At 41.4% G+C, this 57,481-nt stretch carries 44 protein-coding genes, 1 rRNA gene and 1 pseudogene; 16 read left to right on the plus strand and 30 right to left on the minus strand.

Going from position 1 to position 57,481, the window contains the following annotated elements; genetic code table 11:
• From HMPREF0666_RS02965 to HMPREF0666_RS02975, 3 genes are all read right to left on the minus strand, one after another.
• Positions 1-214: ribosomal RNA gene (locus HMPREF0666_RS02965) — 16S ribosomal RNA — on the minus strand; the annotation flags it as partial.
• Positions 215-786: 572 nt separating this feature from the next.
• Positions 787-1,149, minus strand: coding sequence for a DUF1304 domain-containing protein (locus HMPREF0666_RS02970; protein ID WP_009010829.1), 363 nt, complete (start codon positions 1,147-1,149; stop codon positions 787-789).
• 241 nt (positions 1,150-1,390) lie between these two features.
• Positions 1,391-2,251: an OmpA family protein gene (locus HMPREF0666_RS02975; protein WP_009010831.1), complete on the minus strand. Its 861-nt coding sequence runs from the start codon at positions 2,249-2,251 to the stop codon at positions 1,391-1,393.
• Between the two features lie 535 nt (positions 2,252-2,786).
• On the opposite strand from HMPREF0666_RS02975, the gene HMPREF0666_RS17860 reads away from it, so the two are divergent.
• The 5 genes from HMPREF0666_RS17860 to HMPREF0666_RS02995 all read left to right on the plus strand — a co-directional run bounded on the left by HMPREF0666_RS17860 (position 2,787) and on the right by HMPREF0666_RS02995 (position 9,499).
• Complete coding sequence (locus tag HMPREF0666_RS17860) at positions 2,787-3,050, plus strand: hypothetical protein (RefSeq protein WP_232214051.1); 264 nt, start codon at positions 2,787-2,789, stop codon at positions 3,048-3,050.
• 455 nt (positions 3,051-3,505) lie between these two features.
• Positions 3,506-3,646, plus strand: a complete 141-nt coding sequence (locus HMPREF0666_RS17615; RefSeq protein ID WP_198010533.1) for a hypothetical protein — start codon at positions 3,506-3,508, stop codon at positions 3,644-3,646.
• A 687-nt stretch (positions 3,647-4,333) separates the two neighbouring features.
• Positions 4,334-8,080, plus strand: coding sequence for a phosphoribosylformylglycinamidine synthase (gene purL / locus HMPREF0666_RS02985; RefSeq protein ID WP_009010833.1), 3,747 nt, complete (start codon positions 4,334-4,336; stop codon positions 8,078-8,080).
• Between the two features lie 156 nt (positions 8,081-8,236).
• Entirely contained in the window at positions 8,237-8,830 is a 594-nt protein-coding gene (locus HMPREF0666_RS02990; RefSeq protein ID WP_009010834.1) for a chromate transporter, read from the plus strand.
• A 93-nt stretch (positions 8,831-8,923) separates the two neighbouring features.
• Positions 8,924-9,499: a chromate transporter gene (locus tag HMPREF0666_RS02995; RefSeq protein WP_009010835.1), complete on the plus strand. Its 576-nt coding sequence runs from the start codon at positions 8,924-8,926 to the stop codon at positions 9,497-9,499.
• Between the two features lie 297 nt (positions 9,500-9,796).
• On the opposite strand, the gene rseP is transcribed toward HMPREF0666_RS02995, so the two are convergent.
• From rseP to tsaB, 6 genes are all read right to left on the minus strand, one after another.
• Positions 9,797-11,197, minus strand: a complete 1,401-nt coding sequence (gene rseP / locus HMPREF0666_RS03000) for an RIP metalloprotease RseP (RefSeq protein WP_009010836.1) — start codon at positions 11,195-11,197, stop codon at positions 9,797-9,799.
• 14 nt (positions 11,198-11,211) lie between these two features.
• Complete coding sequence (locus tag HMPREF0666_RS03005; protein ID WP_009010837.1) at positions 11,212-12,369, minus strand: 1-deoxy-D-xylulose-5-phosphate reductoisomerase; 1,158 nt, start codon at positions 12,367-12,369, stop codon at positions 11,212-11,214.
• 25 nt (positions 12,370-12,394) lie between these two features.
• On the minus strand, positions 12,395-12,916 hold the full coding sequence (gene rimM / locus HMPREF0666_RS03010) for a ribosome maturation factor RimM (protein WP_009010838.1): 522 nt from the start codon (positions 12,914-12,916) through the stop codon (positions 12,395-12,397).
• A 227-nt stretch (positions 12,917-13,143) separates the two neighbouring features.
• Complete coding sequence (gene murA / locus HMPREF0666_RS03015) at positions 13,144-14,457, minus strand: UDP-N-acetylglucosamine 1-carboxyvinyltransferase (RefSeq protein WP_009010839.1); 1,314 nt, start codon at positions 14,455-14,457, stop codon at positions 13,144-13,146.
• 11 nt (positions 14,458-14,468) lie between these two features.
• Positions 14,469-15,068: a DUF4290 domain-containing protein gene (locus HMPREF0666_RS03020; protein ID WP_009010840.1), complete on the minus strand. Its 600-nt coding sequence runs from the start codon at positions 15,066-15,068 to the stop codon at positions 14,469-14,471.
• Between the two features lie 56 nt (positions 15,069-15,124).
• Positions 15,125-15,817, minus strand: a complete 693-nt coding sequence (gene tsaB, locus HMPREF0666_RS03025; RefSeq protein WP_009010841.1) for a tRNA (adenosine(37)-N6)-threonylcarbamoyltransferase complex dimerization subunit type 1 TsaB — start codon at positions 15,815-15,817, stop codon at positions 15,125-15,127.
• A 90-nt stretch (positions 15,818-15,907) separates the two neighbouring features.
• Here tsaB and HMPREF0666_RS03030 point away from each other — a divergent pair, with 90 nt between their 5' ends.
• The 3 genes from HMPREF0666_RS03030 (at position 15,908) to nadD (ending at position 18,862) form a co-directional block, all read left to right on the plus strand.
• Complete coding sequence (locus tag HMPREF0666_RS03030) at positions 15,908-16,786, plus strand: YicC/YloC family endoribonuclease (RefSeq protein ID WP_009010842.1); 879 nt, start codon at positions 15,908-15,910, stop codon at positions 16,784-16,786.
• Positions 16,787-16,989: 203 nt separating this feature from the next.
• Positions 16,990-18,093: a guanylate kinase gene (gmk, locus tag HMPREF0666_RS16385; RefSeq protein WP_009010843.1), complete on the plus strand. Its 1,104-nt coding sequence runs from the start codon at positions 16,990-16,992 to the stop codon at positions 18,091-18,093.
• Between the two features lie 142 nt (positions 18,094-18,235).
• Complete coding sequence (nadD, locus tag HMPREF0666_RS03040; protein ID WP_009010844.1) at positions 18,236-18,862, plus strand: nicotinate (nicotinamide) nucleotide adenylyltransferase; 627 nt, start codon at positions 18,236-18,238, stop codon at positions 18,860-18,862.
• 142 nt (positions 18,863-19,004) lie between these two features.
• On the opposite strand, the gene HMPREF0666_RS03045 is transcribed toward nadD, so the two are convergent.
• The 8 genes from HMPREF0666_RS03045 to HMPREF0666_RS03075 all read right to left on the minus strand — a co-directional run bounded on the left by HMPREF0666_RS03045 (position 19,005) and on the right by HMPREF0666_RS03075 (position 28,597).
• Complete coding sequence (locus HMPREF0666_RS03045) at positions 19,005-19,898, minus strand: AraC family transcriptional regulator (protein ID WP_009010845.1); 894 nt, start codon at positions 19,896-19,898, stop codon at positions 19,005-19,007.
• A 279-nt stretch (positions 19,899-20,177) separates the two neighbouring features.
• Positions 20,178-20,351, minus strand: coding sequence for a hypothetical protein (locus HMPREF0666_RS17220; RefSeq protein WP_157600230.1), 174 nt, complete (start codon positions 20,349-20,351; stop codon positions 20,178-20,180).
• Positions 20,352-20,354: 3 nt separating this feature from the next.
• Positions 20,355-20,558 (minus strand): hypothetical protein, encoded by a 204-nt coding sequence (locus HMPREF0666_RS03050; RefSeq protein ID WP_009010846.1) that lies wholly within the window; start codon positions 20,556-20,558, stop codon positions 20,355-20,357.
• A 130-nt stretch (positions 20,559-20,688) separates the two neighbouring features.
• Positions 20,689-24,120, minus strand: a complete 3,432-nt coding sequence (locus HMPREF0666_RS03055; RefSeq protein ID WP_009010847.1) for a leucine-rich repeat domain-containing protein — start codon at positions 24,118-24,120, stop codon at positions 20,689-20,691.
• Positions 24,121-24,951: 831 nt separating this feature from the next.
• Entirely contained in the window at positions 24,952-25,854 is a 903-nt protein-coding gene (locus HMPREF0666_RS03060; RefSeq protein WP_009010848.1) for a hypothetical protein, read from the minus strand.
• Entirely contained in the window at positions 25,851-26,900 is a 1,050-nt protein-coding gene (locus HMPREF0666_RS03065; protein WP_009010849.1) for an NAD(P)-dependent oxidoreductase, read from the minus strand. Before HMPREF0666_RS03065 ends, HMPREF0666_RS03060 begins: the two co-directional genes overlap by 4 nt.
• 54 nt (positions 26,901-26,954) lie before the next feature.
• Positions 26,955-27,689, minus strand: a complete 735-nt coding sequence (locus HMPREF0666_RS03070) for a 2-C-methyl-D-erythritol 4-phosphate cytidylyltransferase (RefSeq protein WP_009010850.1) — start codon at positions 27,687-27,689, stop codon at positions 26,955-26,957.
• 77 nt (positions 27,690-27,766) lie between these two features.
• Positions 27,767-28,597, minus strand: a complete 831-nt coding sequence (locus HMPREF0666_RS03075; protein WP_009010851.1) for a phosphorylcholine transferase LicD — start codon at positions 28,595-28,597, stop codon at positions 27,767-27,769.
• 925 nt (positions 28,598-29,522) lie between these two features.
• Here HMPREF0666_RS03075 and HMPREF0666_RS03080 point away from each other — a divergent pair.
• Together HMPREF0666_RS03080 and HMPREF0666_RS03085 are read left to right on the plus strand one after the other, a co-directional pair.
• Entirely contained in the window at positions 29,523-30,038 is a 516-nt protein-coding gene (locus tag HMPREF0666_RS03080) for a hypothetical protein (protein ID WP_009010853.1), read from the plus strand.
• Positions 30,039-30,525: 487 nt separating this feature from the next.
• Positions 30,526-31,968 (plus strand): lipopolysaccharide biosynthesis protein, encoded by a 1,443-nt coding sequence (locus tag HMPREF0666_RS03085; protein ID WP_009010854.1) that lies wholly within the window; start codon positions 30,526-30,528, stop codon positions 31,966-31,968.
• Positions 31,969-31,979: 11 nt separating this feature from the next.
• Here HMPREF0666_RS03085 and HMPREF0666_RS03090 read toward each other — a convergent pair whose 3' ends face one another.
• From HMPREF0666_RS03090 to HMPREF0666_RS03130, 9 genes are all read right to left on the minus strand, one after another.
• A complete protein-coding gene (locus HMPREF0666_RS03090; protein ID WP_009010855.1) occupies positions 31,980-32,942 on the minus strand; it encodes a glycosyltransferase in 963 nt (320 codons plus the stop codon).
• Positions 32,943-32,949: 7 nt separating this feature from the next.
• A complete protein-coding gene (locus HMPREF0666_RS03095; RefSeq protein ID WP_009010856.1) occupies positions 32,950-34,374 on the minus strand; it encodes a DUF6080 domain-containing protein in 1,425 nt (474 codons plus the stop codon).
• Between the two features lie 3 nt (positions 34,375-34,377).
• Positions 34,378-35,727, minus strand: coding sequence for a DUF6080 domain-containing protein (locus HMPREF0666_RS03100; protein WP_009010857.1), 1,350 nt, complete (start codon positions 35,725-35,727; stop codon positions 34,378-34,380).
• Positions 35,728-36,760: 1,033 nt separating this feature from the next.
• Complete coding sequence (locus HMPREF0666_RS03105) at positions 36,761-37,150, minus strand: GtrA family protein (protein ID WP_009010858.1); 390 nt, start codon at positions 37,148-37,150, stop codon at positions 36,761-36,763.
• 2 nt (positions 37,151-37,152) lie between these two features.
• Positions 37,153-37,758: an HAD family hydrolase gene (locus HMPREF0666_RS03110; protein WP_009010859.1), complete on the minus strand. Its 606-nt coding sequence runs from the start codon at positions 37,756-37,758 to the stop codon at positions 37,153-37,155.
• A 3-nt stretch (positions 37,759-37,761) separates the two neighbouring features.
• Positions 37,762-38,652, minus strand: a complete 891-nt coding sequence (locus tag HMPREF0666_RS03115) for a decaprenyl-phosphate phosphoribosyltransferase (RefSeq protein WP_009010860.1) — start codon at positions 38,650-38,652, stop codon at positions 37,762-37,764.
• Positions 38,649-39,674, minus strand: a complete 1,026-nt coding sequence (locus HMPREF0666_RS03120; protein WP_009010861.1) for an acyltransferase — start codon at positions 39,672-39,674, stop codon at positions 38,649-38,651. Before HMPREF0666_RS03120 ends, HMPREF0666_RS03115 begins: the two co-directional genes overlap by 4 nt.
• Positions 39,675-39,709: 35 nt before the next feature.
• Positions 39,710-40,879, minus strand: coding sequence for an acyltransferase (locus tag HMPREF0666_RS03125; RefSeq protein WP_009010862.1), 1,170 nt, complete (start codon positions 40,877-40,879; stop codon positions 39,710-39,712).
• Between the two features lie 52 nt (positions 40,880-40,931).
• Positions 40,932-42,842 (minus strand): phosphoethanolamine transferase, encoded by a 1,911-nt coding sequence (locus HMPREF0666_RS03130; protein ID WP_083822504.1) that lies wholly within the window; start codon positions 42,840-42,842, stop codon positions 40,932-40,934.
• A gap of 339 nt (positions 42,843-43,181) precedes the next feature.
• Between HMPREF0666_RS03130 and HMPREF0666_RS03135 the strand changes: the two genes are divergently transcribed.
• Positions 43,182-45,686: a DUF2339 domain-containing protein gene (locus tag HMPREF0666_RS03135; RefSeq protein ID WP_232214052.1), complete on the plus strand. Its 2,505-nt coding sequence runs from the start codon at positions 43,182-43,184 to the stop codon at positions 45,684-45,686.
• Between the two features lie 137 nt (positions 45,687-45,823).
• On the opposite strand, the gene HMPREF0666_RS03140 is transcribed toward HMPREF0666_RS03135, so the two are convergent.
• Entirely contained in the window at positions 45,824-46,999 is a 1,176-nt protein-coding gene (locus HMPREF0666_RS03140) for an ATP-binding protein (protein ID WP_009010865.1), read from the minus strand.
• Between the two features lie 767 nt (positions 47,000-47,766).
• On the opposite strand from HMPREF0666_RS03140, the gene HMPREF0666_RS03145 reads away from it, so the two are divergent.
• The 5 genes from HMPREF0666_RS03145 to HMPREF0666_RS03165 all read left to right on the plus strand — a co-directional run bounded on the left by HMPREF0666_RS03145 (position 47,767) and on the right by HMPREF0666_RS03165 (position 54,486).
• Positions 47,767-49,794: a M13 family metallopeptidase gene (locus tag HMPREF0666_RS03145; protein WP_009010866.1), complete on the plus strand. Its 2,028-nt coding sequence runs from the start codon at positions 47,767-47,769 to the stop codon at positions 49,792-49,794.
• Positions 49,795-50,418: 624 nt separating this feature from the next.
• On the plus strand, positions 50,419-51,315 hold the full coding sequence (dapF, locus tag HMPREF0666_RS03150; protein WP_009010867.1) for a diaminopimelate epimerase: 897 nt from the start codon (positions 50,419-50,421) through the stop codon (positions 51,313-51,315).
• 76 nt (positions 51,316-51,391) lie between these two features.
• A complete protein-coding gene (locus HMPREF0666_RS03155) occupies positions 51,392-52,624 on the plus strand; it encodes an LL-diaminopimelate aminotransferase (protein ID WP_009010868.1) in 1,233 nt (410 codons plus the stop codon).
• 430 nt (positions 52,625-53,054) lie between these two features.
• A complete protein-coding gene (bcp, locus tag HMPREF0666_RS03160; RefSeq protein ID WP_009010869.1) occupies positions 53,055-53,510 on the plus strand; it encodes a thioredoxin-dependent thiol peroxidase in 456 nt (151 codons plus the stop codon).
• Positions 53,511-53,592: 82 nt separating this feature from the next.
• Entirely contained in the window at positions 53,593-54,486 is an 894-nt protein-coding gene (locus tag HMPREF0666_RS03165) for a TIGR02757 family protein (RefSeq protein ID WP_009010870.1), read from the plus strand.
• A 584-nt stretch (positions 54,487-55,070) separates the two neighbouring features.
• Here HMPREF0666_RS03165 and HMPREF0666_RS03170 read toward each other — a convergent pair.
• From HMPREF0666_RS03170 to HMPREF0666_RS16390, 3 genes and pseudogenes are all read right to left on the minus strand, one after another.
• Positions 55,071-55,526 (minus strand): HU family DNA-binding protein, encoded by a 456-nt coding sequence (locus tag HMPREF0666_RS03170; protein ID WP_009010871.1) that lies wholly within the window; start codon positions 55,524-55,526, stop codon positions 55,071-55,073.
• 390 nt (positions 55,527-55,916) lie between these two features.
• Positions 55,917-57,044 (minus strand): hypothetical protein, encoded by a 1,128-nt coding sequence (locus tag HMPREF0666_RS03175; RefSeq protein WP_369750532.1) that lies wholly within the window; start codon positions 57,042-57,044, stop codon positions 55,917-55,919.
• Positions 57,045-57,071: 27 nt separating this feature from the next.
• Positions 57,072-57,481 (minus strand): annotated as a pseudogene (locus tag HMPREF0666_RS16390) (IS30 family transposase); the annotation flags it as partial.

Consider the following 57,481-nt stretch of genomic DNA (forward strand, 5'->3'; position numbering starts at 1 on the left):
CTTCAAATCTGATGCCGTCATCGAAGACTATGCGGTATTAGTCTGCCTTTCGGCAGGTTATCCCACAGTAATGGGTAGGTTGGATACGCGTTACTCACCCGTGCGCCGGTCGACGTCCATTCAGTGCAAGCACTAAATGCCGTTTCCCCTCGACTTGCATGTGTTAAGCCTGTAGCTAGCGTTCATCCTGAGCCAGGATCAAACTCTCCATTGTAAAATATGTTTTGGTGATAAGTGATGGGTGATAAATGATAATGAATACCATGTTAACCCAAACGCTTCACCGAGTAATCTCTGTTTCAGAACGCTTATCCTAAAAGTATCAAGTTAAAAAGCACCTTTTCTTTTGTTCCGTAGTGTTTTGAGGCGATGCCTCAAAAGCAAGAACAATGAATTGATCGGTTCGTTTCTTTTACCCATCTGAATGACAATTAATGTCAGACAGACGCTTCTTGTACTACTTCTCTGTTTATGTAAATCTTTTCAAAGAACTCTTTCTTAACTGCTTTAAGCAACTTGCCAGGTGGCTTGTTTTGTAAAGCGAGTGCAAAGGTATAGAGAATTTCTTTTCCCACCAAATGTTTTGAAGATTATTTTTCAAAAAACTCAAAAATCAACCAAAGCCTTGATACAAATCAACTAAAACAGCACCAAGCACATCCCTTTCACAGTCCAGGAAGCCATAAAAACAAAAATAGCACTGCAAAGCCATAAAACAAGAAATAACCCCTTAAACGCAAAATCGAAAACAAGGGAAGTTTCAAATTTAACCAAAACAACAAATACCTATAATAGAACAAAACTATATATTAATGCCACCAAAGCTGGCGCACCCTGCTTTAGAATAATAGCTGGACTACTTGTAAAACCGCCATAAATAGCCACCAATGCTACATATGACAAAAAACAACGTGTCCAAAACAAATCATTCGCAACCCAAACTGCTATTAAAATCAACACTGCCAATAAAAGATTATAGACACCTTGATTCTTAAATAACGTAGATACAGTTGCGCGACTTAATTCCTCCACTTCCATATTGAATGTACGCGCAGTAGTTCCCGATTTAGTAAATATCGTTTCAAGACACATTATATATATGTGTTCGACAGCTACCAATGTAGCTAAAATCATAAAAGTAACATCCATATACAAACCTTATATTATATATAAAGAAAAATCTGCATCTTGTCTATAGCATATTGACAAGATGCAGATTTATATTTATCAACGTTTTCTATTCTATCAATGCAGTAAATACCACATTGTTTCTCCCGAGACACTTTCCACAAAAACAAATCATATATATGAAAAGTGCAACCAACAACCACTTATATAATATGGGTATTGCAGGAGTATTCCGAACAAAACGTTTTTACACATCAACAGATTATTTTGTAGCCTTAGCCTCTGGAGCCTCACCAATGAGATCCATAAACTGATCAAGCTTTGGAGTAATGATAATCTGCGTACGACGGTTGCGCTGCTTACCCAACTCAGTATCATTAGTTGCGAGTGGGTTATATTCACCACGACCACCAGCAGTCAAACGCTTAGGATTTACACCGAAATGATCCTGCAGATACTGTACGACAGAGGCAGCACGCAAACAAGAGAGGTCCCAGTTGTTGCGGATATTTCTCATCTTATCGTTTGCCGTGTTAATAGGCACATTATCCGTATTACCCTCAATTAGCACATCATAATCTTTATAATCAGTGATAATCTTAGCAATCTTGCTCAATGTCTGCTCAGCACGATCATTCACCTCATAAGAACCACTCTTATAAAGCATATTGTCAGCCAAAGAGATATAAACAACACCCTTCAGAACCTGTACATCAACCTCCTTCAGTTCCTCACGGCTCAAAGAACGCGTAAGATTGTTTGTCAACACCATATTCAAAGAATCACTCTTAGACTTCACCTCAACCAAGTGACGGATATACTGATTACTCTCGTTAATCTGATCAACAAGTTTAGAAATGTTGATATTGTTTGAATTGGCATTTCTCAAACTGTTATCAAGACTACCCTGCAACGCAGCAGCACTCTCTCTCGCCTGAGCCAACTGATCCTCCAAGCTCTTGATACGTGCATTATTGGCAGCAATCGTTTCCTTAGCATTCTGATAATCTGCCGTCAACTGATTATTCTCTGTACGACAATTTTCCAAATCCTTCTTGCTGGCACAGCTACTAAATGCAAGTGTACCCAACGCTAAAGCTACGATAAAAAGACTCTTTTTCATATTTACTATTTTATTTTGGTTATTATTCTACTTGTAATAGATTCTTCCTAACATAACGTAAAAAGAAATCAATTCTACGGTTTTGAAACCTGCCCACATTATTATATAACGAAGCAAACAGGTACACAAAACTAACCTCATTACACAGAATGCGGTATATCTATTGCAAAGATATTATAAAGACGTGTAAAACAAAGAGTTGTATAACGAGTTTAGATATTTTTAACCTAAAACTTACAATTAATGGAACTTTTTGATGAAATTATACAGAAAGCAATTAGAAGAGCCTCAATTCCGCAGCATTATTCCTTGTGAGAAAATTATTGCGGAATTAAGGAATATGATAAATTCCAGCGAAAGAAGTGATATTCTCGTTTTTAATTGCTAACTTTGTCATGTCAGATTTTTGCTTACTTGTTATGTTTGCAGCACCAAGATAGGTGAAATTTCTTACATATCCAAATGTTTTGAGAACTTTGTTTCTCAGACACTTGGAGTTCTCACAAGAATTTATGCTGCGGAATTAAGGTATTAGATGATAAAGACAATTATATTATTGGTAATAGTTTTCTATACATTTCCATGCCAGAAGATAAATGCTCAAAGCAGAGATACCTCAAATATCTTTGCAGGATATTACATAGCTGTTTATAATAAGAGCGATTTATCACATAAAAAGATAAGAAGACATCATAAACATTCTTATAACACAGCTATTGATAGCAGATACAGAACTTATTTTATTCCGATAAAAATTGGAAAAATAATATTAATCAAGAAAATATATGGAAAGAGGTAACGGACAATAAAAAAGAAAGCGATACAATCTTTATTTTTCCGGACTCTACGGATATAAAGCTATTCAAACAAATTGGGCTGATCGATAGCAATATCTCTGATAAAAAACATCTCTTGCTTCAAGAGATAAAATCCTTACCCTATTATAATACCGCATCAAACAAAGCATATCTATTCAAATGTCTTTATGTCAAAGGAACCTTTTTGCAACTAAGGATAGACACTATAGACAAGAATTGGCAAGATTATTTGTTAGATATATATTCTATTTCAACAAAGAAAAAGAAAAAACTACTTCTTGTTACAAGCATAGATAGTTTGCATTCTGATAATGCTCCAGATTGGGAGTTGTGAAAATAGGGTCTTGATTATCAGGACTATCTGATAAGTTAAAAATGCGAAGGCAGGAATTAGCGCTTTGCCTTCGCATTATTTTCGCAATTATAGCATAAGCAAATGAAGCAACAAGATAGTTTTGGAACTTTATGCTCCAGATTGGGAGTTAAGTTTTTAGGTTCTTCCGTTAAATGCGTGGATGCTTTTCGTTTTGCTTTAACGGAAAAACCAAAGTTACTTATTAAACAAAAATATAGCTAAGACCGTCAACTATCTATTCTTTTATCATCCTCTGACACTGAAAACCTTTTCATTTTAAGACTTCGAAAATCTGCAGACAAGGATTTGAAAAAATATTACATAAATTCAAATAAGAAATCTGTAAATAACGGCAAAAGCATACACACGGAGCAGGTTTGTAACCATAAGGAAATCAATAGGTTATAAAGTGGAAAAGTAAAAGGTGCTTAATTGGACTTCAAAAGGGCGTTAGTTAGCCCTCAAAAGAGCATCTTTTGCAAGTCAATTAGCCGTCTTTTAGAATACAAAAGAGCATATATTGATTTTGATCTGATTAAAAATAGTTTACAAACATCGGTCAAAAAGAGCATAAACTTCTTGTAGGCGGCGGATAGATATAGTATTAATTTGCATTTTATCTTGTAGCTTATCCCCATTGAAAGACCATCTAATTTGGAATAGTCATACTAAGCAGGTGTATAAGTCTTATTCTATTTTCAATCTATACATTTAACGGAAGAACCAATTATTTTCATGAAACGAAATTCAAGACAACAAATACAACTTTAGCAGGATAAGACATACAAAACCGAGTCTGATTATTTATAATACCTAAGAAGACTAAAAAACACTGGACAAAAAGGCAGTATATCCAAAGAATATCGTATCTTTGCAAACAGAAGTAACACCAAATTTTATATACAGACTATGATTCTTTTCTTCAGAACTCAGTCCAAAAGCGTGATTGCTACAGAAGTCAATCATGCATTATCCGACGCAGAAATCAACGAACTTTGTTGGCTCTATGGCGATGCCACCTACTTGCAGAACGAACAGACACTGCAGGGCTACTATGTGGGACCACGCCGTGAGATGATTACTCCATGGAGTACGAATGCCGTCGAGATTACTCAAAACATGAGTCTTGACGGCATTTTGCGTATAGAGGAGTACTTCCCTGTAAGCAGCAAAGAGGCTGATTATGACCCGATGTTGCAACGTATGTATGATGGTTTGGACCAGACTATCTTCACTGTCAACCACGAGCCAGAGCCTATCAAGCGTGTGGAGGACTTGGAGAAGTTCAACGAAGAAGAAGGTTTGGCACTCTCACCAGAGGAGATGGAATATCTCCACAAGATTGAGAAGCAGAATGGCCGCCCACTCACAGACTCTGAAATCTTCGGTTTTGCACAGATTAACTCTGAGCATTGCCGCCATAAGATTTTCGGTGGTGAGTTTGTCATTGATGGTAAGGTGATGGAGAGCAGCCTCTTCAGCCTCATCAAGAAGACTACAAAAGAGAATCCTGGTAAGATTCTTTCAGCCTATAAAGACAACGTAGCTTTCGCACAAGGCCCAGAGGTTGAACAGTTTGCACCAGCAAACCAGAGCACATCCGACTATTTCCGAGTAAAGCCTATCGAGAGTGTTATCTCTCTGAAAGCCGAGACCCACAACTTCCCAACTACCGTTGAGCCATTCAATGGAGCAGCAACAGGTACGGGTGGTGAGATTCGCGACCGTATGGGCGGTGGTGTTGGTTCATGGCCAATCGCAGGAACAGCAGTATATATGACTGCATACCCTCGTCTGACAGAGGATGACGGCTCTATCCCAGCCCTACGCGATTGGGAAGACATCCTTCCTGTTCGTCAGTGGCTCTATCAGACTCCAGAGCAGATACTCATCAAGGCATCTAATGGTGCGAGCGATTTCGGTAATAAGTTTGGTCAGCCATTAATTACTGGTTCACTACTCACATTCGAACATCAAGAGAATGGTGAGAAGTATGCTTACGACAAAGTGATTATGCTTGCTGGTGGCGTGGGCTATGGAACTAAGCGCGACTGTCTGAAGGGCGAGCCACAGGCTGGCAACAAGGTAGTTGTCGTTGGTGGTGATAACTATCGTATCGGACTTGGTGGTGGTTCTGTATCATCAGTTGATACTGGTCGTTATTCAAATGGTATTGAGTTGAATGCCATACAGCGTGCTAATCCAGAGATGCAGAAACGCGCTTATAACCTCGTACGTGCATTGGTAGAAGAAGACAACAACCCAGTTGTTTCTATCCACGACCACGGTTCTGCAGGACACCTAAATTGTCTTAGCGAGTTGGTTGAAGAGTGCGGTGGCAAGATTGATATGACACAGTTGCCTATCGGTGACAAGACTTTGAGTGCCAAGGAAATCATCGCCAACGAGTCACAGGAGCGCATGGGCTTACTCATCGACGAGAAGCACCTCGACCACGTGAAGAAGATTGCCGAGCGTGAGCGTGCACCAATGTATGTTGTTGGTGAAACTACAGGTGATGCCCACTTCGCATTCGTACAGGGCGATGGTGTAAAGCCATTCGACTTAGATGTAGCACAGATGTTCGGTCATTCTCCAAAGACAATCATGAAGGATGAGACCGTTGAACGCAAATATGAGAATGTTTCTTATAGTATAAATAAGGTGGAGGAATACCTCCGGCGTGTGCTTCAGTTGGAAGCTGTGGCATGTAAGGATTGGTTGACAAACAAGGTTGACCGCTCTGTTACAGGTAAGGTAGCCCGTCAGCAGTGTCAGGGTGAGATTCAGTTGCCACTCTCTGACTGTGGTGTTGTAGCCTTAGACTATCGTGGTCATAAGGGTATTGCTACCGCACTTGGTCACGCTCCACAGGCAGGACTCGCATCACCAGAGGCAGGCTCAGTTCTTTCAGTAGCCGAGTCATTGACCAACATCGTATGGGCACCATTGGCAGACGGCATGGATAGCTTGAGTCTTTCAGCCAACTGGATGTGGCCTTGTCGCTCACAGAAGGGCGAGGATGCACGTCTTTATAGTGCGGTTAAGGCATTATCAGACTTCTGCTGTGCTATCGGTGTGAACGTTCCAACAGGTAAGGATTCACTGTCTCTGACCCAGCAGTATCCTAATGGAGATAAGATTATCTCTCCAGGAACTGTCATCGTGACCAGTGGTGGTGAGGTAAGCGATGTTCGTCAGGTGGTTTCTCCAGTACTTGTTAATGATAAGAACACACGCCTCTATCATATCGACTTCAGTTTTGACGAGCAGCGTTTAGGTGGTTCAGCCTTTGCACAGAGCCTCGGCAAGATTGGTAGTGACGTTCCAACCGTAAAAGAACCACAGTATTTCTGCGACTGCTTCGATGCTGTACAGGAGATGATTCGCCGTGGATGGATACTCGCTGGACATGATATTTCTGCAGGTGGTTTGATTACAACATTGCTTGAGATGACCTTTGCTAATGCTGAAGGTGGTTTGCATATCAACCTTCACGATATCAAGGGTGACGATGTAATCAAGAAGCTTTTTGCAGAGAATCCAGGTGTAGTTATTCAGGTTGCTGATGAACATAAGGAAGAAGTCAAAGAATTCTTGACTGAGAACTGTATCGGCTTTGCGCGTATCGGTACACCAAGTCCTGACAAGCGCACACTCAGCATCGCTGATGGCGATTGGAAGACAGAGTTCGATATTGATGCAATGCGTGAGACATGGTATAAGACTTCTTACTTGCTCGACCGCAAGCAGAGTATGAACGGCATGGCTAAGAAGCGTTGCCAGAACTATAAGAAGCAGCCAATCGAGATGAAGTTTAATGCAGACTTCACAGGCACACTCCAGCAGTATGGACTCGATGCAGACCGTTGGAAGACTTCAACACCTAACACTCAGCACCCAACACCAAAGGCAGCTATCATCCGTGAGAAGGGTACCAATGGTGAGCGTGAGATGGCTTACGCACTCTATTTGGCAGGCTTTGAGGTGAAAGACGTCATGATGACCGACCTTATCACTGGTCGTGAGACCTTGGAAGAAGTAAATATGATTGTCTTCTGCGGTGGTTTCTCTAACTCAGACGTACTCGGTTCTGCAAAGGGATGGGCTGGTGCTTTCCTCTATAATCCAAAGGCTAAGCAGGCACTCGACCGCTTCTATGCACGCGAAGATACACTTTCATTGGGTATCTGTAACGGTTGTCAGTTGATGGTTGAGTTGAACCTTATCAATCCAGAGCACAAGCATCGTGCTCACCTCTGCCACAATACCAGTAAGAAGTTTGAGAGTTCATTCTTGAACTTGACCATTCCACAGAACAATAGTGTAATGTTCGGTTCTTTGAGCGGTAACAAACTCGGTATCTGGGTAGCACACGGTGAGGGTCGTTTCTACCTCCCAGAGGCAGAAGATAAGTACAATATCATCGCTAAATACAACTACGCTGAATATCCTGGTAACCCTAATGGCTCTGACTATAATGTAGCAGGTATCTGCTCTGCAGACGGTCGTCACCTTGCAATGATGCCACACCTGGAGCGTGCTATCTTCCCATGGCAGCAGGCTTACTATCCACGTGAGCGTCGTCAGGAAGAGGTTACACCATGGATTGAGGCATTTGTAAATGCTCGCAAGTGGGTTGAAAGCAAACTCTAAAACGTGAGTTTCACCTTATTAATAGGTGAGCACCGTCATTAAGAGATAACAAGAATAAACGCCCTCATCTGAGTTATATGCCTATCTTATAGGCTTGTGATACAGATGAGGGCGATTATGATTAATCATATTAATCTACTATAAAAACAAAACAAAGTGAACAAAGAGGACATCTCATCAACATCCAAGCCCCATCATCCATCATTCAACAATTTCTATTGGGAGGCCTTTAAGACCTTCTTTAAGATAGGCACGTTTACACTTGGGGGTGGGTATGCTATGATATCCACTATCCAAAACGAGGTTGTAGCAAAGAAGAAGTGGATACCCGAAGACCAATTCGTCGACTTAATAGCCGTCGCACAGAGTTGTCCAGGTGTGTTCGCCGCCAATATCAGTGTTTTCGTTGGCTATAAGCTACGCAAAACACCTGGTGCAATTTGTACCTGCTTAGGTGCTATCTTACCTTCCTTCCTCATCATCCTACTCATAGCACTCTTCTTCCACCACTTCATAGACAACCCAGCAGTTGCAGCTATCTTCCGTGGGATACGCCCTGCTGTGGTCGCATTGATAGCCGCACCAACCTTTACCTTGGCTAAGCAAGCAAAGATATCATTAGCTAACTGCTGGATACCTATTATCACAGCCCTACTCATTTGGCTATTAGGCGTAAACCCAATATATATCATCATAGTAGCAGGATTGGCAGGTTTCCTCTATGGAAAGTTTATTAAGCCAACAGAGTAAGAGTTCCCACTACCCCTCCAAAGGAAGGAAAGATAATTTGCTAACAAAGGAAAGTTACTTGATTCTTACCCCTATAAAAACAAAAAGAATAATATGATATACTTAGAACTCTTCTACACATTCTTCATCATCGGCCTCTTTGGGTTCGGTGGAGGATATGGGATGTTATCACTAATACAAACAGAAACAGTCGTAAACCATCACTGGCTGAGTTCAGCTGAGTTCACAGACATTGTTGCTGTGTCGCAAATGACACCAGGACCAGTGGGTATTAACGCTGCAACCTTCTGTGGATACACAGCTGTAGAAAATGCAGGTTGGGGTACGGGGATGTCTATCTTAGGCAGCATCATAGCTACCGTTGCTATCATACTTCCCTCACTGATAATGATGATACTCATTAGCAAGATGTTCTTAAAGTATATGAATACTCCTATCGTACAGGCTGTCTTTGGTGGTCTGCGTCCTGTTGTAGTAGGATTACTGGCTGCTGCCAGCTTATTATTATGCAATGTTGAGAATTTCTCTGCCGTAAGTATCAATCCTTGGCGCTTCTGGATTAGTCTTTTTCTATTCTCTGCAACCTTCATCGGAACAAAGTGGATGAAGATTAACCCTATTCTCATGATAGGCTATGCTGGCTTTGCTGGGTTGGTTCTATTATATTAAAGGAGTCGGGCAATGGCTTTTTGCACGTATCTTTACTGCTGCTTTGCCTTGTACTAACATTCAGCACCCATCATGAAAAGCGTTTGAGATAAAAAGAAATAGGCTTAGATTAAACATAAACAGCTGTTATATGGCTATCTATACAGGAGAGTATCACATGTAAGGCATGACGAACAACAATAAAGAAAAAACGAAACCACGCAATACCTGCAGCGGCAGGTATTGCGTGATTTCGTATTTATATTCTATTAACTGTTTATCTCTATGAAATAAATTCCATCTGTACATTGTTTATCCTTACATGATATGCAACCAACGAAGAATATCGTTAAGGTTGGCAAATATCATAAGGAGGATTAGAATGGTTATACCTACATACTCCGCACGTACCATGAATTTCTCTGACGGTTTACGACGAGTAATCATCTCATAGAGAAGGAATACCACATGACCACCATCCAAAGCAGGGATAGGAAGAATGTTCATGAAGGCAAGCATGATACTCAAGAAAGCTGTCATCGACCAGAACATATACCAGTCCCAGAATGGAGGGAAAAGACTACCGATAGCTCCGAAGCCGCCTATACTCTTTGCACCATCTGCTGAAGCAAGGTAACGGAAATTACCAACATAGCCACGCAGTACGTTCCAACCATGCTTTATACCTGCTGGGAAACTCTCAAAGAAGGAGTATTCCTCCTGAACAGGCTTATAATAACTTGCTAATGTTGACTGCAAAACACCCAACTTCAAATCAGGTGTCAACATAAGTTTCAATGTATCGAGCTTTGCTGCGCCCTTATGCTGAACCGTCAGCACAACAGAACGAACTGCAAGAGAATCCTTATGCGTATTCTTCACCGCCAAGACATCACTTAAGACACCTGTCTGATAATTCATATCTGTCCATGTCTCAACAGGCTTTCCATTAATAGACTTAATGAGGTCGCCTGCCTTAATACCTGCTTTCGCTGCTGGTGTATCACCCAACACGCTATCCACCTGCGCTGGAATGAAAGGCTCCGCAAACAAAGGACGCGTCTTAATCATTGAGAGCATATCCAAATCACCAGGCAGGGTAATACTATGTTTCTTACCATTACGAAGAACATCTACACGCTTAGCCTGTGCTATCTGACGGAAGAAATCGCCATTCACATTGGCATACTCACGGAATGCTCCTTGGTCTGTTCCCAACATTACATCGTGGTCTTTGAAACCCAAAGCCTTAGCCTCAGCATTGAAACGCATACCCATATTCATGTCAGACACCTTGAAATAGCTGTCTCCCCATACAAACATCACCATTGAATAAATGAAGAGAGCGAGGACAAAGTTGACCAACACACCACCTATCATAATCAGAAGACGCTGCCAAGCTGGCTTTGTACGGAACTCCCATGGCTGTGCTTCCTGCTTCATCTGGTCGGTATCGAAGCTTTCATCAATCATACCAGAAATCTTGCAGTAGCCACCAAGTGGCAACCAACCCATACCATATTCCGTATCGTCTTTCTTAGGTTTCCAACTGAAGAGTTTACCTTTCCACTTACCGATGCCCACATCGAAGAATACGAAGAACTTCTCAACGCGAACACCGAAAAGCTTCGCAAAGAACATGTGTCCGCCTTCATGCAGCAGGACAAGCAGAGAGATTGCCAGAACAAACTGGAGCAATCTGATCAGAAATGTTTCCATTGTTTATCTATTCATTATTTATTATTCATAATCTCAAGTGCTACACGGCGTGCCTCAGCATCCGTCTGCACATATACATCATAATCTGGATTGCTATCAAAAGCAACAGTTTGCATTGCCTTCTCAATGATGTCGCCCATTGCCAAGAAACTACAGGCACCCTTACGGAAGCCTTCATTGACAATCTCGTTAGCTGCATTGACAATACAAGGCATATTACCACCCTTATTGATAGCTTCGTATGCCATTGCAAGACACTTAAACTTATCCACATCGGGCTCAAAGAACTCTAATGGTTGACGGAAGAAATCTAACCTATCGCCTCCTAATGGCAAACGCTGTGGGAATGAAAAGGCATATTGGATAGGTAATCTCATATCTGGAACACCTAACTGTGCCTTTACACCACCATCACAGAACTGTACCGCACTGTGAACAATAGACTGAGGATGAACCAACACCTGTATCTTATCAGCAGGTACACCAAAGAGCCACTTAGCCTCAATCACCTCGAAACCTTTGTTCATCAAAGATGCAGAGTCGATAGTAATCTTTGCTCCCATATCCCATGTTGGATGTTTGAGTGCATCAGCAGCAGTGACACTCTTCAACTGTTCATGGGTAAAAGTACGGAAAGGACCACCCGAACAGGTGAGAAGAATCTTCTCAATCTCATTCGCATCTTCACCAACTAAGCTCTGGAAGATAGCACTATGCTCACTGTCTACAGGCAGGATAGGCACATGATACTGCTGAGCCAACTGAAGAATCAACTCACCAGCTACAACAAGTGTCTCCTTGTTCGCCAAACATATCTTCTTCTTTGCTTTGATAGCGTGGATTGTTGGAGCAAGACCCGAATAGCCAACCATCGCAGTGAGTACCATATCTATTGATGGTGACTCAACGATGTCCTCCAAAGCTTTGCTACCTGCATACACCTTTACATCAGGCATATCAGCCAACTCTTGCTTCAAAGGTTCATAATAAGCCTCATCAGCAATGACAACCGCAGCAGGATTAAAGCGACGAGCCTGTTCAGCAAGTTCCTTCCAACGATGATTAGCAGTGAGTGCATAAGCCTCATAGAGGTCTGAATGCTGACTGATAACATCAAGGGCTTGCGTACCAATGCTACCTGTTGAGCCTAATATACAGATTTGTTGTTTCATTAATTCTTTTAGTTTATGCTGCGAATCAGAGGTCAAGTAGTCCTGCTGGAATCCGCATCGTAATCGTCTGTGACGCTATGTCTGTCGCAACGATAAGTTCGTCAGTGGCAGGAATGAGTATTTCCTCGCCCTCAGGTGTACTCACCTCAAAGAGCGTATTGACAGTTGTTTCATCTACAGCAACAATCTTGCCAATCACATTATTCGTTGCTTCATCTATCAAGGAATAACCGACAATCTGCGCCCATGACACATCATCTGTCCCCTCCTCTGCCAGCTTACGTGGGAAATAGACAATACATCCGGTCAGTTCGCGTGCTTGTGCATCGCTATTGATGTCACAAAACTTCATCAGGGCTATCTCATCAGAACGGAACCGATATTCCTCTATAAAGAAAGGAACAAGGATTCCGTCAATGTCCAATATCAGGTAATCGGCATCTACCACATCAAAAACGTCATCGGAGAACTGCAACTGCAACTCTCCGTGTACGCCATGTGGCTTCCCGATGCGCCCAATCTTATAGACTTCTTCCTTCTTTATCATCTTTTCATCTTATATCAGTAGTACTGATAAAACTACAACTTATTTCAATACTAAATTGTTTTTTCAGTAAAACGGTCAACCCTTTTGCCCAAAACTGTCTACCTTTTTGAGGAAAAAGGTCTACCTTTTTGCGAAAAAACGTCAACCCTTTTGCGAGAATAGGTCAACCCTATTTATCTAAAATACACAACACACTCTTTCAAAGTGCGGTTTTAGATACGATGGGATTAACAAACCTCAGCTCGCTGAATCTTTGCACCAAGGGCATTGAGACGTCCTTCGATGTTCTCATATCCTCGGTCAATTTGTACTATATTATCAATACGACTTGTTCCTTGTGCTGTCAATGCTGCGATAAGCAGTGCAATACCCGCACGAATATCAGGACTTGACATACGACCCGCACGAAGTTTCTTGGCATTATCGTGACCAACAACAACGGCACGGTGAGGATCACAGAGGATTATCTGTGCACCCATGTCAATGAGTTTGTCCACGAAGAACAAGCGACTCTCAAACATCTTCTGGTGGAAAAGTACACTACCCTGTGCCTGTGTAGCAACTACGAGCAGCACAGAGATAAGGTCTGGTGTCAATCCTGGCCATGGCGCATCACTGATAGTCATAATCGTTCCATCAATGAAAGAGTCTATCACATAGTGGTCCTGACGTGGAATGATGAGGTCGTCATTATCTACTATTATCTGTACACCGAGACGGTGGAAGGTGTCGAGTATCAATCCCAAGTTAGGAACGGACACATCCTTAATACGAACACCATCACCAATCATTGCAGCAATACCAATGAAAGAGCCTACCTCAATCATGTCAGGCAGGATTCTATGGTCAGCAGCATGCAATTCCTTCACGCCCTCAATAGTAATCAAGTTACTGGCAATACCGCTAATCTTTGCACCCATTGCATTAAGCATCTTACAGAGTTGCTGGATATAAGGCTCACAAGCTGCGTTGTAAATTGTTGTTGTTCCTTCTGCCAACACTGCTGCCATGATGATATTAGCAGTACCCGTAATAGACGCCTCGTCTAATAGCATATAAGTACCAACAAGCTTATCAGCCTGTATCTCATATACATCACGGTCTTCAACACGCCCAAAGTGTGCACCAAGATTCTTGAATCCAAGGAAATGAGTATCCAAACGACGACGACCAATCTTGTCACCACCTGGCTTAGCTATCGTAGCCTTACCAAAACGACCCAACAATGGGCCAATCATCAAGACACTTCCACGCAGAGAAGAGCATTTCTTAACAAAGTCGCTACTCTCTAAATAATCGAGGTTTACCTCGTCTGCTTGGAAAGAGAACTCATTAGGAGCAAGCTTCTTTACCTTTACACCAATATCCTGTAAAAGCTTGATAAGATTGTTCACATCGAGGATATCAGGAACATTACGTATGATAACCTCTTCTGATGTCAATAATGTTGCGCAAATCACCTCCAAGGCTTCATTCTTTGCACCTTGTGGAGCAATCGTGCCACTCAGCCGATGTCCACCTTCTATGATAAAGGATTCCATGTGTCGTTATTTTATTTTTTCTTCTTATTACGAGGCTGAGCAAACTCTCTCGCATTAATTTTCTCAAACTTGAATGTATCAAGATCAAGCTGAATCTTACCATCTGTATATCGTGCAAGGTCCGAAGCTATCTTCTCATCATCACAAGTACCATGTCCCCACTGCATCAGACTACGCTTCATCTGATTAGCAACGGAACGCACGAAAGCATCCCGACGACTACCAGGCTCCATTGTCTTCAACTCTTCAAAAGCTTCAAACAACAATTTTCCATAATGTCTTACAGGAATATTCGACATAGGATAACTCATTGGCTCTGGCTTAGTAGCAATCTTCAAAGCCTCTGACACATCACAAGGATAGTCAATATCCAACTCAAAGTTAGCCATCAATGCCAAATGATCCCAGAGCTTCTCCATGTGATCAAAGTTACTACGGTTCTGGGCATTCATCCTATCCATAATGGAAATGATGGTTTCAGCACACCGCTGACGCTCTTCCTTTGTAGGGAGGCCAACGGCATAATCCACCATATTCTGTATTCCTCGCCCATACTGTGGCAGTATGAGTCGTTCTCGCTGTGTGTTATAATCTAATCCTTCTATATTCATTGAATAGTGAATGTTACATTTTAAGTGATGACGTCAAGCCTATTATAAAGCCTAATCTACAGCAATGGCTTTGCTTGCTTAGCAACAAAGTCCTTCAGATAGAATGGGACGAAGTAAGCTACATCCTCAAACTTCTCTTGTGCAATACGCTTCTCTGCCAATGGGAACATATTCTTAGCCAAAGCATCAATACCCTTGATTAGGTGTGCATTAGGATGATTGATAATCTCCATGCACTTCTCTGCGCCATTACCAAAGAAGTAAACAGGACCACGCTCAAGGTATTCCTTGTAGGTATTCTCGTCTACTACATCTGCCTGAATGCCACGAACCTCTTTCAAGGCACGGTCATATACAGCAGAATAAACCTCCATACGGCGCGCATCAATCATTGGAACGAGAAGAGCATTCTCTTCTATCTCCTCATGATGAAGCAATACTGGCACTGCCAACAGCTCTAACGTAGGTACTGCCAACAGCTTTACTCCACGTCCATAGCAGATTCCCTTTGCCATAGAAACACCGACACGCAGACCAGTATATGAACCTGGGCCACCACTAACTGCCACTGCATCCAATGGCAAGTTATTATTATCAATGAAGGCAAGTGCCTCATCAACAAATGTTCCTAACTTTTCTCTATGCTTAGGATCGAGCGTATCTTGCTTATCGAAAATACAAGTTCCATCCTGACTTACTGCAACAGAGCACACATTTGTACTCGTATCAATATTTAATATACAAGACATAAAAATCAATTATGTTCTAAATAACTTGCAAATATACTCTTTTTATTCCACATTTTTTGTACATTTGCAAAAAATTAACGCGAAAAGCTCATGATACTATCAATGACTGGCTATGGCAAAGCTGTTGTAGCCTACAAGGAAAAGAAAATCAACGTTGAAGTGAAATCACTTAATAGTAAGTCACTCGACCTATCTGCCCGCATCGCACCTCTTTATAGAGAAAAGGAAATGGAAATCCGTCGTATGCTTGCACAAAAGCTGGAACGCGGTAAGGTAGATTTCTCATTATGGGTAGAGAAGGAAGCAACGATTGATGCTACTCCTATCAATGCTGCACTTGTAGAAAACTATTATAGACAGATTAAAGTCATCGCAGACAATACTGGTATTCCTGAACCAGAGAATTGGTTCGCTACTCTTCTCCGCTTACCTGACGTAACGACAAAGACTGAAGTTGAGGTGTTGGATGAGGAGGAATGGGACGTTGCACAGCAAGCTATCAATGAAGCCGTTGACAAACTTATAGATTTCCGTAAACAAGAAGGCGCAGCACTTCAAAAGAAGTTTACTGAGAAGATTGATAATATTGCTGAATTGCTTAAAAGCATCGAACCTTTTGAGAAAGGACGCGTGCCTAAGATTAAAGACAAGATTATCGATGGGCTCAAACAAATCCCCGAAGTCGACTATGACAAAAATCGTCTTGAACAAGAATTGATTTACTACATAGAGAAACTTGACATCAACGAAGAGAAGCAAAGACTTGCTAACCACCTCAAATACTTCCGTGAGACGATGAAAGAGAGTGGACATGGTGTAGGAAAGAAGCTCGGTTTCATTGCTCAAGAAATGGGTCGTGAGATCAATACTACTGGTTCTAAGAGCAATCAAGCTGAGATGCAGAACATCGTCGTTAAGATGAAAGACGAGTTGGAACAGATTAAGGAACAAGTGTTGAATGCGCTGTAAAGACCTCCCCCAGCCCCTCCGAAGGAGGGGAGTGCCTAACGGGATAAAGTTGGATAAAGGTAGTCACTACAATTGGAGATAATGAGGATATTGAATAAGTGAGTAAACATGCCTTCTTCTGAAAATAAGGAATAGTATCGCAAATAAGAAACATCTCCTATGTCACAATATTCATAGATTATCAAACAAACTAAGTCGAAGCCATGGAAAAGAAAGATAAAGGACACTGTTATTTTGGGAACCTTCACTACCATACCAATGATGCTTCTACTCATCAGCTGCTTTGTCAAAATGCAAAATATAATAGGAAACATCCTACTGAGGCAGAGGCACTTTTATGGGAATACCTTAGGGAAAAACAATTAGGTGTACGTTTTCGCCGACAACATCCTGTCTATGACTATATCCCTGACTTCGTCTGCCTTACATTAAACCTTATAATAGAAGTTGACGGAGGATATTACACTATAAAGGAACAACGATTAAACGATGAGAAACGAGATGCCTACCTTGCATCCTTTGGTTTTCATATCATACGATTCACCAATGAAGAAGTGCTTTACGATCTCAATAATGTATTAAACAAAATAAAAACAGCTATGAACAAACTTTCATCTGAAAACCAATCTGCTAATACGACACCAACAGCAAAGATACAGGAAGACATTTCTAATTTCACTTCGTCTCCTAACATATCCCAAGACTGTCCGTTAGGCACCCCCCTCCTTCGGAGGGGTGGGGGGAGGTTACTCATCCTCTCTGCTCCTTCTGGTGCTGGCAAAAGCACCATCGTTCAGTGGTTAATGAAGGAACATCCCGAATTGAAATTGGCTTTCTCCATCAGTTGTACTACTCGTGCACCACGTGGTACAGAGCAGAATGGTGTGGAATATATCTTCCTCTCACCAGAAGAGTTCAAAGAGAAGATTCATAATGGAGAGTTTTTAGAGTTTGAGGAGGTCTATGAGAATCGCTTCTATGGTACATTGAAATCACAAGTAGAAAACCAGGTAGAAGCTGGTCAGAACGTAGTCTTTGATGTAGACGTTAAGGGCGGATGTAATATTAAGAAATTCTATGGTGAACGTGCTTTGAGCTTATTTATTCAACCTCCATCTGTAGAAGAGCTCCGTCGTCGCCTTGTTGGCCGTCAGACTGATAGTGCTGAAGCCATCGAGAATCGTCTTGCTAAAGCATCCTACGAGCTTACCTTTGCTAAGAATTTTGATAGAGTCATTGTCAATGACGACCTTGAAAAGGCAAAACAAGAGACATACGAGATTGTAAAAACATTTTTAGAAGGATAAGAAACTTCCCTCAGGTCTCCAAAGAGATAGACCTTAATGGGAACACTAAGAGGAAGAACCTCTTTATCATAAAGTTTAGAATTTCGGACATAACAGTCGCCTCTATGTTAATTCAAGTGATTAGTTCCACAACAACCTCTCTATGAAACCATCAACTAACTTTATTCCGTCAAGCTCTCCCGTCCCTTCGGAGGAGTCGGGAGAGATTTCCATTGGTATCTTTGGAGGCTCCTTCAATCCTATTCATAACGGCCATATTGCGTTAGCTGAGGCTTTTCTTAAGAAGAAGAAATTAGACGAGGTGTGGTTCATGGTGTCTCCTCTGAACCCTTTCAAAGTTAATCAACAACTTTTAGCCGACCACCTTCGATTGGAATTAGTACGTAAAGCGACTGCTGATAACCCACGTTTTAAGGCTTCGGACTACGAGTTTCATCTTCCAAAACCTTCTTACACATGGAACACTCTACAGCATCTTAGTAACGACTACCCCACTCATCGCTTCACACTTCTCGTTGGTGGTGACAATTGGGAAGCCTTCGACCGATGGTATCATGCAGAGGATATCCTCACTCACTACCCTATCGTAGTCTATCCACGACACAACCAAAGAATCTCAGAAACGTCACTGCCCCATGGTGTCACTATCCTTCAAACACCTTTTATTGATATCAGTAGTACAGATATACGCCAACGAGTAAGCCAAGGAAAAGCTATCGATGGTCTGGTACCTACAACGATCATCTCTGATGTTCAGCGCTTATATTAAGTTGTTTCACAAGAGCAGTTTACAATAGTAGATTATCCATATTATATACAGTCGAGCAAATAACCGACTAATAATAGGATGCTTTTACTAACTTGCAATTGTCCCCTTCACCTATTATCTCCCCCTTTTCAAAAGTCAAACATCAACTCTTTGTTACTCTAAATGCGGTAGCAGTAATTCCTGTTCTTCGCTTGTAGAACTTGCACAACGAACTCAAAGACACAAAGTTGTACTCATCAGCAATCATCTTCAAAGACTTATTAGAATAACGCAATTCAAGTTCTATAAGCGTAATCAGGGTCTTATCAATCCACTCTTTCGCTGTAATCCCTGTCTCCTTCTTAATGATCATTCCTAAATAATGGGCAGTCATGCACAATTCTGATGCATAGAACTCTAATTCATGTTCCATCTTAGCATTCTCATTTACCAATCGAATGAACCGCTCCACCACCTGCTTATTCCTCGACCAGCCACCTCGTGACTCTGTTGTCATCTGTTTATACTGTGACTGCGCATAATTCAATACAGAAACAAAAAGGAAGTGTAATGTCTCATCACTTACTGACTGAAGAGATGACAAACTATAGAGCATTTGCGTATATTGCTCCCAGACCATTTGTTCCTTCTCATCCAAATGAATAGAGAAACATAAATCTGGAGAAAGAAATAACTCTGGTAACTTTCCACCAAAGACCATACGCATAAAGTCTTCTGTCATCGTAAAGCCATCAAAAGTCGTATCATGACCAAAGGCATCATCATTAACTGTTGCTCCCCAGTTAATAAACAACAAGTCACCCGGCTTACAATGATACTTCTTATACCCAATAGTAGGCTCACACCATCCCCTCTTAACCATCGCTATTCTTGCTACATTTGCTTTTACAGGATAGTTATTATCAAGGAGCGGCTTAAAGAAGCTGTTACAATTACGTGTAATAAGAAATTTAGAACCAACATAGATGTCGCCCTCTATATGTGCTCTCTCATTCCTTACAAAAGACAGAATGTCTCTGAATTCCGATACCATCATTTTCGTTTTTCGTTTTTTCTAATTTAGTTCAAATTATTTTGTAAAATTAATGAATATCCTCGACATATTAGACAAAATGACCAAATTATTTCATTAATACGACAGTTTTATGCTACAAACAGCAACTATATTTACGAAATAGCAACTAAATGGGGATTATATTCCATGTGATAAAGTACATTAATAACAAAAAGGGCAGACCCTTGTCACAAAGAGTCCACCCTCAAAACAAAGAGGTTAAATACTTAACTCACATTATTATTTTATTATAAAGACTATTTATCCAATAAGTCCATACATATATGCACAAAGGGCAATCATCATCAACGAGCATACACCAAGTAAACCCAATGCAACACGTTTCAGTATTTCTTTCATGCGATTGTGCATCATCTCTTTATAGAAATAGGCTCTTGCATCCATCATTTCAGAATGATGTGATAGTCGTATCATAGGTTATTCCTCCTCTTCCCAAGCTGTGAATTCATAAATAGGCTTTGCTGCTACCTCATCGTCATCATCAAGGTCACCACCTTGACCAGGGGCTGTAGAAGACACGCGAGGACTTGTCTGTAAGACTGCTGTATGGTCGTCCATCAATCCCTCTGCCCTTAGATCACAACAAAGTATCTCCGGTGTTATATATTCTTTCTTTTCCATTATCTTATCTCCTTTAATTTTCTTTTTTAGTGAACTTGCTAATCATGATGCTTCTTTTAGCTGTAGGGGAGCCGTTATGATTATGGACACTCAGACATCCCCTACAACATAAAAGCATCTTAGATTATTCTTACTTCAATACTACCTTCTTACCATTGTGGATGAACACACCATGTTGTGGGTTCTCTACACGCTGGCCCTGTAAGTTATAATAAACATTATTGTCTACGACATTGTTGTTCTCTACTGTTTCGATAGCATTTACAATGTTATGATCCTCACCATCGTCAAAGACAAACATTACCTTTGCAGAAGCAGACAAAGTTACCTTTGGACGAGCAACAGCCTTATGAACAGGGATCGTACGGTCAGTTCCTATCTTGAGAGGCTTAAAGATACCAGCAGTTGTCATTGCGAAGATTGGGTCAGAAGTAGATGACTGCTTCTTTGTATCCTTCACCGTCACACCTTCCATGATATTATTTGAAAGACTATATGTAACATTGTCCTTCTCACCGATAGCATAGTAGAAGTCTGCAGGAGTACTTGCTCCACTACGGCTCTCCAGTAACACACCTGTTTCTGCAGGTACATAATCATAGTCTGTTACGTGAGTATTACCATAATTAATACTCTTCATGATGAACTTAGTAGTCTGTACACCAGTAGCATCTGTCTCTGTTGACATACCAGCAGTCTGCGTAATGAAAGCACCAATGCGTCCTGCTTCATTGTTTTCACGTGCATAGATACCGAGATCAGCATCAAACTCACGTGCGAAAGTACCATACCAATGTGCTATATTAATCTCACCAGGTATCTTATAAGATGTCTGCCCTGCATAACGAGACCAACCAGTAGCAGTCTTATAAGCATTCTCAGCAGACTTCTTTACATAGACCTTGAGGCTTGGTTCAAACTCCTTCTGGGTATAGTTACCTAAGTTGTCAAAGTATTCCCACTTGGTTACACTCATATCCTTTGTAGGCTCAGTAGCGGTGAAGTAGATACGCTTAACACTTGAAGTACCATTACTCTTCTTGAAGGCATCGAGACCTACATAATCAAGTGTATTCTTAAAGACAACCTCCTGTATATTAGTTGTGTTGTCATTCATTGCATAGTCGCCCCAAAGGCGTACCTCGTATGTGTTGTTATTGTCATCTATTACGGTTGGTTTTACGACGTATGTATAGACGTCTGCTTGTGTACCAACAATCATTACAGCCTTCTTTGACAATGGGAAGTATTCTGTTGTACCATTGCCAGCACCATTAGTTTCTTTGAAGAAAGAGACACCTCTGGTACGGAACTGACTCCATAACGGATCACTATCAAATGCTGCTTTAGCATCTTTACGTACACTAAGGTCTATCTTAGTCTTATCTACATTAGCAGGATTGAATGCTGATGCTGCAACATCAGTAATAGGAGTCTTACCTAAGAAAGCAATCGTATTCAAATTACCAACACGGTCGAAGGCGAAGTCTTCAATCTTCTTTACCTTCTCTGGGATTGTTACGTTCTCAAGAGCCTGTACGAAATAGAATGCTTGCTTACCGATTGTCTCGATAGTTGGAGGCAACATTGTATAATAGGTATTGGCCTTTGCTGGAGGGAATGATACTAATGTCTTCTTATCTTTACTCAATAAGAAGCCATCTACACTGGAGTAAACGGTATTGTTCTTATCTACTGTAAATTTCTCAAGTTTAGCACATTCTTGGAAGCCTGTAGCGTCTATTGTGGTCACACTTGCTGGGATGACAACCTCCGTCAAGCTCGAACAAGTATTGAAAGCATCCTTACTAATCGTTGTAACAGTACTTGGAAGCTCTATTCTCTTTAATGCTTTTGCATATTGGAATGCGCCTTCACCGATAACTGTCATCGTAGCAGGTTGCTTGAAGGTGATAGTCTCCAAGCCAGAAGCACCATTGAAAGCTCCTCTCTCAAGAACAGTAACCTTCTCTGGAATAACAAAGCTCTTCAATTTATCATCGCCACTAAAAGCATCTTTCTGAATCTTATTCAAGGTAGAAGAACCCTCAAAGGTAAACTCTTCAAGGTCCTTACAACCATTGAAAGCACCCTCATTAATGGATTGTAACTGTGAACCATCTGCAACGGTAACCTTCTTTAATTTAGTTGAGCCAAAGGCACTCCAACTAACAACTTCTAGTGATGCTGGTATGTTAAGTTCGGTTAGTCCTGAGCCTTGGAAGGCAAACGTACCGATTGTCTTAATCTTAGCTGGTGCTTCAAAAGTAATGTTCGCTAATTTTGTAGTTGCTTGGAAAGCATCATTATCAATTATCTCAAGATTACTATTGAAGGTCACCTTGGTTACCTTTTGAGCATAGTAAAAAGCTCTGTTACGAATCTTCTTTGTGGTTGGTAAAGTAGTATATTCACCAGCCTTACCGGCAGGGAACAACACAAGTTCCTCCTTATTCTTTGTGTAAATGACCCCATTATCAGCTGCATAATTAGGGTTTGCTGGGTCTACATCAAAGGCAGCGAGGTCATTATTACCACCGAAAGCTCCATCTTCTATCGTATCAACAGAAGGACCAAGCAATACATTTCTTAATTTAACAGCCTTGTCAAAAGCTCCTTTAGCGAGTTTCTTTACACCATTCAATTCGATAGCTGTAAGTCCATTAACCTGTGCGAAGGCTGCTTGCTCTATAGACTCCACACCATCTGGAATCTTATAAACACTTGCGTTAGGCTGCCCTGTCACACCTTGATAAGCTGGATTAGTTGAAGGAGAACCTGCTTTCCCATTTGGATAAGCAATCAACTTTTTACCATCAGCCGACAAGAGGACACCATCAACAGACTTAAATGCCGTGTTACCAGCAGCAACAGCAATCTCTCTAAGGTTCTGAGCACTTGTATAACCATTGAACTCTGCTGTTGAAGGTGATTCCTTTAACGAAGCTGGTAAAGTAATTTTTGTTAGGTAAGATGCACGTTGAAAAGCATTTGTGTATACACCATAAACACCTTCTGGCACTGTATATTCTGCATCAGGTCTTGCCAAAGGATATGCAGCTACCCACTCTTTTGAATCCTTCTTCTCGATGAGTACACCATTATCAGAGCGGAAGTTTGGGTTCGCAGCATCAACGTTAATTGCTGTAAGGTGGCTTATCTGACCGAAAGCACCACTTTTGATTTCAGTGACAGATTTTGGTATTGTGATACTTGTGATATGACCACCCTTAAACGCATTAGCCTCAATCGATACGATAGTGTTAGGCATCGTGACAGATGTAGCATTAGGAACTGTACTGTTATTAGCAATAGCCGTTACATTAAAAGTGTACTGGTTATTAGGGTCCGCAACAGTTGCAGGAATGTTTACTGTAGTGTTAGTAGATGATACGAACGCCACATTGTAAGTTTTGGGGATGCCATCATGAGCCTCATCCATCGTAGTAACCCTGTACGTGTTACCATCCCGAGTGAAAGTGTCGTTCACTATCAATGCGTTTGCATTAGACACATACAGCAATGCAAGCAGTACGAACAAAAGGAATTTAATTTTCTTCATTTTTCGTCTTTAGTTTTAATTATTTGATATATCTTTTCCTTCTCTATTCAAAAGGGGTCTTTATCAAAAGCTTTGAGTCTTGCGATGATGTCACATAATTATATATATACCAATCATTACCCAGACACACTGTACAACGGATAGCCATCTTCCAGTCGTTAGAAAGACTCTCACGGAGTAGAACTTTGAGTTATTAGGCCGCCTCAGCGTGCTTGAATATTTTTGTCCTGACACCTATGTGGAGATATCTTAATTTTAGTATTGCAAAGTTAAAGCAAACCGCTTATAAGAAGATTATCGAATAATTGTTATAAATTTCCTTTTTATTCGTTTAATTTTCCTTTCCTTCTTTATTATTGCCCTTTTAGTTAAGCACTCCTAATCAAAGTTAAGTTGACCCGTAAAAATTACGATTATGAATATTATTTACACTTACAAATAATCTTACTAACTCTTGCTCGCCTTATATACAAATGTCATGATACTAAGAACAAAAGTAGTTCACCTCGAAAAGCGACTGCTATTACCTATTTAAATAAGGAAGACAAACACTCCTATTACCCTAATTTAATTTTAGTTTTAGTTGCTGTCATTTTAACATTTGAAGGATATCTTTTGATTATCAAGGTATTAGGAGCACACAAGACATGACTGATATGACAGGAAAATCATTTTCATATCAAATAGAGATAATAAGGAAGAATAACAAACAAGAGGGCTGGGGACACTTATCAGTCCCCAGCCCTAAGAGCTTATAAATAAAAGAATACTTATCAAGAACGAGGAGGATTGCGTGAGAACACATCTCTCTAAACAATCCATCACCTTATATTATATCTCATTCTTGAGTTTCTGGAAACGTTTCTGACACCGTTTCTTATAATTGTATTTGAAGATATGCTTTTCTATTTTCCGCATATTATAGGTAAACGAGAAACAAACCTTATCAAGCCATTTTGGCTGCTCATCCGTATAGATAGAACGTGGAATCCTTACGAAATAGAGGTCGGCTATTGTGTCGAATGCCGAGAACTGTCGATGACTCCGCTCAAAAAGCCATACTTCGGAATAGAAGCGATTGGTAGAGATAACGGCTTTGTCAAATGCTGGGAGGGTCCTTATATAAGCCGACTTAGCCCACCAGAAACTACCAGAATACATGGTGTAGTTGCGTGGTGGCCATCGATAACAGCTATAAGTATCGTATCCTTCATTCAGAACATTCACGGCAACCTTCCACTTATCAAAGATGAAATATTCTAACATCTCTCTCCAAGCCTCTATCTTCTGCTTAAAAGAACGAAAGAGACGGTCGTTAGAGGTTAGCGACTGGTAAGAGATGCCCTTCGTATGGAAGTAATAGAAGAGACAATCCTCCTTTTCAGACAGTTGCTTAATAAACTCTAAAGCAGGATACTCATACCGCTTAGGATCGGTGACATTAGATATTATCACGAGCTTATCACTATTGATAATACGCTTCAAACATTCCACATCTGCTTGATTGCCAGCTATACAACTCACGTAGAAAGTCGTTGTCGCATCCAGCAGACCGCTCTTACGCAGATTATCTATCTGCCTTCTCACCAATGGCTCCCATCCAGTGTCTAACATGACATGATAAACACCATAGATAGGCAGTTCATTCTTCGGGTCGCCCTCCCATCTTCGCAAGTCTTTTCGGTCGTAGACATGGAAGAGACTCTCTCTTATCCGTTGTAGAAAACTACTCATACCTGCTCTTCCTCCATTGAAAGGATGAGTCGACGGAACATCTCCTTTAACCCATAATGAGGTTTCCATCCTAACTCCTGAATACGCTGTGTGGCAAGTCTGAGCTTGGTTGTTGGTGAATATCCTAAGCCCTCTTGTGGCTGTATCACCACCTTCACTTTCTGAGGATTAAACGTTGATGCAACCAACTCTGCCATCTCACGGATAGAGATATAAGTGTCTTCGTTTGCTACATTGTATGCCTCGCCATCCTTACCATGCAAGAGAATATACAGCATTGCCGTAACGGCATCTATCGTATAGCAATAGCAACGACTGAGCTCGCCTATCGTATGTAGGATGATATCCTCATTCTTCATAACACTGCGTGCAAACTGTGCAAAGACCCGATTGTCATTACCATTCACACCAGCACCGAAAGTCTGTGCCAAACGTGCCACCTTCACGTGGACACCATACTCGTCTGCATAATTATGGCACAATGCCTCGGCAGCTCTCTTTGCTAACGGATAACTGCTACGAGTTGCCATTGGGTCAAGATAGCCCTGCATGTCTTCCGTAAGTGGGCGTCGGTCGTCAGTGACAGTACCATATACTTCTAACGTTGAGGCTAACACCATCGAACTTACTCCATTCTGATGGGCGTAAGACAATAGGTTTTGCATACCCCCATAGACGGTATTCATCGTCTCTACAGGGTGTTCAACAAAATCTTTTGAAGCTGTCGGGGCAGCAAAGTGGAAGAGATAGTCTATCTTTTTCGTGGGTGTAAATGGTTCAACACAAGAGAAGTCGTAGGAATAATAGCTGATTTCATCGCTTGCCTGACCAAACATTCTCTCTGCTCTCTGCACGTTCCTTACAACAGCCACCACGTGTAAGTTGATACCTTTTTCTGTGTGTAGAGCCAACAGGCAACGTACCATACACGCGCCCAACAAGCCTGTTGCTCCCGTTACAGCTATCGTCTTCCCTTCCAATGCTGCTGAGAAAGGAAACGTATCAGCAAAATAGCTTATATCTTCTTTTAGTATTCTTTCCTTCATCCTTACCCTATAAAGTTATAAAATTCCCCATTCCATCGACACATAACAACACCTTTACAATCCGAATATCTGCTGATCCTCATGCACCTTCACCATCGCACGCAGCACAAAAAAGTCTGTTGGGGTTGTAATCTTAATATTCTCCATCGGTCCGATAATCGTCCCTAACTTATACCCATAGTGGCTCATCATCGTACAAGAATCGATGAAATCGGCTTTTCCTTCCTCCAAGGAGCGTCGATGAGCAGTTATTATATCGACCAAACGGAAACTCTGTGGTGCACGAGCAATGAACGAATCGGCACGTGAAGGAATCTCCAAAGCATCGTCAGCCTGCTTCACGATAAGTGTTTCTGTTGCTGGGATACAAGTGATACAACTCCCGACCTCTTCTACTTTCTTGATGTTATCCGTTATTGTCTCTTCTGTTATCAGCGGACGAACACCATCATGAATAAGAACGGTTGTCTCTTCATTGCTTACACCCTTGCTCTGTGCATATTCCTCTGCAGCACAGAGTCCCTTGTAGATAGACTCCTGTCCAGACTTTCCACCTGGTATAATCTTCACTACCTTATTAATCTCAAACTTACGGAGCTGCTTCTCAAGGAAAGGAATCCAGCTTTCAATACATGCTACAACGATAGCATCTATATCTGTGTGGTTGTCAAACAACTCTAATGTATAGATGATTATCGGCTTTCCGTTTAGGTCAAGAAACTGCTTAGGGCGCGACTTCGTGTGCATACGTAGTCCAGAACCTCCTGCAAAGATTACTGCTATGTTCATACTTATATTTGGTTAATTGTTATTTTGAAGATAGAGATATCACTGGCTACTAATACCTACATTACTACACTATCCTACTACTTAAAGACAACATCTATCTTGTGTCTATCACGCTTGTCCCTTGGTGGTAAGTCCATGTAGTTCCCATAGGCGATACGACATAACTCATCGGCATCGGCTGGCCCTTCAAAGGTATGACCTTCAAAGACGATGTCTTTATGTGGTATCATGCAACGACGCGGGTTCTGCTCATAAAACCATGCACCGTAAGAGTGCATATAGAGGTCGGGATTACCGAATAGTTTCCCTATAAAGCGGAACACTGGAAAGACGATGACATGTAGGAACTTATAACCCATTTGCGCCAACTGAGGGTAACGACCAGCTAACTTTGTATTCACATTGACCGATAGCTTGGCTGCCAAACGCTGCAACCAAGGAATCATGTTACCCTCATAGGGGAAGATGTCTACATGGAGTCCTCTAAATTTCTGCGCCTCGTGCATTCTTCGGTCAGCACTCTGCTGATTATCATGACTCCTGTTCTCGCTCTTTAAGTCACGTAGACAAGCCCATTCCTTATAGAAACCAGGGTCGGTATCGTTGTCTTGTAAGACGAATTGAGGGTGTGGATGCGCCTTCAGATAGTCACAGAGACGTTTGAAATCCTTATAGTCTACAACCATATCAATGTCGTCATCCCAAGGAATAAACCCTCCATGGCGCATTGCCCCTAACACATTTCCCCCATCAAGACGGCAAGGAACACCTATCTTCTTCGCTGTCTCTTGCAGATAGATAGCCATATCGAGTAGCCTCAACTGTGCCTGTCGTAGCACAGAGCCGTCTGGGTTATATTCCTGTCGGAGGCTTTCTTGTGTCTCTCCTGTGTTGAAAGTTTCTTTCATCTTCCGTTATTATACTTGTTGCAAAGATAATAAAAGAATATGACTTCACCTTCTCTCTCTATAAAAACTTATCCTTCAATATTGTTATTAAAACCAATATACATATATATGCACGGCCGAGAGGTCACAAAGGGAGAGGTGGTACCACTTGCTTTAAGCCCTGTGTATTCTGTTCTTCTGTGTAAATCTGTGAGAAATAGAACGCACCCTCTCTATGAGATAACACACAAACAACTCGCTGGAGAGTTTTTTCTCTCACAGAACTCACAGATTTAACAGAACATTTCAACCAACGTTTCGAACTCACAGAACGCCTCCGGCATACAGATATCACAGAGGCCTTTCAACTAAGATTGGCTGTAACGTTCTGTGAAATCGGTTGACTTAATGTCTCTGTGGAATGCTGTGTGTTCTGTTCTTCTGTGTAACTCTGTGAGAAAAAGAAATATCTTCTATGAGAGAAAATATCACAGAGTTTTCCCTACAAAGATACTAATATAGGGCATAAGAACGTTAAACATACAAACAGATAGTATGAGAGACTGGCGGTGATTACTCCACATCCTATGAGGGATAAGTAGCGGGAAGAACCGCCACGAGGATAGACTTGAAACAAGAAGAGGCCCTTCAATGTTCAAGAACATGCCTTTCAAGGGGCAAGAAGACGCCCTTCTTGAGGCAAGAAGGGCATATTCTCAAACGCTATTCATAACACGCTGATTTATTGTGGGTTATATATCAGCTTTTTCGAGACTGTTTCCTCCTATTGTAAGAGCGTTAAACGCTAACATTTATACAGGTTCTCTACCGTCAGAAAGGTGCTCATCCAGCACAGCTTTTACAGCTAACATCAGCAGAGACACTCATTCTCTCTGCTGACAAAAGACCATCATGAACTCCCAACAGTACGAAATCATTATACGAAATGTGTACACAACAGCACAATATCTATAGGAAGGTTCGAAGCGCATTAAGCTACTTGATGTGGGCAGAACTGTTATGGCTGATATTCAATTGGATATCACCTTGGAAATTATGGAGCGATGCAAACACCTTGATTGTTTGCACATTACCTTGGTTGATACTCTTCTTTCTCATACGATATATCAAACGGAAATGGGAAGAAGAGGGTAATGCCAGTATAGGATGTTTGTACACAAGCACGTGGATGACCGTCCCACTTATCATTGCACTACAACTCTTTTATCTTTGGATATCACCGCTATTCGACAAAAGCAACGAGATTGTGTACGAGGACACCCATTATCGGGTTACTATCCTTTATGGTTTCCTCGCTACAAATACTGACTTCATACGGATAGACGAGGTTTTCGGGCCTTTTCATCGTGAAGTTTATCAAAGCGAACGCTACGGAATTGACACGAAGAAATTGAATAGTACTACAGCCATCGAAGCCTTCCTAAAACAACAGAAACAGTAGGCAGCTGTCTAACTCACGATAACAAGCGATTTTATTAAAACTAATTTTCCTGTCATTCCTGTCATGTATTGAAGGTAGATAACCCGCTGTTTCTTAGCCTCTTACCGCAAATGTTAAATATGACAGCAAATGAATTTAAAACTAAATTAGGGGTTTGTGTAATCATTTTATGCCCCTCTTAGGGTAGACTTCACCCTCTCATCTTTCTGAAAAAACGCCCTCATCGGGATCGTTCGACCATCCTCTCAGGAATACATTACAAAGGTTATGATATTTGGCATTTCCAAAGAAAAACGCTACATTTGCAAGTTATATAAGGTAAACATAAAAAGATAGGAGCAAAGGAAAGGGGGACTCGCTATCACAAAGACCAATAAAGTGCTTCAAAAAGGATGTTAGTGCGAGGGAAAAAAACGCAACGGCAGACAAGCAGAGAGGCACTTCACAAAAGAAAAAAGTGACTACGTATCACAGAGATACAAACAGAATGGAAAAAGAAACACTAAAGGAAAAAACAGCCAAAGGGCTCTTTTGGGGTGCATTGAACAATGGTACAATGCAGCTACTGAATATTGTTATCGGTATATTCTTAGCTCGCCTACTCACACCATCAGACTATGGTTTAGTGGGGATGTTAGCTGTTTTTACAGCGATTGCAGGGGCATTGCAGGAAAGTGGATTTACTACAGCACTTGCAAACATGGAACATCCCACTGACAATGACTATAACTCTGTATTCTGGTTTAGCGCTATCATGGGGTGGGTATCCTATAGCGTACTATTCTTTTCAGCACCTTTAATAGCCAACTTCTTCCACCACACAGAGCTTATCAACCTATCTCGTTTCCTTTTCGCATCCCTTTTGTTCTCATCATTAGGAACTGTTCCCGCAGCTTATCTATTTAAGAACATGATGGTAAAAGAGACAGCCCTTCTGCGTATCACAAGTCTTATCATCTCAGGAGTGGTGGGTATCGTGTTAGCCTTAAAGGGTTATGCCTATTGGAGTTTGGCCTGGCAGCAACTGCTTTATATCACCCTCACGAGTCTTTGGCGCTTCTTTATCATTCCTTGGCGTCCCTCATTTCACATCGATTTCAAGCCCGTCAAGAGGATGTTTCCTTTTAGTTATAAGATACTCGTAACGACCATCATCAATACAATTAGCCAAAACATTCTAACCTTTATCTTCGGTCGTTTATATTCTGCAAAGGTGGTGGGCAACTTCTCTCAAGCCTTCAAGTGGGACACAATGGCAAGCACGTTTGTCTCAGGAACAGTGTCACAAGTAGCGCAACCGGTATTGGTAGAGGTGAATAATGACCTCAAAAGGCAAGTAAATGTGTTTAGAAAAATGATGCGTTTTACCGCCTTTTTGGTCTTTCCCGCTATGTTCGGATTAGCGATGATATCGCACGAATTTATCATTCTTCTTATTTCAGATAAATGGATAGAGAGTATTCCTTTGTTGCGTATTCTTTGTATTAGCGGGGCTTTCCTACCTTTTTATACAATGTATCAAAACCTCATCCTTAGTCGAGGTAAGTCTGCTGTTTACATGTGGTGTACGATCTTATTAATCGTAGCACAGGTAGGACTCATTATCCTATGTTACCAACAAGGAATCGTCTTCATGGTGAGTGTCTATACAGTTATTACTGTTCTTTGGTTGGGTGTGTGGCAGTTCTTTGCACATAAAGAGATTGGCATACGCCTCATAGATATCCTTAAGGATATTTACCCTTATCTATTAACATCTGTTGCGGTAATGATTTCTACCTATCTTATTACCATGTGGATACAGAGTCTTCTACTGCTTTTACTGACGAGAGTCGTCTTGGCAGCCCTACTCTATTATATCGTAATGAAGATGGGAGGTTCGCAAACACTAAAGGAATGTCTCAATTACTTTCATCGTAAGAAAGGATAATAGCATTAATCTTAGTGGTACATGTACAACTGCATGATAGGATAAAGCATAGCACGAAGTAGCTTAATAGGTCCACCACCTGATGTATGAAAGAGCTTCTTATAGTTCTTCGTTAGTAGATATTGTAAACGTAAGAAAGCAAAGACGCCCTGCTTGGTCTCCATTCGCATTGCTTCTCGGGCTTCGATGAAATCGGCTATATTTGAATGTAAGCCCTCCATCAGCATAAGCTTACCTTGAAAGATGGGAACAACCTTCTTGCGTATCTCTTTATAATGGTTCAGACTCCACGTTAACTCAGTGAGAGCGTTCCTCCATGAGGGTAGACTACTACTATAATCATTGTAGGTAGTAGCCTCTGCATGGCGTCGGAAGTTCACTAACACTTTATTACAATAAACGATACTGTCGTAGGATGCGGCAATAATACTCAATACTGCATCGTAAAGGGTGACCTTATAAATAGGACTCTCGAGGGGTGGTAAGAGATTAATCAATGCTCGCTTACATAACAATGTATGGCCCGGTAGACCTAAGAACATCATTCGAAAAATATTCACATTGCGTGGTCTGTTGTCGAAATAAGCAAAGGAACCATCCGTCGAGAAGGGGCGTGAGTGTCCACTACATAGCAACTTATCTCCTATACAACGCATCTGTGTCTCTATCTTATCCCTCTCCCAGATATCGTCTTGGTCGGAGATAGCAATGTAATCACCTGTTGCACGATGCAATGCAGAAAGAAAGTTCGCATTAACACCATGTTCGCCTTCATTCTTAAAAGTACGAATAACAGCATGTTTTGACGCATACGCTTGTAGTATCTCCCATGTATGATCCGTCGAACCATCATCTTGAATGATAATCTCATGGATAGGATAAGACTGAGCGAGCAGTGAGTCTATCTGCTCCCTCACGTATTTCTCACCATTGTAAGTGCAGAGGACTATTGACACAGAGGCTTTGTTTTCCATAACTTTACTATAGTGTGAAGATGACGAGCGTACTATTATAAACAATGAGATAGAAAGCTATCAAGGCCGTCAGTAGGGTGATAGCATGCCTAATCCCACCTTTCATTGACTTTATCAAGCAACCTATACACAACGGTATGACATAAGCCCAATGCGCAGTCATTATATATACCTCGTTAATACCAAACCCTAAGCCTATATGAAGTATCATGTCAAGGGCGAAGAATGACAAACACATCCACATCAGCTTACTACGTTTACCAGCCCAGATTCCGCCTAAAAAGAGTAAGACGATAAGACCTTCTACAATATAGTTTACGACCCAGTTATAACTAACAAAGACTGGGCGATCGCGAATAACATCACATAACGTGTACTTCTGGTGCAACTGTATTGACTCACCAAAGAGGTTCTCAACGAGTGTCTCACAGCGAGAAGTAGTCACATCTGTCCAGTTCAAGAACGGTTGTTTACTCACTGGCGTACCAGAATGAGCATATTGTGGTGCGCTATACTTTGCCTTCAGCTGCGCCTTTCGGTGCTTTTTCCATAGTAACGCAAACGCTTCTGCCTGTTGTTGACTGTCTTTAAGATGCGTAGTATCGCTGAACTCTTTCCACATCTTGGTCTTCTCGTCCTTTACAGCTTTCTTTTCGTGTGCCTTTCGTGTGTTGACACTATCGGCAACGAACGTTTTGTACTCCCAAAGACCAAAGCTCCAGATTGCTGCAGCAGGTAAGATGACAACAAGAATAAGGTTCTTAGGATGAAAGAAACGCTTCCCCCTTGAGAAAAGATCAGCTAATAACACCTTTAACCCATTATTAAGTGATACGCCAGCAGTAAGGATAAAGAAGACTATCGTCTGCCATCTCTTCAATGGTTTATGCTCTGTCATCTGCTTACCTGTCACATAAATCACTAAGAGAATGAGGAATAACGAAAGAATGAAATGGTCGGGAGAGATAGCTGCTAATAGTACGTATGCGAAGGAGAAGAGTAAGAAAGCGAGTACAGAAGACTCTCGTTGCGAGAGGTGAAGAAGCTCCTTTCCTATTCGCATCATCAATAGAAACGCATAAAGAGAACTAAGGAGGAGGACGATGGCAACGAGGAACTGTACACAGTTAATGCCCAACAGGCTCATTAATCCCTGATTGATAAGATAGACTGGATAGTAGAAAAAAGCCAACAAAGGGTGTCTATGCACATCGTAGGCAGTTGTCCAGTCGGTAACAACGCAATAAGTGAGTGGGTCAAAGCCAGACACATGGAACCAATCGAGGAAGTTCTTCCGATAATCCTTTGATATTCTTGAGAACACCGAATAGTAAGGAATAATCACTGTAGCGTGCATGATGAGCTGCCACAGGAGGAATAAACAAACCGAAAGGCGCTCGCCTTTTCTTATCTTAATAAACGTCATCCACATAGCTTACGACATTAAGTAATAGAATGTCTGTCCTGCATTGTAAATCCAAAGGTAGATGGTTAGCATGATTAACGTCACACGCATCACTTTTCGCCATTTCATCGATAATTGTCTCAGTAAGTAACCGTAGGAGATGGGGATGATGAATGCCCATCCTGAGGTCATTATATACACCTCAGTGACGGCAAATCCGAGGATGAGGTGCAAGGTGAGGTCACAAGCAAACCAAGCTAAAAGCATTTTAAAGAACCGCTGCTTATAGCTGAACACAATACCTACGATAAATAAGAGGACTATAAAGGCCTCGATGATATAGTTCACACTCCAGTTGTACTCCACGAAGATGGGACGTTCCCACGACACATCTTTTAAAAACGAACGCTGATGAAGCTGAATGGACTCACCGAAGAAGTTCTCTACAATGGTTGGAATACGTGGCGTAGAGACATCCATCAACTTTGTTATTACCCCATCTCCAGCAGGCTGACCAAGGTGTGTTCGCTGCCATTCATCCCTTTGTTTCTTGTGTTCGAGCACCTTCTGCGGGTTCTTCCTCAGCGTTTCGCTTTCGATATGACGCACAACTGCTTGCTGTGGAACCTCCAAAAGATAATATTGAGACTGTTGAATACCGAGCAACAAGAGCAATGGCAGGACTACTCCGATAGAAATAAACTTACAGGTAAATACCTTCTTTCCATTGGTAAACAAACCTGCTAACAGGGTCTTCACCCCATTTGAAGTTGCCATTCCTGCCGTGAAGAAAGTCAGAACCAACGATTGCCAAGCGGTTAGTAATTGTCCTTTCTTCATCTTCTTCCCCGTGATGTAAAGCGTCAGAGAGAGCAACATCAGAGAAATAACAAAGTGGTCGGGTACCATGGTTGGGATGAGTACGTGTCCAAAAGAGAATAACAACAACGTAAGTAGTCTTGCATCTTTGCGCCTCAACTCCAATACCTCTCGGAAAACTCGGTACATGAAGAGTACTGCATAGAAGGCCGAAAAGACGATAATAACGGCCATGAAATACACAGCAAAGTTATATCCTACATTCTGTATGAGCCAGTCATTGAGCAGATAGAGCGGATAAAGGAAGGTAAGATACAACGGATGACGTGAAGTAACGAAGTGGATACGCCCTCCCGAAACCGTTATCCATGACCAACAATCATAGCCTGACATACGAAAGTTCTTGGTAAAGATACTCCAAAAACCATCATGTGCATCCATGGTGTAGACGTGATAGTGGCTTGCAATCACCATCGCATTGAACGTAACAAAGACTGCTAACATGACGAAAGCCAGCCAGCGTTCTTCTTTCTTCACCTTGAAAATATTAAATATGCGCATTGAGTAGCTTTGATTATTTGGTACAAAGGTACGAATTAAAGCACATTTAACAAAAGAATTTGGTAATGTCAGGCAAAACTTTTATCACTTACGGCAATCAATGGCGTATTTGACTATACAAGTGAGTGGTCTTTTCTAAGAGGTTTTCCACTTCTCACATTCATGGTCTTAGTACTCATTACTCCTTATCGACATGTGTTTACTTGATTCAAAAAAACTATAATTATCTGCGTTAATTAATCGTCCTTTACAGCTGATTCTAATATTCCCATGCGCCTATTCCAGCAATTTCTCCACACTTTAAAATAACAATCAGTGCTATGAAAAATCATTATATGCAATCAGAACAAACGCCCCTAAGACCAGCGTATTACATCTTCTCTAACCGAAGATATAACCTTCAACAAATCAGCACGTTACGAATAGCAACAAAGAAGACGCCCTTCTTGCTTCAAGAAGGGCGTCTTTAACCTGCAAGAAGGGCATATTCTTGAACGTAGAAGAGCCTCTTCTTGGTGCATACTCGGCCTTTTCTCGGAAAGAGAAGGGAACAACCTGTAAAATATCTTGACATTTTCTGTTTACATGGTTAGTATTCTATCACTCACGGAGGATATTTCTTTCTCTCACAGAGGGACTTTCTATCTCTCACAGAAGAACACAGAAGAACAGAACAAACAGATGCCCACAGAGACATTAAGTCAACCGATTTCACAGAACCTTACAACCAAAAGAGGCCTCACCCCCAGCCCCTCTCCGAATGGAGAGGGGAGTGATTACCGAGAGACCCCTGTATGTCATCCATGCGTTTAGCGTCTCTTCTCCATTTCTCAGCAGGCCAATAGGGGTAACCTCACATACTACTCCCCTCTCCATTCGGAGAGGGGTTGGGGGTGAGGCTTGCCCAGTAGGGGTAACCACACATACTACGTCCTTGCCTGCTGGGGAGGGGTTGAGGGAGGAACCAGCTGTAGAAAGGAGGGGAGGCCACCTCCTTTCACTCGCTTCACCAGTTCTATCAAGAAATTTATCCTTACTTCCTACGTAGAAAAAAGCGCACCAATAGGAAATTTATTGGTACACAGATAGCAAACATAGGAATTAAGGCTAACTGCTTACTAAGCCCTAACCAAAGGAAAAGTTGTAGGAAAGTACTTTGTAAGACATAGTTAATAACATGTGAGAAAACAAAACCTAATCCTCGCTTCGTAGTAGACTTCACACGGAAGGTGTATCGCGTTGAGGCAATATAATTGAATGTGAAGCTAACAAGGTAAGCGATGGTATTAGCAATGAGAGGCTGTAACCAGCATATCATCAACAGATAAGTACCGTACTGAATGGCTGCAGCTAATGACCCAACAATGATAAAACGCACGATTTCACCGAGCTTTTTCTTATCTTTCACCTGTCTGCTTCTCATCTTTACTCCGTCTCTCTAAAAGGTTTATAATATGCTTTGTCTGCATGGGCAAGTAGCTCCTTATCTCCTCTACTATCCCCAAAGGCAATCAACTCATAAGACTCACGTTGCGGATAGAGCTCCTTCAATCGACTTACTTTCTCTTGTCCGTAGCAGTTTTTAGTGATAAACCGCCCAGTAAGATATCCTCCTTCCACTTCGATTTGAGTACCTAACACTTGTATCTTTTTATCGATTTCATCGAAGAAAGGACATACCCAGTTATCAACACTCGCACTGATTATGAGTACTATGCTATCCTTGTCCCGTACTGCTTGCTGTAGTTTCTTTATACCAGCAGGCCGAAGTAGCTGCTTGTTCTGCTGGGCAAAGTCAACACATAACCGATTAAAACTATAGAGGCTCATTCCCTTAAAGAACCAAGAGAAGACTCTTTGCTTAGTCTTCCAATTAGGATAAAGATAAAGCTTCATTAATATAAGGAGAGGAGAAAAGAGTAGGAAACCCAAGAACAGACGCACACTCCCCTTTGAAAAGCGGATAAACTCGATGAGTGTGTCCTTGGTTGTTAGCGTACCATCGAAGTCGAAAGCGTATATCTTGTTCATCTCTTATTGGCTATTCTTAAATACATAAATAATAAAGAGGAAGGCAAGTCCGAAGGCTAAGACGATGAGCTGCATGAAACGATCGTGTATCATCACCTTCGTTGGGTCACCACTCTTCTTATCAACAACCGATATCTGGATATAACGAAGTAGTCCTAAAAGTACAAAAACACTGGTCAGATAAAGGTGATCTGTGTGGAAATTAGCGATGGTTTCAGGACTTACTGTGTACATAATGTAGCACACGAGAGTGACACTCGCTGTAATCGTAATGGCTTGATTGATAAACGTAAGATTATAACGAATCGTATTCTGGCGAGGTGCATGGCCTGTCTCGTTCATCTTCACAACATCGTCACGGCGTTTTGCAAAGGACAAGAAGAGCATTAACAAGAATGTCATCAGAACAATCCACTTACTCAGATGAATGTCTGTTGCATATCCTCCTGCCAGGATACGGAGAACAAATCCGAAGGCAACAACACACACGTCAATAATTGCATAACGCTTCAAACGGAGGCAATAACCTATATTTAACAGCCAATAGAAGATTATCACACTGGCTGTCTCAACCTGACGTGCATGCAACAAAAAGGTCGAAATCATCGATAAAGCGAACATCAACCCCATCAGAATATATCCCTGAACAATACTTACAGCACCAGAGGCCATCGGACGATGACACTTAACAGGGTGTTGACGGTCGTCATGAACATCGACAATATCGTTCAGACAATAGATAGATGAGGCCGTCAGACTAAAAGACAGGACTGTGATAAATCCTGCGTAAACCGCTTCCCATTGCAGTAAAGCACCTCCAAAGAAGACTGGAAGGAAGACGATAAGATTCTTAATCCACTGATGTGGACGTATTAACAGTATAAGGTTCTTCATTTTATTCTATTCTCTATGGGCGTTATCATCCCTTTAATTATAGTTTGTAAGAGCCATGCAAATATCAGACTGAGGACAATCGTCACAACAAACTTAGGCCAATAAGACCAATCAGTCCGCTCAAGATAATCGAGTACGAAGTGGGAATGTATCAAATAAAGTTCCAAACTCAATGCACCAAAGACTTTTAGTATTTTGTTCATATACTTTGGTGTATGATGAAGGACTTGATTGAAGAGGATAATCGATGTAAACGTAAGGGGGATATAAAGCATACGTTCAAGGAATAAGGGGAACTGTCCGTGCTTTTCTTGTTCAAGAAACAGACAAGAGGAAAGAGCGATAACGAATGTTATCACTATCATCCAAATAGCCGACCCACCCACTGTTTCTTTCCGTTTCACCGCCTCTGCGATGTTAATACCTATAAAGAAGATGGGCGCACGGCTCCAAAATATCTCTAAATGACCCACTGCTTCATGCAAAGGGGTAATATATTCGACCACAACACACCACATTATCATGATGACAGGAGTCCATCGATAGATAGGATTCTTGGCAATAAGCATCATATAAAAAGGACTCACAAGATAGAAAACCATGATAGCAGGGATATACCAGAACGTTAGCTCGTTGTGCATCCAGAAGTCCCAGTTAATCGTTATATCCCCGATGAGATCGATGATATTCATACTGTGCCCACTATGTCCTGTGAGATTGATGTTAAGGAAATCAGGTATATAGTAGAGACAGGCCATGAAGAGCCAAGTAGGATAGACACGTAAGAAACGTCGAAGATAAAACTTTCGCAGCGAAGGGTGCTTTGTCCAAGAGAACCACAAGCCCATACCGCTCAAGAAGAGGAAGAAATCTACACCGATGTTACCCATTCTCTTCAAGCCAAAGAAGGCATCTTCACGTGGCAGTCCCACATGAAAAAGAATAACGAAGATGATGGCCAATCCCATCAACTCTCCTCGATAACGGCTTATATCAGCTAATTCAATGTTTCTTATCTTCATTTATTGCGATGAAATCGTGTATTTATAAGACTCCTTTACTTTAACTTTGGACTCGGTATCTTCTTCATTAACTCTTTGAACAACCATGCTAAACAAAGTGAAGAGATAATGTAAAGGAGGAGACCCGTCCAATATTCTCCCCCTCGAGAGATTGGAATAAATATCTTTCTTGTGATAGGATGACAGACGAAAAGGGCTGCTGAGATGCTGCCAACCCACGAGAGAACATTCATAACAGAGAAATACTTATTGCCAATTACGCCTTCTATCCAACTGAGTAATCGCACGAAAGTAATAGCGGCGACACATATTACAAGGGGTACAAAATACCATGTTATATAGTTGAAGCTCATCAGTAATATGGCAAATAACGAAAGGACAAAGGCAACAAGGTTTGTAGCAGTCGTCCAGGCGTGTGCGTATCTCGCATAAAGTACACCAAAACCGAATGGCAGCATACCACCGATAAAGTTATATCTCCAGCGGTTCAAAGCCTCACTCTCTGGTTCACAAGATAACTGTATGGCAAAGCAAAGCACTATCAACACAACATTCCACGCCCAATGACGGCGATAAAGGCAAAGTCGATACACGATATACAATTGTATCATAAGCCCAAAGAACCAGTAAGGACCAGGCCAAATAATATCGTCAGGATTGGGAAGAAGATTATTAAAAAGTCCCATTTGACCGATGATATCCATCACATGATAATCGTGGGGAGCGTCTGTAATAGCGTCAACCATCGTAAAAGCCACAAAACCAACTATCATCATACGGAATAGCTTTACCCAATGATATTTGATAAAACCAAAGACTGGAAGACTTGACTGTGCTTGCAGCATACTTGTTGGCACTGTTGGCTGTTGCTTCTCGTACTTCATCGTCAGACCGTAAGCCGATAAGAAGAGGAACACAGGTACTCCATAATGCCCGAAGAACGAAAGGATATGGAAGAAGAACAATTCGTTCCACGACCCCTGTAACACTTGATAAAGTTTGTCTACATTACATTGGAAATACTGGTATTCGTTCTCCTTTACCACTGGACGCAACCAATGGCAGTAATTATGTAGGAAGATTCCGATAATGGCAAGCCCTCTCAACGCATCACACTCTACCCGTGTAAGCAACGCTTCTCGGCGTTCTTTCCTATACTCTGGTGCGGAGTGTTCTGTATATGTATTCTTTTCCTTATTAAACATCCTAACTTTAATAATTAATTTTGTGGTCTTTTACGAATTACTTTACACTTCTCTAATTCATTTCTCTACGTTCACTACCCACCTTACAAGCTATCTTCTCTTTTGACATAGACTTCTGCTTCGGCAAGAGATGCTTCTTGGAAGGACGAGGAAGCTTATCGTAATCTGTTGTATTCTTTAATATTCTCGGTCTCATCTCATTGTATTGTGGACTGAGGATATTATATTCGGGATGATAGTCTTTCGTATGGATACCAGCTAAATAAAGCAACAGATGCGGTAAAGCATCCGTCATATAACGACGATGCTTAGCAGCGATGATTTCTTGGAAAATATCAGGGTGCTTCACAGCATACTTATGTGTACAGAAAATCCAGAAAGGAATTTCAAACTCATAGCGTGCTAAGTCATAATCAATAGCTGCTGAATGTTTGCGACAAATAAAGCCTCTATTACCCTCAAAGCATTCTTCTCCGTGGTCAGGCATATAGATAATGATAGCCTCTTGATTCTCAAAACGACTAATGATAGCATCCACGATGGAGTCATTATATAGGATGGCATTATCATAATCTGCCAAGATACTACGCTGTTTACCATCGAGGTCAGAACGCTTTTCCGCATAGTCATCAGCCGTGAAATGATGACGATCGCTCGGATAACGCTGTTTATAAGTGACATGCTGTCCGAGTAGATGGAAGATAATAAGGTTATGGTTTGTGTTATGTTGCTTTTGATTCTTATCGTAATCATCGAGTAATCCTCGATCAAATCGATATAATTGGGAGTTACGAGAGTCGAACATTGCCGATGAAAGCTCTGGGTGATTTAAGAAGAAACCACCGCTGAAATCATATACAGCCTGCTTCGCTTTCGGTAGGAACTGATTGGTTATAAAAGTAACATGATAGCCTGCCTTACGGAACAGTGAAGGGAAGAGCGGATAATCACACCACTCCCCTTTCTCTCCAACAACGTGTAGAGAGAAGACGTTCTTGAACACAAAGCTGGTTAAGTTCCATGGTGCTACGACATCACTGAACGGTACGAGTAATCCCGATTTTTCCCGTTTAATCTGGCGAGGGGTCGTCGGCATGAAATAACCATATTGTTGTGAATGATGTTTACCATAGCTTTCGCCGATGATAAGGACGATATTTGGCGATTTAAACGAACAGCTATCCACACTTATCTTGTCCTTTGCCTCGATGAGACGGTCGATTTGTTGTGATGCTAACTCATTTGAGAAGATACTGAACACAAGTCGATAGACAGGCAGATAGAACTGTGCACAATCGCTGGTTGTCAGTTCGTGCTCTACAGAACCAATAGTATCTAAGGAGAACATCTCAGCCATCTCTTTCTTATTATGCGCTGACGAGTATGCCGACCAACAGAACAATACAATGCAAAGAGCCCCTAAGACAGGTTGCAGCCGAGCAAATACTCGATACATAACATCCATTTTATCGCTAACAGCAATAGGGAGTTTGATTTTCTGTCCTACTACTACAAGAATCTGCAGAAGCATAATCAGTAGTAATAGTCCGACACTCGAGAAGAGGATATCGGTGGTCATGTAACTACTAAAAAACTCACCCGCCTCACGGCCATCAGTCTCACCTACAAGAAGGAGCATGGAGGGGTTTAATGTAGACTGGAACTTCACCCAACAAAAAAGGTCTGTGATACTTGTTGCGTATGCAATAACATACAATAAAGCACGTATCCATCGACGTACTTTCAAAGGAATAAGTGAAAGGAGAAGGCAGATTATATACAAGTCGAAAAACAACTCTAACCAAAGATTACTATAGACAGTAGCATCAGGATTATTGGTAGGCAATTCCTCATACGACACCACAATGCCGATAAGATACATAAAGAAGAAAAAAGAGGCATTGCCCTTTATCGGCTGATACACCTTGTTTAATAGATTGACAACTTGCTTAATAACTTTCATTCTCTCAACTATATTTACTTGCAAAGTTAACATTATTTTTAGGAGTAGTCAACTTTTACTTGCGTATTTAACATTGTTCTCATAGCATAACAGCTTTTTCACCTTATAATATATGATAAACTCTTCCTCCTTATCATTAGACTTATATACAAGAATAAACAGTATGTTAAGAGGTAAAAAAACATGGCAATAAGATTTATTAGGAGTAATTATTTTTTTATTTCACACGTAATCATTAACTTTACCGCCTAATAAACTCATAAAATCATGGATGATGTATTTTTAGTCTTTCTTGGTCTCGCTTTATTAGCAGCCCCTTTTCTGCTGTTTTTTGTACTTATGTCAAAGATAAATGACATAAATTACACACTTAACAGCATCAGTTTTGAAATCTCCACACTGAAATCCATAATGGAAAAGATGCAGCGTGAAAAGGAGAGCAAACCTAATACTCCAATAGAGACAAAGCAAGAAGAAATCGCTACACAGCCAAAGGAGCAGCCAGAAGAAGCTCCGAAGGAAGAGACAAGACCTACTATTGTTCAAAACACGAACTGGTGGGAGGAAGAGATAAAGAATGAAATAGAGACCAAGGAAAAGACGGAAGAACCAGTAATCACACATGATAGTGAGCAATTAGAGGAACAGGAGACACCAGAGACCGTGGAAATTCCTGTTGTAAACAATGAGAATGTAAGACCTTCTACTGTGGAAATCCCTGTCAAAGACACCAAAGAAGAAGAAGCCTCTGAAACTACTGAAGAAAACCCAGAGACTACTGAAGAGCCAGTAGAAGAACCGAAGGAAGAACCAGCCATGGCCATGGAAGAAAATTCTTCTATGCGTGAAGAGGAGTCTTCTATGCTTGAAGAAGAACCACAAACTGAAGAATATACCATAAGAGAAAGCAATTTTGAGAAATATATCGGTGAGAATCTCTTCGGTAAGATTGGTATTCTCATCTTTATCATTGGTATTGGCTTCTTCGTTAAATACGCCATCGACCAGAACTGGATCAACGAGACAGCACGTACACTGATGGGTTATGCCGTTGGAGTAGGTATGTTAGTACTGGCAGAAAGACTGCATAAACGCTATCACGCATTTAGTTCTTTGTTGGCAGGTGGTGCCTTTGGTATATTCTATCTTATCACGGCAATCGCCTTCCACTACTATGCTCTATTCTCTCATACGACCGCCTTCGTTATCTTATGTGCGACAACATTATTCATGTCAGCCGTCTCCATACTATATGATAGGGTTGAGTTGGCAGTTACGGCACTCGTAGGAGGATTTATAGCACCATTCATTATCAGCACAAACGCAAGTAGTATCATCTCTTTACAGATCTATATTAGTATTCTGAACGTGGGTATGTTCTGTCTTACAATGTATAAACGATGGGCAATACTACCTATCATATCCTTCTGTTTCACCTATTGTATTTTATGGGGAACACAAGCGATAACATACATCTCAAGCAGTGAGACAGGCACTATCTACCCTACTCTATTTGCTTTTGCTACATTATTCTATTTCATCTTCTTGCTGCCCGTGGTTTATATCCTGCGTACACAGTGTGAAGGAAAGACAAGGACAGGATTGTTATCTATCGTTACGATTAACAGCTTCCTCTATTTGCTCTATGGCAATTATATCTTACAACAATATGAATCTACCAACGATGCTACGGCTTACTTGGCTTTCTTCATTGCTGCAGTCAACCTTGCCATCTATCTGTACGTACGCTTCCGCGTAGAAGGACAGGACACGCTGCGCAATTTAATGTTAGGACTTGGCATTACATTTGCGTCTATCGCCATCCCACTCTACTTCAGTACAGCTAACATAGCCATGGTATGGGCAGCTGAAGCAGTACTTCTTCTGTGGCTCTTCACCAAAGAAAAGAACCTATTATACGAATGGGGTGCAACGATACTTTTGCTCTTAACACTCGTTGTATTGGCATGCTATAGAGAGAGTGATGTGTTTATACACGATGCTGGTCGTAGTTTGTTCTTCAATGGAAGTTTCTTCGTGACCATGTTCGTAAGTGTAGCCTTCTTTGTGACAGCCATCATCCTACAATGCAATAAAGAGTTATTTAAGGAGAACAATCGTATCCTTAGCTATACTCCTTGTAATGTGATAGCATGGGCGTTAGGATTTAGTATCTTATACCTTGCCTTCTGGGATGATTTCCACCTTCACCTTGCATACCCTGCGTCCGACTATGCGTCCTTACTCACAGCGAATGTACTAATCTTAGTAGGTGCACTCATCCTGCGTAAACGATTTGAGATAAGTAAATATCCTGTTGCCTACGAAATAAGTATCTATATCACAGGAGTTATCTTTGCGATAACTGTATGGAACTCTGCAGTACCAGACCAACTAACTTACAGATGGTTGATAACGCTCGTAACGATTGCTTATATGATTTATAGTATGCGTGGAGTGCTATTGGCAACATCAAAAAGAGGAAACCTATACACTGAGTACGCTATCATCTCAACGCTGGTATGGCTCACAACGACAAGACTCTTGCTCGTCACATTTGGCGAGACTGGCTTTAGCACAGCCTTCTCACTGTCATTAGGTGTTGCAGCCTTCATCTTAATGTGTATCGGTATGCGCTATCATAGTAAGGAGATAAGAATTGTCAGCCTGTGTGAGTTTGCAATTATCATTGGTAAGCTCGTCCTCAATGACGTATGGGCAATGCCTGCACTCGGTAAGATAATAGTCTTCATCAGCCTTGGAGCCATTCTCCTTATCCTCTCATTCCTCTATCAGAAGCTTAAAGATGCACTCTTTAATGAGAATGAAAAAGAACAGGAGTAAGCCTCAACATCAGACATTAACATAACAACAATCGCCCTCATCTGTCCAAACTTCATTTCTATCTTGGACTGATGGGGGCGATTGCTTTGGTATAGTATTCGTGTTTCTTACCTATTTATATTAGGAGAGATAACTTCTTAATAATTCAATCCAAACATCCAAAGAGGTATGATATTACCTGTACCTATCTCGATATCGTCTTTTACTACATATCCCTTCTTAGCTTCAGCGATCTGTTTTTGCCCCTTACTCTTTCCTCCGACTTCAAAGGTTACACCATTAATCTCAAAGTCTGAGATACGAGAAACTATAATATCATTATGTACTCTCAACTGATTATAGAAGAAAGTCTCTCTAATATTCCCAATATTAGCTTCACTACCTGCTAAGATATAAGCTAAATTAGGATTATCGAGATAAACCTTATCGACCTTACCTAATCCTCTTATGCCACCAGTAGCATCTCGTAGTTGACTAATAATTCCAGCCTTCTCCATATACAAGAAGTAATCTGGAAGCACATTCCTACTCACTCCCACCATTGTTGCCAACGAATCCATAACAGGCTTAAAAGGTACGCTACGTGAGATTATAGCAAGTAACTTCTTTAGCTTACGACTTGTTGAAAGTGTCATATTTGCAAACTGTGGTATATCAACCTCCATCGTAAGATTGACACTTTGGTTTAGTAACATTATAAACTCAACGTCATCTCCAAATGGATAATACCCATGACGCAAATACTCTTTAAACAAAGGTAGTGGATGTTCCAGTCCCTTGGGGAGTTCCACCCGATGTTGAAGAATATCTTCTAAACTATAAGCTGGAACAACAATGCCCTTAAACATCTCCAGATACTCTCTGAAAGAAAGCCCCTGTAAATGATAAACAGGAGCGCGACGGCTAAGGTCTGCCTCTCCTTGTATTATATCAAGAACCGACGAACCAGTAAAAGCAACTTTCAAATCAACGTGGGTATCATATATCTGCTTTAGTTCTTGTGCCCAACCCGTGTACTTGTGAATCTCATCAATAAAGAGATATTCTCCTCCTTCTCTGCAGAATTCATCTGCCAAATCAACAAGTGTATGAGATGAAAAATAGACATAATCAGCTGAAACATAAAGCATATTCTGCTCTGACTGATGCTCCTTTATATATTGTAGAAACATCGTTGTCTTACCGACACCACGTGGACCAACCAGCCCTAACATCTGTCTTCCCCAGTCTAAACGATTATATAGATAACGATGAAAAGTGGTAGAGGTGTACTCTATCCTTTCCCGCATAAATTGTATTAAACTAATATCCATAGCTCTTCTTTTTGCTACAAAGATACGAAAAATGCACTAACCATAGTGCAAAATTGCCAATAAATTGCACTACATACAGTGCAATTAGTATTAAATAATGCACTATCTACAGTGCATATCACAACGATTCCTGCACTATCCGTAGTGCAATTGAAATAATGCATAGCATAAAAGAATGCTTATGAGTACTGCACTCTGGTAAGTCTTTTCCATATATTGATTAGTTATTAACCTCTTATTATCATCATTATAATAACCTTGATGCTCCTTTCTTCCCATCTTCAACCTATGTGCGAGTAGTCCGCACATGTCGTGCTGATGGTTCGCACCAATGGTGTTCGGCCTCCGCACCAATGGTGCGGAGCACTAAACACACTACAATAACTTATCAACATGGGGGGAACTTATTGATAGAAGCAAGCTATACTACTAAAACTAACTAACCGATATGCGGTTAAAAAAAAGTTTCACATACAAGAGAATACTATTACAGTAACAGATAGTCACAACACATAAAGCAGTTCTTGTAGTAGCTTAAAGACATAGAATATTACCGACGAAGCGTGTTAAAAGAATTAAAAAAAGGTATTCCTTACGTAGTTTTTTATCAAAAAGAACGACTAATAAAATGACATTAGGCTTTTTTATTTACCTTTGTACTAAGATAAAAAGAAAGGAAAGAATCTTTTCATTATTGCTATACAAGGTGAGAGATAGTAGTATTTAATTATCAAAACAGTAATATTTATCACATAAACAATATGCACATGAAAGCAAAAATCTTATTATTTGCAGCCTCATTCATAGCTACATCAGCTATGGCACAGGGCTTAAAGTCGGGCGTAGACCGCAACAACATGGACTTTAACGTGAAGCCCGGTGAGAACTTCTATGAGTATGCTGCAGGTAACTGGTTGAAGAGCCATCCACTTGACAAGGAGCATCCAATGAACGGTGCCTTTGTTGATTTGGAAGAACTAAACAAGAAACGCATCCGTGAGATGGTTGAGGATTATGCGAAGAAGCCACAGACAAAGGGTACTGTAGCACAGAAGATTGCATCAATCTACAATCTCTATATGGATAGCGTACGTCGTAACCGTGAGGGATATGCCCCTATTAAGCCTGTATTGGCAAAGATTCGTGCTGCGAAGAACCGTAAGGAACTCATCAAGCTGATGTATGACCTCGACGTGAAAGGCTATGGCACCTTCCCTGTTGGCTTTGGTATGACAGTCGATGCAATGAATTCTGACCGCTATATCATTGGTATCTCACAAGGTGGTATTGGTCTTGATCCTGAATATTATACAAAGCCTAACGATCAACAGAAGGCTGTTATAGCAGCATATAAGAGTCTGAACAACGATATGTTCAAGATGACTGGCAACGATGCCGCAACTGCTAAGAAGAAGATGGAGGCTGCCTTCTCTATAGAAAACCAGATAGCAAAGGTTAGCTATGACCAAGTAAAGTCACGTGACCCACAAGCTAACTATCACCCAATGACTTGGGAGCAACTCTTGAAAAACTATCCTGGTGTCGATTGGAACTATCTTTTGAAAGCTTCCGGCTATCCAAATAACGGTGGAAAGGTTGATGTTGGACAGCCAGAGCCTGTACATGAAGTTGAGAAGATACTTGCTACAGCTCCGTTAGACGCATTGAAAGCCTACATGGAACTTGCTGTTATCACATCTTCTGCAGGTATGTTGTCAGACAACTTCTCAGATCGTAACTTTGAATATACCAAGGTGGCATACGGTGTTCAGCAGCAACAGCCACGCTGGAAGCGTGCTTTGTCTTTCGTACAGGGTATCATGGGTGAGGCTGTAGGTAAGCTCTACGTACAGAAATACTTCCCTGAGAGCAGCAAGCAACGTATGATTACATTGGTAAAGAACCTCCAAGACGCTTTCGCACAGCGTATTGAAGAGAACACATGGATGACTGCCGCTACAAAGAAGAAGGCCTTAGAGAAATTGCAGGCATTTGACATTAAGATCGGTTATCCTGATAAATGGCAGAATATGGATAGCGTCTTCGTGATTGACGATAATAAGTCATTGATTGAAAACGTGAAGGCTGTACAGGAAGCAGCTATGAAGTATCGTATTGCTAAACGCTGGGGTAAGCCTGTTGACAAGAAGGAATGGCACATGACTCCACAGACGGTTAATGCTTACTATGACCCAACAACCAACAGTATTAACTTCCCTGCAGCTATTCTCCAGCCTCCTTTCTTCGATCCAACAGTGGATGATGCGGCTAATTATGGTGCTATCGGTGCTGTCATTGGTCATGAGATGAGCCACGGATTTGACGACCAAGGTTGTCAATTTGATAAGGATGGTAACATGAAGAACTGGTGGACAGAAGAGGATAAGAAGAACTATGACGCTCGTACAAAGGTCCTTGTAGACTGGTTCAACAAGCAGGAAGTAATCCCTGGTCTGTATGTAAACGGTGAGAAGACACTCGGTGAGAATATCGGTGACAACGGAGGTTTGAACATTGCCTTCCGTGCACTTCAAAACAGTATGAAGACAAAACCATTGAGCGATATGGACGGTTTCACTCCTGCACAGCGTTTCTTCCTCGCCTGGGGACGTGTCTGGGCAAGCAACGTAGCTCCTCAGTTTGTTGCTTATATTGTCAATTCTGATGTTCACTCTCCAAGTATCAGCCGTGTGAATGCTGCCCTACCAATGATTGACAACTGGTATGATGCGTTCAATATCAAAGAAGGTGACAAACTCTTCGTACCACAACAGAGTCGTGCACATATTTGGTAAACGATAAACAACGAATAAGAAGATGCGTAAAAGAGAATTTATAAAGATAGTCATATTATCATATATATAAGGTAAGCAGCATCTTCAAAATATCAAAATAAGGGAGTGTACTCATTTAACTTGGGTATGCTCCCTTTCTTCTGTTACAACAACGTATACCACAAAGAAACATTTATGAACATAATAAGAGATTTGTAAAATAAAAAACAAGTACTATTCACCCCATAATAATTGCTTAAAATAGATAAAAAGTTTCCTTCAAATCAAACTTCACCAATATACAAGACGTATCCCAAAATAAAAACTTCAACAGGAAAGAACAAAGTACACATCAATGAAGGAAAGGTAAAAAACCTTGATACTAATAATTATATATGACAAAAAACGAACAAATACAGAAAACTTTGAAAGTCAGTTATCAGTCATAAGCATACACTTCAAACGTAGAAGAAGAAAATCTTTTGTAATAAATTAACAAGTAGACAGAAACAAACAACATAATCAATAAAATATATATTCTTGATAAGAAATACGATTATTTATCTATTAATTCAATAAAATATTGTATATTTGCACCCGATAATAAAATTAACGTCCCTCTAAGAGAGTAAAGAAAATTACACAATGGGTCAGAAGATAAAGTTTACCAAGATGCATGGTGCAGGTAATGACTACATTTATGTTGACACATTGAAGTATGATATACCTCACCCAAACGTTGCTTCTATCGCATGGAGTAATCGTCACATGGGTATTGGAAGCGATGGTTTGGTCTTGATAGGGAAGCCAACTGTAAAAGATGCTGACTACAGGATGCGCATCTTCAATGCTGATGGTTCCGAAGCAATGATGTGTGGCAATGCCAGCAGATGCATCGGGAAATATCTCTTCGAGAAAAAGCTCACTGAGAAAACAGAGCTTAGACTTGAGACACTGTCAGGGATTAAAGTGCTACAACTACATCTCAGCGCTGACACAAAACACGTGGACTCGGTTACAGTCGACATGCTTGAACCTAAGTTTGATGTAAAGGAACAATACCAAGGGGCTTCTCCTAACCTCGTTCCTTACCATCTCCCCTTAGAAACAAGCAATGACGTGCACCCCACCTTCGTAAGTATGGGTAATCCACATTTCGTTGTCTTCCTTGATCAAAGCAAGATTGACGACACAAAGCAGCTCATCACTGACACCGACTTAACAGTCATTGGCAAAGCGTTAGAACATGACTCGGCTTTCCCTGAGCGTTGCAATATTGAGTTTGCATGCTTAACAGGAGCCAATCATCTACGAACACGCGTATGGGAACGTGGCAGCGGAATCACAATGGCATGCGGGACAGGAGCTTGTGCCACAGCGACTGCGGCTATAAAGAACAACATTGCCGACCGTTCTAAACCCGTTGAGATAGAAATGGATGGCGGTACGCTCTCCATTGAATGGAAGGATGATAACCACATTTACATGTCAGGCCCAGCAGCCTTTGCCTTCGAAGGTGAAGTCGAACTTCCTGAAGGATAAGAATAAGAAAGGATGTCTCTACAAGAAATAAGCGAAGCTACGCTTACAAAGGTATCCCAAACAGTACAAGCACAAGATGGCACATATTAACGAAGAGTTTCTTAAATTACAAAAGAATTACCTCTTTGCTGACATTGCAAAGAAAGTAAATGCTTATAAAACGGCTCACCCTGATAAGAATGTTATCAGTTTGGGCATCGGAGATGTCACCCAACCTTTAGCACCCGCAGTAATTGAAGCAATGCATAAGGCGGTCGACGACATGGCGACTAAGGAACATTTCCATGGTTATGGACCAGAACAGGGCTATCTATGGCTCCGTGAAGCTATCGTCAAAAACGACTACGAGGCTCGTGGCATACACCTTGACCCTTCTGAGGTATTTGTCAATGACGGAGCAAAGAGCGACACCGGAAATATTGGCGACCTATTGAGTCAAGACAACACAATGGCTGTGACCGACCCTATCTATCCTGTCTACATTGATTCTAACGTCATGGGTGGTCGCGCAGGAGTCTTCGAGAATGGCCGTTGGAGCAACGTCACATACATGTCCTGCAATGAGGAAAATAAGTTTGTACCACAGATTCCCGACCATCGTGTCGATATGGTTTATCTCTGCTATCCAAATAATCCAACAGGCATGGTGATAACCAAGGAAGAACTTCAGAAATGGGTTGACTATGCACTGGCACACAATGCTATCATCTTCTACGATGCTGCATACGAAGCTTATATTCAAGACGATGACATTCCTCACTCTATCTACGAGATACCAAATGCTAAGAAGGTTGCGATAGAGTTCCATAGTTACAGTAAGACTGCTGGCTTTACGGGCATTCGTTGTGGTTATACGATCATTCCAAAGGATCTGACAGCAACAACAAAAGATGATAAATGTGTTGAAGTGGCACAATTCTGGGACCGTAGACAATGCACAAAGTTCAACGGAACAAGCTACATCTCACAACGTGCGGCAGAAGCTATCTACACACAAGAAGGTAAGAAGCAGATTAAGCAGACCATCGATTATTACATGGAGAATGCTCGTATCATACGCGAGAGTTTAACAGAGTTAGGCCTCACTGTCTACGGCGGACAGAATGCACCTTACCTATGGGTGAAGACACCGGCTGACACTCCTTCATGGAAATTCTTTGAAGAGATGCTTAATGGTGCACAGGTTGTTTGTACACCTGGTGTTGGCTTCGGCTTAGCTGGCGAAGGTTTCATACGCATCACAAGCTTTGGAGACCGCAACGATTGCATCGAAGCAATGGCAAGAATTAAGAAATGGTTAAATAAATAAGAATACAGAAAGTCTTTTTCAGATAATCATACGTAAGAAATAACTACCAAATCCTATTTTTTATGGGATATTTTTAGTTACCAGTGGGATTTCATCGGGAGATGAGATCCCACACCTTTTTTTAATAATGAGTTACTTTTGAGGTCTGTTCCTATATTTAACGTAATACAACAATAAGACTTGAACAGCTCATTGTCATGCAGAAGGAAATGCCGCACAAACCCTACAAAACGATAAATTCATAGTTATCAGACCACCATCCAAGGGATAATAAACTCGTAACAACCTAAAAGGAAACCCATACCAGCGTATCTATTAACTAATAATTATCTGCTAACATGTCATCTTTATAACCCCGTCCTGTAATCATTTCATTTCTTTTACGTAACTTTGCGCACGGTTATATCATTAATTAAAAACAGAAAGAATTATGAACGTAGGAGATAAAGCACCAGAGATTCTTGGTACCGACCAGGACGGAAAAGAGATTAAGTTGAGTGATTATAAAGGTAAGAAGATTGCCCTCTATTTCTATCCAAAGGACTTAACATCAGGCTGTACAGCACAGGCTTGCAACCTTCGCGACAACTACAAAGAGCTGACGGATAAGGGTTACGCCATTATTGGAGTAAGTATTCAAGACGAGAAATCACACAAGAAGTTTATCGAGAAGAACGAACTTCCATTCCCTCTCATTGCTGACACCGACTTGAAACTTGTCAACACCTTCGGCGTCTATGGTGAGAAGAAGATGTACGGGCGCACTTACATGGGTACTTTCCGCACCACGTTTATCATCAACGAAGACGGAATCATCGAACGTATCATTGGTCCAAAGCAGGTTAAGACCAAGGATCATGCCGCTCAGATCCTTGCTGAGAAGTAAGTTCTTCGGCAAAACGCGACCTTCTAATCTGCAACGCCTCATCTGATTGTAGAGGCTGGACAACAGAACTTTCAATGCAACGATGTCTAAGAAGCAAAACGTAAAGAAGACATATCCTAAAAGTTCAAGGACTACAAAAGCTGCGTCTCACACCCCAACTCCTCCACAGACAAAGGAGGAAAGGGGTGTGAGACGCCTTCTTAATGAAACGGAAGTAAGGTCATTACGCCACAAACTCCTTTCGCTTGCGAATAAATACGAGGTGCCTGATTTTCTCAATGGCGACCCGTCATGGTTTATGCACCAGGTGATTGGAGAACGAAATCAAGAGACTATCGCTTTCATTGCGTCCTGTCTTAGCTATGGTTCAAGAAATGTTTTCATGCCACGCATACAATATCTGCTCGACTGTTCACGCTATGAACCTTACGAATGGATAAAGAGTGGGAAATATAAACTCGATAGCCCTAACGACGACACGTGTTTTTATCGTCTCTATACCAATGCAATGATGTACGATCTCTTCAATGCGCTCCAAGCGATGTATGAGGTGTATGGAGACATGAAAAACTTTATTCGTTGTCATACTGGGCATAATGACGACAACCTTCAACTCGAGGCTATTGAGGCTGTAGAGGCTATCTGTCATTATTTCCAAGAGCAAGAAGCCGTGGGAATCGTACCCAAGAATGCAAGCTCAAGTTGTAAACGTGTCTGTATGTTCCTTCGTTGGATGGTGCGCACTGACTCTCCCGTTGACCTCGGTATATGGTCAGACCTTATCCGTCTACGCTCGCTCATCATGCCGCTTGACACCCATGTCATACAACAGTCCTTGCAATTAGGTCTTATAACAAGTAAAACTACCTCTATGTCGGTGGCTCGTAAACTTACAGACAAGTTATTAGAAATCTTTCCCGACGACCCACTAAAAGCCGACTTTGCCCTCTTTGGTTATGGCGTAAACCAGAAATAACAAGTTCTTCCAAAATATGGTGTGGCAAACTAAAACACTTATAATAAAAGGATAAAACGATGCGTACACCCTCCTCATAGGGGTATCTCGGTGATCACGCCCCTTCCCTTCGGGGGAGGGGTTGGGGGAGGGGCCGCTCTCTCTCTCTCATGTTCCCTTTTTCTCTCACAGAACTACACAGAAGAACAGAAATCACAAAGGCGCACAGAGACATTAAGTCAACCGATATCACAGAACGATACAACCAACATTAGCGGAAACGCTCTGTGATATCTGTCGTCGCTTGCCGGCGTTTGTGGGTTCTCCCTGTGAGCAGAAAGGCTTCTGTTCATCTGTGAAAATCTGTGAGAAAAAAATCAACGAGCTACCACCAAAAAACTTGCCCCTTAACACCAACCATGGTGACAGGGGCAAGAAACGAAAATTAAATTACCGATGTATCGTCATTGATATCACATCAATGGCTTCCCGCTGGAAACATAATTAAAACTAAATTAATCAATTCAGTATTATTAAAACCGAACTTTTTTCTTTCTAATAGGGCCAATTGGCCTTATTAGGCCTATTAGGGCCAATATCCTTTCCTATCCTTGGCCCGCTACTGGGCCACTTCCTCCTCCGTTCTTTTTCTTATCCTCCTTCTTGTCTTTGTCTGTCTCCTCTTTCTTCCTCACCGTTTCGTAAGAGTTTACGGAAAGCTCACTCTTCAATTCTCTTCCGGGCGTAAAGACCACACGAGGCTTAATCGTCTCGGTCTTAAAAGCCTTTTCCGTTGCAGCTCCTTCGCTTGACAGTGTTAGGCGCATCGTGCCAAATTCTCCTAACTGTACGCTAAAGCCGTCACGGAGGTAATGAGGCAGACAATCCATAAAGTTCGCCAGCACGTTCTCAATATCACCACGTGTCAGCGAAGAACGCCCCGCAATGTCATGCGCAATATCCCGCAAGGTCTTCTTCCCCACATTCACAGGACTTGCATAAAACTTTCCAGGACCTGTCTTGGTGCCTGGTTTTCTTCTTTCAATCAATTTAATCTTCATTGTGTTTTAAGATTTTATTAGTTATTACTTACTTCTGCTGCACTTTGCAGCAACACGTCTTTCATTAGTTTCATTTCTTATACCGAGCATAATTTGCTTAAGTAAAAGCGTGTTTATTCACTATTCAAAAGCAATAAAAACCTCCGCAAAGCTTGGAAAATCCGCACGATGCGGAGGCTTAAAAACATATATCAGGTCAAAGTAAAATTTCTAACGGGTCGGAAGAAAATTTCTAACCCGTTAGAAATTTCTCGCTAACACGTTCCCCGTAAATTTCTAACACGTTAGAAATTTTCTTGCAACGGGTTAGATTTTTCCTTATCTCTCATCCTCCTTTATCCCATTAGGCTCCCTCCCCTTTTGGGGAGGGTCGGGCTGGGGCTTTTAGGACTACTCGAACGCCCCCACCCTGAACCCGCTGTAGCGGTCGTAGCGGCTCACGGTGGCGTGACCACCGTTGAAGTACAGGAAGTACGCGTAGTCGCTGTCCAAAGGGTGAGCACTTGACAACCAATAGCTGCCGTCGTAGCCAACGCCGGTCAGCCGACCAACGTAGTAGGAACCCGAGGCGGGCAGGTAGAAGTACTTGCCTGCGTCAGTGGCGGAAGGAAGACCAGATTTGATACTACTATTGGTGTTGTCATAGTCCTTGTATGTTGTACGCAGGTCGGTCGTACCGTCGGCAGATTTTTCGGTGTCGTAATGATGCTCGGCTTGTAACACGGACTTCTTCTTAAACCACATGCCACCTTTATATAAATGACCCATAGTTGTCCATAACTCGTCTGCGTCCCAACGTGGATCACCATACATGCAGTACCAAGACATCTCGTTAGCATTAGGAAGATCTTTGCATGATGTATGGGTAGCAGGGGTGCTTATGCGGTAACCTGCGTAACTCTCGTTGTAGTAACGAGCGTCTGTGTTACTCTGGGCGTAGTTTGGATTGGCTGGCTGTGACATAAGCGTTGGCTGCCATGGAGCTGCGCTATTCCATTCGTGACCTGACCAATAATTCTGCTGAGCATCCCACATGTAATATGTATCGCCGTCGTAATTCGTTACGTTGAGGTTAGCAGTGATGTTGTAATACTTGTTCTGGTCGTAGGTAGCTGATGACAATGTTTTGGTTATTGTTCCCTCTACATCTGTTACCATATCCTTCACCCAATAACGTATCTTGAGTGTATGAACACCAGGCTTTATCACTACATAAGCACCGTTAGTAACTGCACTGGTAGCGTTATTGGTTAAAGGGAAGCCGTTAGCGTATGTTCCGTTACCACCTGTTGAGACAATAATCTGCTTGCCAGAGCCTGTACCCGTTAACTCGCCTGTTGTTGGGTCGAGCGTATAAGTACTGGTAATGTCGTTATCAGAATTAACCTCTACCTTAGTCAAGTAACAATCATGTAAAATTGTATTAGCAGTACGTGGCAAAAATAGAAGATAAGCAGCCTTGTGGTCGAGTGTGAAAGCAAAACCATTCTTTGTATTTGACCATGTTGCATCTGCCATGCGTGAATTCAACAAGCAAGTGCAAATTTACTTAATTAGTTCGTAAAAGCAGTCCTGTGGTGTTTTAAAATCTAATTTCTTTCTTGGCCTCATGTTAATTTTCTTTGAATACTTCGTGATTTGTTGCTGGCTGATATGCTCAAAGGTTTCTTTTTTTGGCACGTATTGCCTAATTAGTCCGTTAGCATTTTCTATAGCCCCTTTCTGCCATGAAGCGTATGGGTCAGCAAAATATATGGTAACACCAAGGCTTTTGGCTATCATTTCATGACAAGCGAATTCTGTACCATTGTCAGTTGTAATAGACTTGATATGGTCTTTGAAAGGAGATAGTAAGTGTATTACAGTTCGTGCCAGTTCTTTGGCATTTTTCCCCTTCTTAAGTTTCTCATAACAACATGTTTGTACTACGCTTCTATCAGTGTTACGATGGCACC

This window comes from Prevotella sp. C561, assembly GCF_000224595.1.
Taxonomy (GTDB): domain Bacteria; phylum Bacteroidota; class Bacteroidia; order Bacteroidales; family Bacteroidaceae; genus Prevotella; species Prevotella jejuni.

What these genes read in the sequence shown, in the direction of transcription:
- HMPREF0666_RS02970 (WP_009010829.1), bottom strand. Translation starts at nt 1,149, where the DNA reads ATGGATGTTACTTTTATGATTTTAGCTACATTGGTAGCTGTCGAACAC.
- HMPREF0666_RS02975 (WP_009010831.1), bottom strand. Translation starts at nt 2,251, where the DNA reads ATGAAAAAGAGTCTTTTTATCGTAGCTTTAGCGTTGGGTACACTTGCA.
- HMPREF0666_RS17860 (WP_232214051.1), top strand. Translation starts at nt 2,787, where the DNA reads ATGATAAAGACAATTATATTATTGGTAATAGTTTTCTATACATTTCCA.
- HMPREF0666_RS17615 (WP_198010533.1), top strand. Translation starts at nt 3,506, where the DNA reads ATGAAGCAACAAGATAGTTTTGGAACTTTATGCTCCAGATTGGGAGTT.
- purL (WP_009010833.1), top strand. Translation starts at nt 4,334, where the DNA reads ATGATTCTTTTCTTCAGAACTCAGTCCAAAAGCGTGATTGCTACAGAA.
- HMPREF0666_RS02995 (WP_009010835.1), top strand. Translation starts at nt 8,924, where the DNA reads ATGATATACTTAGAACTCTTCTACACATTCTTCATCATCGGCCTCTTT.
- rseP (WP_009010836.1), bottom strand. Translation starts at nt 11,197, where the DNA reads ATGGAAACATTTCTGATCAGATTGCTCCAGTTTGTTCTGGCAATCTCT.
- HMPREF0666_RS03005 (WP_009010837.1), bottom strand. Translation starts at nt 12,369, where the DNA reads ATGAAACAACAAATCTGTATATTAGGCTCAACAGGTAGCATTGGTACG.
- rimM (WP_009010838.1), bottom strand. Translation starts at nt 12,916, where the DNA reads ATGATAAAGAAGGAAGAAGTCTATAAGATTGGGCGCATCGGGAAGCCA.
- murA (WP_009010839.1), bottom strand. Translation starts at nt 14,457, where the DNA reads ATGGAATCCTTTATCATAGAAGGTGGACATCGGCTGAGTGGCACGATT.
- HMPREF0666_RS03020 (WP_009010840.1), bottom strand. Translation starts at nt 15,068, where the DNA reads ATGAATATAGAAGGATTAGATTATAACACACAGCGAGAACGACTCATA.
- tsaB (WP_009010841.1), bottom strand. Translation starts at nt 15,817, where the DNA reads ATGTCTTGTATATTAAATATTGATACGAGTACAAATGTGTGCTCTGTT.
- HMPREF0666_RS03030 (WP_009010842.1), top strand. Translation starts at nt 15,908, where the DNA reads ATGATACTATCAATGACTGGCTATGGCAAAGCTGTTGTAGCCTACAAG.
- gmk (WP_009010843.1), top strand. Translation starts at nt 16,990, where the DNA reads ATGGAAAAGAAAGATAAAGGACACTGTTATTTTGGGAACCTTCACTAC.
- nadD (WP_009010844.1), top strand. Translation starts at nt 18,236, where the DNA reads ATGAAACCATCAACTAACTTTATTCCGTCAAGCTCTCCCGTCCCTTCG.
- HMPREF0666_RS03045 (WP_009010845.1), bottom strand. Translation starts at nt 19,898, where the DNA reads ATGATGGTATCGGAATTCAGAGACATTCTGTCTTTTGTAAGGAATGAG.
- HMPREF0666_RS17220 (WP_157600230.1), bottom strand. Translation starts at nt 20,351, where the DNA reads ATGATACGACTATCACATCATTCTGAAATGATGGATGCAAGAGCCTAT.
- HMPREF0666_RS03050 (WP_009010846.1), bottom strand. Translation starts at nt 20,558, where the DNA reads ATGGAAAAGAAAGAATATATAACACCGGAGATACTTTGTTGTGATCTA.
- HMPREF0666_RS03055 (WP_009010847.1), bottom strand. Translation starts at nt 24,120, where the DNA reads ATGAAGAAAATTAAATTCCTTTTGTTCGTACTGCTTGCATTGCTGTAT.
- HMPREF0666_RS03060 (WP_009010848.1), bottom strand. Translation starts at nt 25,854, where the DNA reads ATGAGTAGTTTTCTACAACGGATAAGAGAGAGTCTCTTCCATGTCTAC.
- HMPREF0666_RS03065 (WP_009010849.1), bottom strand. Translation starts at nt 26,900, where the DNA reads ATGAAGGAAAGAATACTAAAAGAAGATATAAGCTATTTTGCTGATACG.
- HMPREF0666_RS03070 (WP_009010850.1), bottom strand. Translation starts at nt 27,689, where the DNA reads ATGAACATAGCAGTAATCTTTGCAGGAGGTTCTGGACTACGTATGCAC.
- HMPREF0666_RS03075 (WP_009010851.1), bottom strand. Translation starts at nt 28,597, where the DNA reads ATGAAAGAAACTTTCAACACAGGAGAGACACAAGAAAGCCTCCGACAG.
- HMPREF0666_RS03080 (WP_009010853.1), top strand. Translation starts at nt 29,523, where the DNA reads ATGTGTACACAACAGCACAATATCTATAGGAAGGTTCGAAGCGCATTA.
- HMPREF0666_RS03085 (WP_009010854.1), top strand. Translation starts at nt 30,526, where the DNA reads ATGGAAAAAGAAACACTAAAGGAAAAAACAGCCAAAGGGCTCTTTTGG.
- HMPREF0666_RS03090 (WP_009010855.1), bottom strand. Translation starts at nt 32,942, where the DNA reads ATGGAAAACAAAGCCTCTGTGTCAATAGTCCTCTGCACTTACAATGGT.
- HMPREF0666_RS03095 (WP_009010856.1), bottom strand. Translation starts at nt 34,374, where the DNA reads ATGTGGATGACGTTTATTAAGATAAGAAAAGGCGAGCGCCTTTCGGTT.
- HMPREF0666_RS03100 (WP_009010857.1), bottom strand. Translation starts at nt 35,727, where the DNA reads ATGCGCATATTTAATATTTTCAAGGTGAAGAAAGAAGAACGCTGGCTG.
- HMPREF0666_RS03105 (WP_009010858.1), bottom strand. Translation starts at nt 37,150, where the DNA reads ATGAGAAGCAGACAGGTGAAAGATAAGAAAAAGCTCGGTGAAATCGTG.
- HMPREF0666_RS03110 (WP_009010859.1), bottom strand. Translation starts at nt 37,758, where the DNA reads ATGAACAAGATATACGCTTTCGACTTCGATGGTACGCTAACAACCAAG.
- HMPREF0666_RS03115 (WP_009010860.1), bottom strand. Translation starts at nt 38,652, where the DNA reads ATGAAGAACCTTATACTGTTAATACGTCCACATCAGTGGATTAAGAAT.
- HMPREF0666_RS03120 (WP_009010861.1), bottom strand. Translation starts at nt 39,674, where the DNA reads ATGAAGATAAGAAACATTGAATTAGCTGATATAAGCCGTTATCGAGGA.
- HMPREF0666_RS03125 (WP_009010862.1), bottom strand. Translation starts at nt 40,879, where the DNA reads ATGTTTAATAAGGAAAAGAATACATATACAGAACACTCCGCACCAGAG.
- HMPREF0666_RS03130 (WP_083822504.1), bottom strand. Translation starts at nt 42,842, where the DNA reads ATGAAAGTTATTAAGCAAGTTGTCAATCTATTAAACAAGGTGTATCAG.
- HMPREF0666_RS03135 (WP_232214052.1), top strand. Translation starts at nt 43,182, where the DNA reads ATGTCAAAGATAAATGACATAAATTACACACTTAACAGCATCAGTTTT.
- HMPREF0666_RS03140 (WP_009010865.1), bottom strand. Translation starts at nt 46,999, where the DNA reads ATGGATATTAGTTTAATACAATTTATGCGGGAAAGGATAGAGTACACC.
- HMPREF0666_RS03145 (WP_009010866.1), top strand. Translation starts at nt 47,767, where the DNA reads ATGAAAGCAAAAATCTTATTATTTGCAGCCTCATTCATAGCTACATCA.
- dapF (WP_009010867.1), top strand. Translation starts at nt 50,419, where the DNA reads ATGGGTCAGAAGATAAAGTTTACCAAGATGCATGGTGCAGGTAATGAC.
- HMPREF0666_RS03155 (WP_009010868.1), top strand. Translation starts at nt 51,392, where the DNA reads ATGGCACATATTAACGAAGAGTTTCTTAAATTACAAAAGAATTACCTC.
- bcp (WP_009010869.1), top strand. Translation starts at nt 53,055, where the DNA reads ATGAACGTAGGAGATAAAGCACCAGAGATTCTTGGTACCGACCAGGAC.
- HMPREF0666_RS03165 (WP_009010870.1), top strand. Translation starts at nt 53,593, where the DNA reads ATGTCTAAGAAGCAAAACGTAAAGAAGACATATCCTAAAAGTTCAAGG.
- HMPREF0666_RS03170 (WP_009010871.1), bottom strand. Translation starts at nt 55,526, where the DNA reads ATGAAGATTAAATTGATTGAAAGAAGAAAACCAGGCACCAAGACAGGT.
- HMPREF0666_RS03175 (WP_369750532.1), bottom strand. Translation starts at nt 57,044, where the DNA reads ATGGCAGATGCAACATGGTCAAATACAAAGAATGGTTTTGCTTTCACA.